The organism is Mycobacterium sp. 012931, from assembly GCF_000419295.1.
GTDB lineage: Bacteria > Actinomycetota > Actinomycetes > Mycobacteriales > Mycobacteriaceae > Mycobacterium > Mycobacterium marinum.
This window is the reverse complement of record NZ_AOPX01000001.1, coordinates 5,015,487-5,073,157: the sequence shown is the minus strand read 5'-3', so window position 1 is coordinate 5,073,157 and position 57,671 is coordinate 5,015,487. Positions and strand designations below refer to the sequence as shown.

General features: G+C 67.3%; 41 protein-coding genes and 3 pseudogenes (2 of these 44 cut by a window edge). 26 read left to right on the top strand and 18 right to left on the bottom strand.

The genetic code is table 11. The features are described from left to right. A pseudogene (locus MMSP_RS26405) lies at positions 1–1,691 on the bottom strand (PE family protein) (it extends 420 nt beyond the left edge of the window). Here MMSP_RS26405 and MMSP_RS29000 point away from each other — a divergent pair. From MMSP_RS29000 to puuE, 4 genes are read left to right on the top strand one after another with little or no spacing between them, the layout of a single operon-like run. Then, positions 1,591–1,833, top strand: a complete 243-nt coding sequence (locus tag MMSP_RS29000) for a hypothetical protein (RefSeq protein ID WP_015354792.1) — start codon at positions 1,591–1,593, stop codon at positions 1,831–1,833. The pseudogene MMSP_RS26405 and the gene MMSP_RS29000 overlap by 101 nt on opposite strands. A gap of 58 nt (positions 1,834–1,891) precedes the next feature. Next, entirely contained in the window at positions 1,892–3,175 is a 1,284-nt protein-coding gene (locus MMSP_RS22215; RefSeq protein ID WP_020788435.1) for an aldolase/citrate lyase family protein, read from the top strand. Further along, positions 3,172–4,131, top strand: a complete 960-nt coding sequence (alc, locus tag MMSP_RS22210; protein WP_011740617.1) for an allantoicase — start codon at positions 3,172–3,174, stop codon at positions 4,129–4,131. The genes MMSP_RS22215 and alc overlap by 4 nt, the downstream gene beginning before the upstream one ends. Positions 4,132–4,148: 17 nt before the next feature. Continuing rightward, positions 4,149–5,039, top strand: a complete 891-nt coding sequence (gene puuE, locus MMSP_RS22205; RefSeq protein WP_085979794.1) for an allantoinase PuuE — start codon at positions 4,149–4,151, stop codon at positions 5,037–5,039. Here puuE and MMSP_RS22200 read toward each other — a convergent pair. Then, a complete protein-coding gene (locus tag MMSP_RS22200) occupies positions 5,018–6,544 on the bottom strand; it encodes an NCS1 family nucleobase:cation symporter-1 (RefSeq protein WP_036426869.1) in 1,527 nt (508 codons plus the stop codon). The genes puuE and MMSP_RS22200 overlap by 22 nt on opposite strands. 275 nt (positions 6,545–6,819) lie before the next feature. After that, on the bottom strand, positions 6,820–8,094 hold the full coding sequence (locus MMSP_RS22195) for an HNH endonuclease signature motif containing protein (protein WP_369797335.1): 1,275 nt from the start codon (positions 8,092–8,094) through the stop codon (positions 6,820–6,822). 126 nt (positions 8,095–8,220) lie between these two features. Between MMSP_RS22195 and MMSP_RS22190 the strand changes: the two genes are divergently transcribed. After that, the gene (locus MMSP_RS22190; protein ID WP_020788431.1) at positions 8,221–9,117 is read left to right on the top strand and encodes an alpha/beta fold hydrolase; all 897 of its coding nucleotides are present in this window, start codon (positions 8,221–8,223) and stop codon (positions 9,115–9,117) included. Positions 9,118–9,205: 88 nt separating this feature from the next. On the opposite strand, the gene MMSP_RS22185 is transcribed toward MMSP_RS22190, so the two are convergent. Both MMSP_RS22185 and MMSP_RS22180 read right to left on the bottom strand, forming a co-directional pair. After that, positions 9,206–10,531 (bottom strand): hypothetical protein, encoded by a 1,326-nt coding sequence (locus MMSP_RS22185; protein ID WP_036426868.1) that lies wholly within the window; start codon positions 10,529–10,531, stop codon positions 9,206–9,208. 48 nt (positions 10,532–10,579) lie between these two features. Further along, positions 10,580–11,467 carry an alkaline phosphatase family protein gene (locus tag MMSP_RS22180; RefSeq protein ID WP_085981831.1) on the bottom strand — a complete coding sequence of 296 codons (888 nt, stop codon included), beginning with the start codon at positions 11,465–11,467 and terminating at the stop codon, positions 10,580–10,582. Positions 11,468–11,558: 91 nt separating this feature from the next. On the opposite strand from MMSP_RS22180, the gene upp reads away from it, so the two are divergent. After that, positions 11,559–12,182 (top strand): uracil phosphoribosyltransferase, encoded by a 624-nt coding sequence (upp, locus tag MMSP_RS22175; protein WP_020788428.1) that lies wholly within the window; start codon positions 11,559–11,561, stop codon positions 12,180–12,182. 1 nt (position 12,183) lies between these two features. Here upp and MMSP_RS22170 read toward each other — a convergent pair whose 3' ends face one another. Both MMSP_RS22170 and MMSP_RS22165 read right to left on the bottom strand, forming a co-directional pair. After that, entirely contained in the window at positions 12,184–13,764 is a 1,581-nt protein-coding gene (locus MMSP_RS22170) for a phospho-sugar mutase (RefSeq protein ID WP_020788427.1), read from the bottom strand. Next, on the bottom strand, positions 13,754–14,575 hold the full coding sequence (locus tag MMSP_RS22165) for a purine-nucleoside phosphorylase (protein WP_015354802.1): 822 nt from the start codon (positions 14,573–14,575) through the stop codon (positions 13,754–13,756). The genes MMSP_RS22170 and MMSP_RS22165 overlap by 11 nt, the downstream gene beginning before the upstream one ends. Before the next feature lie 82 nt (positions 14,576–14,657). Here MMSP_RS22165 and MMSP_RS22160 point away from each other — a divergent pair, with 82 nt between their 5' ends. The 3 genes from MMSP_RS22160 (at position 14,658) to MMSP_RS22150 (ending at position 18,004) form a co-directional block, all read left to right on the top strand. Continuing rightward, positions 14,658–15,839 (top strand): M20 family metallopeptidase, encoded by a 1,182-nt coding sequence (locus MMSP_RS22160; protein WP_015354803.1) that lies wholly within the window; start codon positions 14,658–14,660, stop codon positions 15,837–15,839. Beyond that, on the top strand, positions 15,836–17,005 hold the full coding sequence (locus MMSP_RS22155) for an amidohydrolase (protein WP_012393100.1): 1,170 nt from the start codon (positions 15,836–15,838) through the stop codon (positions 17,003–17,005). Before MMSP_RS22160 ends, MMSP_RS22155 begins: the two co-directional genes overlap by 4 nt. A 111-nt stretch (positions 17,006–17,116) precedes the next feature. Further along, positions 17,117–18,004: a hypothetical protein gene (locus tag MMSP_RS22150; protein ID WP_036427484.1), complete on the top strand. Its 888-nt coding sequence runs from the start codon at positions 17,117–17,119 to the stop codon at positions 18,002–18,004. 91 nt (positions 18,005–18,095) lie between these two features. Here MMSP_RS22150 and MMSP_RS22145 read toward each other — a convergent pair whose 3' ends face one another. Then, positions 18,096–18,575: a gamma-glutamylcyclotransferase gene (locus MMSP_RS22145; protein ID WP_011740604.1), complete on the bottom strand. Its 480-nt coding sequence runs from the start codon at positions 18,573–18,575 to the stop codon at positions 18,096–18,098. A gap of 141 nt (positions 18,576–18,716) precedes the next feature. On the opposite strand from MMSP_RS22145, the gene MMSP_RS22140 reads away from it, so the two are divergent. Together MMSP_RS22140 and MMSP_RS22135 are read left to right on the top strand one after the other, a co-directional pair. Beyond that, positions 18,717–20,129: an NAD(P)H-quinone dehydrogenase gene (locus MMSP_RS22140; RefSeq protein WP_020788425.1), complete on the top strand. Its 1,413-nt coding sequence runs from the start codon at positions 18,717–18,719 to the stop codon at positions 20,127–20,129. Between the two features lie 84 nt (positions 20,130–20,213). Further along, positions 20,214–21,971 carry a glycerol-3-phosphate dehydrogenase/oxidase gene (locus MMSP_RS22135; RefSeq protein WP_020788424.1) on the top strand — a complete coding sequence of 586 codons (1,758 nt, stop codon included), beginning with the start codon at positions 20,214–20,216 and terminating at the stop codon, positions 21,969–21,971. Positions 21,972–21,984: 13 nt separating this feature from the next. Here MMSP_RS22135 and MMSP_RS22130 read toward each other — a convergent pair whose 3' ends face one another. Then, positions 21,985–22,167 carry a hypothetical protein gene (locus tag MMSP_RS22130; protein WP_020727309.1) on the bottom strand — a complete coding sequence of 61 codons (183 nt, stop codon included), beginning with the start codon at positions 22,165–22,167 and terminating at the stop codon, positions 21,985–21,987. A gap of 211 nt (positions 22,168–22,378) precedes the next feature. On the opposite strand from MMSP_RS22130, the gene MMSP_RS22125 reads away from it, so the two are divergent. Then, positions 22,379–23,923: an FMN-binding glutamate synthase family protein gene (locus MMSP_RS22125; RefSeq protein WP_020788423.1), complete on the top strand. Its 1,545-nt coding sequence runs from the start codon at positions 22,379–22,381 to the stop codon at positions 23,921–23,923. A 7-nt stretch (positions 23,924–23,930) separates the two neighbouring features. Here the strand turns inward: MMSP_RS22125 and MMSP_RS22120 are convergent, their stop codons facing one another. Continuing rightward, positions 23,931–24,569 (bottom strand): DUF5994 family protein, encoded by a 639-nt coding sequence (locus MMSP_RS22120; RefSeq protein WP_020788422.1) that lies wholly within the window; start codon positions 24,567–24,569, stop codon positions 23,931–23,933. Positions 24,570–24,701: 132 nt separating this feature from the next. Then, positions 24,702–29,165 carry a cation-translocating P-type ATPase gene (locus MMSP_RS22115; RefSeq protein WP_020788421.1) on the bottom strand — a complete coding sequence of 1,488 codons (4,464 nt, stop codon included), beginning with the start codon at positions 29,163–29,165 and terminating at the stop codon, positions 24,702–24,704. Between the two features lie 319 nt (positions 29,166–29,484). Between MMSP_RS22115 and phoU the strand changes: the two genes are divergently transcribed. From phoU to MMSP_RS22095, 4 genes and pseudogenes are all read left to right on the top strand, one after another. Further along, positions 29,485–30,150, top strand: coding sequence for a phosphate signaling complex protein PhoU (phoU, locus tag MMSP_RS22110; RefSeq protein WP_020788420.1), 666 nt, complete (start codon positions 29,485–29,487; stop codon positions 30,148–30,150). Between the two features lie 41 nt (positions 30,151–30,191). Next, a pseudogene (locus MMSP_RS22105) lies at positions 30,192–31,187 on the top strand (magnesium transporter CorA family protein). Between the two features lie 204 nt (positions 31,188–31,391). Next, positions 31,392–32,259, top strand: a pseudogene (locus tag MMSP_RS22100) (pseudouridine synthase). 21 nt (positions 32,260–32,280) lie between these two features. Beyond that, the gene (locus MMSP_RS22095; protein ID WP_020788415.1) at positions 32,281–35,184 is read left to right on the top strand and encodes an arylsulfatase; all 2,904 of its coding nucleotides are present in this window, start codon (positions 32,281–32,283) and stop codon (positions 35,182–35,184) included. A gap of 21 nt (positions 35,185–35,205) precedes the next feature. Here the strand turns inward: MMSP_RS22095 and MMSP_RS22090 are convergent, their stop codons facing one another. Further along, positions 35,206–35,526, bottom strand: coding sequence for a DUF732 domain-containing protein (locus MMSP_RS22090; protein WP_012393111.1), 321 nt, complete (start codon positions 35,524–35,526; stop codon positions 35,206–35,208). A gap of 260 nt (positions 35,527–35,786) precedes the next feature. Between MMSP_RS22090 and pstS the strand changes: the two genes are divergently transcribed. The 3 genes from pstS (at position 35,787) to MMSP_RS22075 (ending at position 39,085) form a co-directional block, all read left to right on the top strand. Beyond that, positions 35,787–36,899 (top strand): phosphate ABC transporter substrate-binding protein PstS, encoded by a 1,113-nt coding sequence (gene pstS, locus MMSP_RS22085; RefSeq protein ID WP_036427483.1) that lies wholly within the window; start codon positions 35,787–35,789, stop codon positions 36,897–36,899. An 85-nt stretch (positions 36,900–36,984) separates the two neighbouring features. After that, the gene (locus tag MMSP_RS22080; protein WP_020788413.1) at positions 36,985–38,115 is read left to right on the top strand and encodes a PPE family protein; all 1,131 of its coding nucleotides are present in this window, start codon (positions 36,985–36,987) and stop codon (positions 38,113–38,115) included. Positions 38,116–38,167: 52 nt separating this feature from the next. Further along, entirely contained in the window at positions 38,168–39,085 is a 918-nt protein-coding gene (locus MMSP_RS22075) for a PHB depolymerase family esterase (RefSeq protein ID WP_012393114.1), read from the top strand. Positions 39,086–39,099: 14 nt separating this feature from the next. On the opposite strand, the gene nei2 is transcribed toward MMSP_RS22075, so the two are convergent. From nei2 to MMSP_RS22050, 5 genes are all read right to left on the bottom strand, one after another. Further along, the gene (gene nei2, locus MMSP_RS22070) at positions 39,100–39,864 is read right to left on the bottom strand and encodes an endonuclease VIII Nei2 (protein ID WP_036426867.1); all 765 of its coding nucleotides are present in this window, start codon (positions 39,862–39,864) and stop codon (positions 39,100–39,102) included. A 3-nt stretch (positions 39,865–39,867) separates the two neighbouring features. Beyond that, positions 39,868–44,463, bottom strand: a complete 4,596-nt coding sequence (locus MMSP_RS22065; protein ID WP_174524048.1) for an ATP-dependent helicase — start codon at positions 44,461–44,463, stop codon at positions 39,868–39,870. Between the two features lie 56 nt (positions 44,464–44,519). Beyond that, positions 44,520–45,194 carry a TetR/AcrR family transcriptional regulator gene (locus MMSP_RS22060; protein ID WP_020788410.1) on the bottom strand — a complete coding sequence of 225 codons (675 nt, stop codon included), beginning with the start codon at positions 45,192–45,194 and terminating at the stop codon, positions 44,520–44,522. Between the two features lie 48 nt (positions 45,195–45,242). Continuing rightward, positions 45,243–46,757 carry an aldehyde dehydrogenase family protein gene (locus tag MMSP_RS22055; RefSeq protein ID WP_020727300.1) on the bottom strand — a complete coding sequence of 505 codons (1,515 nt, stop codon included), beginning with the start codon at positions 46,755–46,757 and terminating at the stop codon, positions 45,243–45,245. A gap of 77 nt (positions 46,758–46,834) precedes the next feature. Next, positions 46,835–48,106, bottom strand: coding sequence for a VOC family protein (locus MMSP_RS22050; RefSeq protein WP_020788409.1), 1,272 nt, complete (start codon positions 48,104–48,106; stop codon positions 46,835–46,837). Positions 48,107–48,139: 33 nt separating this feature from the next. On the opposite strand from MMSP_RS22050, the gene MMSP_RS22045 reads away from it, so the two are divergent. From MMSP_RS22045 to MMSP_RS22020, 6 genes are all read left to right on the top strand, one after another. Beyond that, positions 48,140–48,592 carry an Lrp/AsnC family transcriptional regulator gene (locus tag MMSP_RS22045; protein ID WP_020788408.1) on the top strand — a complete coding sequence of 151 codons (453 nt, stop codon included), beginning with the start codon at positions 48,140–48,142 and terminating at the stop codon, positions 48,590–48,592. 53 nt (positions 48,593–48,645) lie between these two features. Then, on the top strand, positions 48,646–49,986 hold the full coding sequence (lat, locus tag MMSP_RS22040) for an L-lysine 6-transaminase (RefSeq protein ID WP_036427482.1): 1,341 nt from the start codon (positions 48,646–48,648) through the stop codon (positions 49,984–49,986). Positions 49,987–50,065: 79 nt separating this feature from the next. Then, positions 50,066–50,452, top strand: a complete 387-nt coding sequence (locus MMSP_RS22035; RefSeq protein ID WP_036426866.1) for a hypothetical protein — start codon at positions 50,066–50,068, stop codon at positions 50,450–50,452. Between the two features lie 112 nt (positions 50,453–50,564). After that, complete coding sequence (gene usfY, locus MMSP_RS22030; RefSeq protein WP_020788405.1) at positions 50,565–50,876, top strand: protein UsfY; 312 nt, start codon at positions 50,565–50,567, stop codon at positions 50,874–50,876. Between the two features lie 483 nt (positions 50,877–51,359). Then, positions 51,360–51,797 (top strand): anti-sigma factor RsbW, encoded by a 438-nt coding sequence (locus tag MMSP_RS22025; protein ID WP_015354822.1) that lies wholly within the window; start codon positions 51,360–51,362, stop codon positions 51,795–51,797. Then, entirely contained in the window at positions 51,794–52,582 is a 789-nt protein-coding gene (locus tag MMSP_RS22020) for an RNA polymerase sigma factor SigF (RefSeq protein WP_020788404.1), read from the top strand. The genes MMSP_RS22025 and MMSP_RS22020 overlap by 4 nt, the downstream gene beginning before the upstream one ends. 61 nt (positions 52,583–52,643) lie before the next feature. On the opposite strand, the gene MMSP_RS22015 is transcribed toward MMSP_RS22020, so the two are convergent. Beyond that, a complete protein-coding gene (locus MMSP_RS22015; protein WP_012393123.1) occupies positions 52,644–53,213 on the bottom strand; it encodes a TetR/AcrR family transcriptional regulator in 570 nt (189 codons plus the stop codon). A 627-nt stretch (positions 53,214–53,840) separates the two neighbouring features. Between MMSP_RS22015 and MMSP_RS22010 the strand changes: the two genes are divergently transcribed. After that, positions 53,841–57,671 carry the start of a non-ribosomal peptide synthetase gene (locus MMSP_RS22010; protein ID WP_020788403.1) on the top strand. The gene runs 5,562 nt beyond the window's last position, so only the first 3,831 of its 9,393 coding nucleotides appear in the window; its start codon is at positions 53,841–53,843; its stop codon lies off the right edge, out of view.

Genomic DNA, 57,671 nt, shown 5'->3' with positions numbered 1-57,671 from the left:
GCCGCCGGCGAACACTACGGTGCCGGGCCCCCCTACTCCGCCGTTTCCGCCGCTTCCGCCGTCGCCGAATAGCCTTGCGGCCCCGCCGCCACCGCCACTACCACCGGTCCCGCTTGCGGAATCCCCCAACCCGCCGACACCACCGGTCCCGCCGGCACCTCCGCTGCTGGCCAACCAACCGCCGTAGCCGCCCTGGCCACCGTGACCGGCGTCGCCACCGGCGGGGGCGTTGCCATTGCCGCCGGTTCCGCCGGTCCCACCAGCCCCGCCGGCTCCGAACAATCCGGCGGCACCGCCATTGCCTCCCGCCCCGCCACCGCCGGCGATGTAGTTTGACGCCACGCTGGCGCCGCCTTGCCCGCCGGCCCCGGCGTCGCCGGACAGCCAGCCGCCGCCTCCGCCGTTGCCACCGGTGCCGCCATTTCCGGCATGGATTCCAGTCCCGCCACCAGCTTCTCCGCCGGTGCCGCCTTGGCCGCCGATGCCCCCGCGGCCCCACCAGCCGGCGGCTCCGCCGGCTCCGCCGTTGCCGCCGTTACCGCCGTTGACACCGGGCAAGCCGGCGACGGCGTCTCCGCCGGTTCCGCCGGTTCCGCCGTTGCCCAGCCGCCGTCGCCGCCGGCTTGCCCGGTGCCCGGTGCCCCGTCGGCGCCGTCGTCGATTAGTGGGCGGCCAAAGATGTCGGGGATCCCGTTGCCCGAGTACAGTCGTCCGCCCACGCCGCTGGCGCCGGCGCTTCCGGTCACCCCCGCGGCCCCGGTTCCGCCGACCCCGCCCTCCCCGCCGCCACCGCCGGCACCGATCAGCTGTGCCGCCCCGCCGTTGCCGCCGTTGCCGCCGTTGCCGCTGTAGCCCGAGACTTGGTTGGTATTGCCGGCGCCGCCGGCGCCACCATTGCCGATCAGCCCGCCGATGCTGCCGGTGCCGCCATTACCGCCGCTGCCGCCGGCGCCGCCGTTGCCGTAGAGCCACCCGCCAGCGCCACCGGTCCCGCCGGCCCCGCCGTCGCCGGTAAACGTCTGGCTTGCCCTGCCGGCCCCGCCGGCGCCACCGGCGGCGCCGTCGCCGAACAATCCGGCGGCACCACCGCTGCCACCCGCGCCGCCGTTGCCGGGAAAGACGGGGCTGGTACTGTCCAGGACCCCGCCGGCCCCGCCGGCCCCGGCGTTACCACTGAGCCACCCGGCGCGCCCGCCATCGCCACCGGCGCCGCCGTCGCTCGCGCCGACTAATCCCGCCGGTCCGCCGTCGCCGCCTTGTCCGCCGCCCCGCCGGCCCCGCCGGCCACTCCGGGGTTGGTGCCCGCGGCGCCGTTACCGCCGTTGCCGTAGAGCAGTCCACCGGCTCCGCCGGCCTGCCCTGGCGCGGTTCCGTCGGCGCCGTCGCCGATCAGCGGGCGCCCCAACAGTGCTTGGGTGGGGGGCGTTGACGACATTGAGCAGGTCTTGCAATGGCGTGGCGGCGGCGGCCTCGGCGCTGGAGTACAGGCCGCCACCCGCGGTCAGGGCCGCCACGAATTGATCGTGAAACGCTGTCATCCGGGCGCCGAGGCTCTGATAGTCCAGGGCGTGGCCGGAAAACAGCGAGGCGATGGCTTCGGAGACCTCATCGGTCCCGGCGGCCAGCAGCTCCGCGGTGGGTGCCGCGACCGCGGTATTGGCCGTGTTGATCGCCGAGCCGATATTCGCCAAATCCGACGCCGCGGCCGTCACCATCTCCGGAGCCACCAACACAAACGCCATCGCTGCCCTCCAAGTCGGATTCCCCATCAACAAGATCGACAGCGCATGGTGGCATCCGGGCGTTTCGATTGTGATTCATATGATTTGCTGAAGCCCCGTCCAATTCATGGACGCCCCGTCGTGCTTGCCCGCCATTGGCTGTCAGCCGGGTGCGGGGCATCTGTGATGATGGGCGGGTGGCAGCAGCGACCGAAAACCCCAAATCGGGGTCTAGACCCGTCGACTCGCCGGCTCTCGCACACATCGATGCGGTATTGGCGCAGGTTGACCAGGAGTTGGCGGCTCGCTACCCGGGCGACGGCCCCGGCGTGCAACCGGTGCACACCGTGTACGTCAGCGCCGCCGAAGCTACCTCCCAGACGCCTTCCCAGTGGGGTGCCGCCGCCGCCGCGTTGCTGCAGCGCCATGTCGACCTATTGAGCGAACTTGGCGACGATGCGGCACTTGGGTTGGTCCAGCGACGTCTGGCCGCCGGCCCCATCGAGGACCTACGGCTGGACTTCGAGGACGGGTACGGGATACGCGGTGACGACGTGGAGGACGACGACGCCGTGCGCGCCGGACAGACGTTGCGGTCGCTGGGACTGCCTGTCTGCGGCGTCCGGATCAAGGGCTTGACCAGCTCCGAGTGGCGTCGGGCGCTACGCACACTGGAGCTGGTGCTCGACGGTGCGGGTGGTGTTCCGGACGGTTTCGTCTTCACCGTGCCCAAGCTTCGCGCCGGGGACCAGGTCGGCGCGGCGGTGCAATTGTGTGAGGCCCTGGAAACAGCGCACGGCTTGCCGACGGGCGCTCTGAAGTTCGAATTGCAGATCGAGAGCCCGCAGGCAGTCATCGGCCCGGACGGCGCCGCTACCCTCGCACGAGCGATCCACATGTCGCAGCGCCGCTGCACCGGCCTGCACTACGGCACCTACGACTACAGTGCCGCGTGCGGGATCGCACCTCAGCACCAGGCGCTCGATCACCCGGTGGCCGACCACGCCAAGGCGGTGATGCTTGCCGCGGCCGCGCAGACCGGTGTCCGGGTCTCCGACGGATCCACCAACGTGGTGCCTGAGGGAACCGAAGAGCAAGTGGTGCAGGCGTTTCGGAGTCACTACCGGTTGGTCACCCGGTCGCTGGAACGCGGTTATTACCAGGGATGGGACATGCATCCCGGCCACCTGGTCACCCGATGGCTTGCCACCTTCACCTTTTTCCGGGCGGAGCTGGGCGTTGCCGCCCCGCGGCTGCAGGCTTATCTCGAGCGCGCCGGTGGTGGTGTCATCGACGAGCCGGCCACCGCGGAGGCACTGGCGGCGGTCGTGCTGCGTGGCCTTGATTGTGGAGCCTTCAGTGCCGACCAGGTGCGCGACGCCGCACCTGGCGCCACTGAGTCAGTGCTGCGAGCCCTAAAAATGCGAATACCGCAGGAGTACAACCCTTCATGACAGATACCCCGGACTTCACCTGGCTGCCCGATCTGGCGCTGCGACCGCTTGGCGGCGCGGTGATTTGGGCCAACGATGAGTCGTTCGCCGAAAAAGAGAACCTGATCAATCCGGGCCCCGCAAGCTATCGCCCGGCTTCCTTTGGGCACAAGGGCCAGGTCTATGACGGATGGGAGACCCGCCGTCGCCGTGAGCCTGGTCACGACCAGGCGATCGTGCGACTCGGTGTCCCGGGTGTGATCCGCGGTGTGGTGGTCGACACCGCGTGGTTCAAGGGCAACTACCCGCCCGAAGTCTCGATCGAGGCGTTAGCGGTCGACGGTTATCCGCCGGCCGAGCAGCTGGCCAGCGACGGTGGCTGGGAAACGATCGTGGCCCGTGCCAAGGTGGTCGGTGACGCCGACAATCCCTTTGTGGTCAGCTCCGAAAAGCGTTGGACCCATGTGCGGCTCAGCATCTATCCGGACGGCGGCGTGGCGCGGTTGCGGGTACACGGAGAGGGACGTCCCGACCGTCGGTTCCTAGGTGCCGGCCCGCTGGATCTGGCCGCGCTGGAAAATGGCGGGCTGGTGCTGGACTGCTCGAACCGCTTCTACAGCTCGCCGCAGCACGTCATCTTCCCGGGCCTGGCGCGAGTCATGGGTGACGGTTGGGAGACTGCCCGGCGTCGTGACGATGGCAACGACTGGGTGCTGATCAAGCTGGCCGGCCCCGGCGTGGTGCGGCTGGTCGAAATCGACACGTCGTATTTCGTCGGGAATAGTCCGGGCGCGGCGGCGGTGGTTGGTCGGCAGCCCACTGGCGAATGGATCGAGCTGCTACCGCGCACCAACCTCTTGCCCGACACCCGGCACCGGTTTCTGGTCAGCACCAAAGATGTTGTGGATCAGGCTCGTTTGGAGATCTATCCGGATGGCGGGCTATCGCGGCTGCGGCTGTTCGGGGACCTGGCGTGACCGGGTATCCGCGGGATATGACCGGGTATGGTCGCACGCCGCCCGATCCCCAGTGGCCCGGCGGTGCGCTGATCGCGGTGCAATTCGTGCTGAACTACGAAGAGGGGGCCGAAAGCAGCGTCCTCGACGGCGACTCGGGGTCAGAGACCTTCTTGTCCGAGATCGTGCCCGCACAGTCATTTCCGAACCGGCACATGAGCATGGAGTCGCTCTACGAATACGGATCTCGGGCGGGCGTGTGGCGGGTGCTGCGGGTCTGCGAGCAATCCGGCGTGCCGCTGACCATTTTCGCCGTCGCCCAGGCGATGCAGCGAAACCCAGAGGTGGCAAAGGTTTTTCGTGAGCTCGGTCATGAAATTGCTTGCCATGGGCTGCGTTGGAAGTCCTACCAAGAGATCGACCGGGATACCGAGCGGGCCCACCTGTCCGAGGCGGTGCGAATCCACCATGAGCTCACCGGGTCCGCGCCGCGCGGTTGGTACGGCGGTCGCGACTCACCGCACACCCGCGAGCTGGTGGTCGAACACGGTGGTTTCCTCTATGACTCCGATTCGTATGCCGACGACCTGCCGTACTGGGTGCGGGTCGGCGCCAGCGATCACCTGGTCGTGCCGTACACCCTGGATACCAACGACATGCGATTCGCCTCACCGGCGGGGTTCTCCAACGGCGATGAGTTCTTCGCCCATCTGCGCGACGCGTTCGATGTGCTGTATGCCGAGGGGCGTGCGGGCAGCCCGAAGATGCTATCCGTCGGTTTGCATTGCAGGCTGGTCGGCCGCCCGGCCAGAACGGCTGCCCTGCAGCGCTTCCTCGACCATGTGCGGTCCCACGATCGGGTGTGGCTGGCCCGGCGCGTCGAGATCGCCGAGCACTGGCGCGAGGTTCATCCGGCGCCAACCGGGTGATAGGGCGGCGCTATGGCGAGCCGGCCGCGGGTAGCCAACAGGTAGTAGACGACTAGCGCGACACCGCAGCCGATGAACCAGCTGTACTCCGCGGCGGTGTACATGCCGTAGACATCGCTGGCCAACACCGGGACCATGGCAATCGCCGCTGACACGGCCGTGGCGATGACCGCGGCGGGGTTGTATCCCTTGCGGTACCAGTAGGTTCCGTCGTGCGAGAGGCTGAACAGGTCGTCGACGACGACGTGTTGCTTGCGCACCAGGTAGTAGTCCGCGATCAGCACGCCGAACAGTGGGCCGATGAAGGCGCCAAGGGTCTCGAGCGTGTAGTGGATGACATCAGGGTGGTTGTACAGATTCCACGGCGTGATCAGCGCCGACCCCACCGCCGCGATCATCCCGCCGGTTCGCCAGCTGATCCGCTGCGGGTTGACGTTGGAGAAGTCGAACGCAGGGGAGATGAAGTTGGCGACGATATTGATGCCGATGGTCGCGATGGTGAATGTCGAAGCGCTCAGAATGATCGCGAAGGTGGAGTCGATGCGTGCCACCGTCTGCACCGGGTCGGTGATCAGTTCGCCGAACACCGGAACGGTGAGCGAGGCCGTGACCACCACCAGAAGCGAGAACAGCAGGAAGTTGAGCGGCAGCCCCAGGAAATTTCCCTTGCGTACCGCGCCGAACGAGCGTCCGTAGCGGGAGAAGTCGCCGAAATTGAGCATCGGGCCGGAGAAGTAGGACACCACCAGCGCGATGGCCCCCAACATCACCGGTATCGCATCCCATCCGGAGTACCTCACGTCGCCGAGATTCAAAACGATGGCAGCCCAACCGGCCTTGCTGATGAGATATCCGGACAGCGCGAACATCACGACGTATACCGCAGGACCGCAGAAGTCGATGAACTTGCGAATGGCCTCCATGCCGCGCCAGAACACGCATGCCTGCAGAACCCACAGAATCAAGTAGCTGGCCCAGCCCAGTGCCGGCAACCCCAGGAATCCGTAGTCCTCGACGACGGCGTAGCGGGCCAGGCCGGGAAACAGCTTGATCATGACCACATCGAGTGCGGCCGAAGCAAGGTATGTCTGGATTCCGTACCAAGCCACCGCGATCAGCCCGCGGATGATTGCCGGGATGTTCGCGCCGAGAACGCCGAATGCGGTCCGGCAGATGACGGGATACGGCACGCCGGTTGCCTGACTGGGCCGCGCCACCAGGTTGTACAGGAAGTAGACGATGGTGATCGCGATGACCAGTGAGACCAACACCTGCCAGCTGGCCAGTCCCAGCGCGAACAGGCTCCCCGCCGTCACGTAGCCCCCGACGCTGTGCACGTCTGACATCCAGAAAGCGAAGATGTTGTAGGTGCCCCACGTCTGCTCGCGCAGCGGCGCCAGGTCGTCGTTGGTCAGCCGAGGGTGATAATCGGGCTTGATGTTGGCGGGTCCGGCTCCATGGCTCGGCGAATGCACTGGACTGTGCGGTGCGGTGGTGTCGATCATGGCTCTTCCGTCGGGCGTCGATGAACCCATGACACTATTTCCAAGGTATTGCCGTCACATTTCGCGCGGGCTATGTGCCTATTGCGCGTGAGGCGGATGGGTCCAGCGTTAGAAGGGTGGCGGTTCCTCGTCATCGGATGCCGATGCGTCGCGCGGCCCGAAATAGCACTCTTCCCAACGCCGTCGCCGGGCTTCGCGGCGAGTCATGTTGTGGTTGCGTTCGGCCGCAATGCGTGCGGCCGAGCTTTGGGCGCGAGTTCGGGCGCGTTTGGGCATCATCGCGTCGCGGCTTCCGCAGTGATCCTGCGGCTTCCGAGCGGGGGCGGCAGCTCTGGGCTGGGCGCGAATAGTCCCGGGAGAAGCCATGCGCTGCCCGGCGTGGTGACGTAGGTCTGCCCATCGGGCAACGACCAGATGACAGTTGCATCCGGTAGCTGCTCGTCGTGCCAGCCCCAAAATGTCTTGAGCAGATGATGTTTGCGGCAGAGGCATTTCAGGTTCGACGGATGCGTCGCTCCGCCGTCGCTGTACGGGATTGTGTGATCGACATCGCACTGGGTTGCGGGTCGATCGCAGCCGGGAGCCCGGCAGGTCAGGTCGCGGGCGCGAACAAAGTCCATCAGTGCCGGGGACGGTACATATCCGGTTTCGGCCAGTATCGGCGTCGACATTGGTTGGAGCTTGGCTGATTTGGCCAGTTCGCGCACGATCTCGGCGGGGATGATCCCGTCGCTCGGAAGAACTCCCGGCGCCTCGCCCGCCCCGTCCACCGTCTCGCGACCGGCAACAACGTGAATCACCACTCGGCTGGGTTGTTGCGGAGCGCCCGCGGCCGGGCAGTCCGTCCTGCCGCAGTCGCATATCAGCCGGTCCTGACCGGCGGCCAACGTGCCCAGTGCGTCCGCACGCCGCTGTACGACGGTACGCGGATCATCGGCACAGACTGTCTTGGCGAGTTCATCGAGGCGACGCGCTAGCGCCTCGGCCGTCGCCGAGAAGACCTGGCCGTTGACCAAGGCCATCCCGGGCTCGAGCGGGGCGCAGTCCACATACCGGTCGGCGGCATCGCGTCGCGAGCGGCGTACCGCGTCGCGATCGAATTTTGCAACCACGCGATCGACCTCTGTCGCGAGCTTCCAACTGGTCATCGATGGCCAGCGGGGCGCCTTGATGGCCAGTCGAGCGTCCACGGCCGCCAGGGCGTCAGAGTCGGTGATCAGATCGGTGCGAAACACAATCGTGCGGAACAGCCGAAAGTCGATGCCGCCGGCCCGGAACTCCGCACCCAACTGCGGTAGCCGCTCACGCATCGCCCGCGCATAACGCAGGTTGCTGTGCCCCATCGCCACGCTGGTGTTTAGCGCTGCGGCGACCTCAGCCGCTACCGCGTCGCAGGTGTCGGCCACCCAATCCTCGCGGTTGCCGTGCTGGGACAGCCGCAACCGGAACAGATCGCCGATGGCCGCCAGGCGTTCCGCGGCAGCCCGGGCCTCGGCCCGCGCGGCAGCGGTGATCCGAGTCAGGGGCACGGAATCGTCAATATCGAACACATGTTCGATCATATGCTGGTCCACCGACACCGTGGGGCGCAGCGCCTGAGCACGCACATCGCGGCCTACCATCGCTCGTGTGCTGCGCAACCGGGTCACCGCCCCCGCCGGGGCGGCGCGCGCCTGATGCAGACCTTGCCGGAAGACATTCGCGCCGACGAGGCCAACGTGGTCACCTTGCCCGATGGGCGCGAACTTGCCTGCCTCGAATGGGGCGACCCCACCGGATACCCGACGTTCTACTTTCACGGCACACCCAGCTCGCGGCTGGAAGGAGCCTTCGCCGACGGCGCCGCGCGGCGTGCCCGGTTTCGGCTCATCGCCGTCGACCGGCCCGGCTACGGGCGATCGACGTTCCAAGAGGGCCGCACATTGCGGGACTGGCCGGCAGACGTCTGCGCTTTGGCCGACGCGTTGGGGTTGGACAAGTTCGGCGTGGTGGGTCATTCGGGGGCGGGACCGCACCTGTTCGCCTGCGGTGCCCGGATTGCCCTCTCGCGTCTGGCGTTCATCGGCGCACTCGGCCCCTGGGGGCCGCTGGCGACGCCGGAAATCATGGGTAGCCTCAATTTGGCGGACCGGTCCTACGCCCGTCTGGCCCAACATGGGCCGCGGTTGTTTCACGCCCTGTTCGCCCCGCTCGGTTGGTGTGCAAAGTACGCACCCGGACTGTTCACCAAGCTGATAACCGCTTCGGTACCCGCGGTCGACAAGCACCGGATGCGTGACAAACGCTTCGTCCAACACTTCCAGGCGGTGCAGCTCGAGGCGTTTCGGCAAGGCAGCCGGGGTGCCGCATACGAAGCGTTTCTCGAGTATCGGCCGTGGGAGTTCGACCCCAGTGAGGTGGACGTGCCCACCCATATCTGGCTGGGCACCCACGACAGCTTCGTGCCGCGCGAGATGGGGGAGTACCTCGAGCGTGTGATCCCCAACGTCGAGTTGCATTGGGCCGCCGGCAAGGGCCATTTCAACGTCGAGGACTGGGATGCGATTTTCGCTGCCTGCGCCGCCGACATCTGAGCTCGCGACGCTGTTCGCGCCTTAGCCGCGACGCTGTTCGCGCCTTAGCCGCGACGCTTTGGTTATATGTCGTCGCCGGCTGGCGGCGCTATTCGCGCCTTAGCCGCGACTCCACGAACCGCTCCAACTGTTCCCACTCGCGCACCGCTTTCGCATACGGAGCCGCCGGCTTGCTGCCCGAATCGGGGTCCAACACGTAGGCCACCAACTTGCCCAGCGGCTTGGCCGGGTTGAGCGCCTTGTCGACGGTGCCTTCCTCGGAGTAGTCGCCGATGTCGCGGAGCAATTCGACGGCCAGGTCGAGCTGGTCATGATCCACCGCCTCGGGTCCGTCGGCGAAATCGTCGGCCAGCCCGGTCAACACATAGATGTTTTCGTCGGTCACATCCACCGCCAGTGAGCCGTCCGTGGCGGCGGTGCGGATGTCGTCGTAGGTGGCCAAATCCGACAGATCGTGATCATGCTCGTCGGCAAGATAGCGCGCGAGCGCCCGCTCGGAGCTGAAGACGCTGATCCGGCCGTTGCGGCCCAGGAAGATCGGGCGATCGTCCAGGTAGCAACGAAGCGTGTAGAGGTTGCCCGCGCCGGTCATGATCCGGATCGGGTCAATCCCCACCTTCAGCCAGAAATCCTCGTCGCCGCCCAGCACGACGGTGTCGCCGGCGGCGCGGTCTTCTTCGACGGAGTCTTCCTCGTCTTCCTCGTCTTCCTCGTCTTCGTCCTCGGCGGCCTCGTCCTCGTCGTCCTCATCCGCGGAGTCAGCGCTGGCCTCGTCGTCCTCGCCGGCTGCGCCCTCGTCCTCTTCGGGCTCCTCGGGCTCCTCTTCCAATTCCTCGGCGGCCTTGGCGGATAGCTTCTCGTCAACCTCAGGGGTACTGACGACTTCTTCGATCGCCTTGAGCACGTCGTCCCAGCTGCGAGCGATGATCTCGGCGATCGCGTTCCAGCGTTTCTGGCCGGCTTTACCGGAGAAGTAATCGATGCCGCCCGACACGGTGCCCAGCGTGGGATTGCCGTTGAAGAACTTCGAAACCGCCGTCAGCTCGCAGACCGATCCGATCGACGACACGATCGCCAGGGTTGCGGCCATCGCGTTCACCGATTCCTCGGTCGGCTTTTCGGCCACCAGCTCCTCGACGATGACCAGATCGAACTTCTTGTCGTCGGCCGGATCGAAGTTGTGGGCGTGGGCCTCCGTCAGGTCCTGCCACCCCGGGTGATCAACCAGGTCGTTGTCGGTGTCGGTGCGTACGAATGCGACCAGGTCCGCGACGCTGTCGAAGACGTAGAGGTCCTCGTCCTTGCCCAGGAACGCCTCCCACTCGTCCCCGGAGTCACGCCAGCGCGGTGCCCACAGCGTGTAGTGGTCACCATCGGACAGGCTCAGGCGAATGGGCACGAGGTCAGCAGCCATGCGGCACAGAATAGCGACGGCCCGCCGGCGGGCCCGGCCCGGTAGTGGTTAGCCGCCCCAGATATCAGCGATGACCGGGGCGTTCGCCGCGAAACCCGTCTTGGGCAAGCCGTACATCTGCTCCAGCGTGGAAAGCACGTTGTAGTGGCTGATGGTCTGGTTGTAAGTGCCCGGCCGTACGTGTGCGCCGTAGAACACCGTGGGAATCTGGTTGCGGCTGCCGCCGTCGTCCTCATCCCACGTCACGATCAGCAGGCTGTTGTTGGATCGGGCCCAGTTGGCGTACGGCGACAGTTGACGGTTCAACCACTCGTCAGCTGCCGCGATGGTGCCGTCGTGCATGTTGTTATCCCCGTTGGGGATGACGAAGGACACCGTGGGCAGCCTGGCGTAGTCCGCCGGCGTCGGAAACGCGGAGAAGGGCATCGACAGCGTGGCCGGAACATTGCTGAAGTTCACCCAAGGCGCATGCTTGCGCCCGTACTTTCCGGCGCTGCAGACCGTCGAACCGACTTCGGGCAGGCTCTCGGCGAAACCTACGAACGTGTGGCCCGCGGCGAGCAACTCCGAAGCCAGGTTGGGCGTGCTGCCCGCATTGACCGGACACGTGTTCTTCTTCAAGCCGAAGGTGGTACCGGCGAACAAGGCCAGGTAGTTGGGTTCGCTGGGGTGCGTTTCGGCGAACGACTGCGACATCATCGCACCATTGGCGGCCAGCGCATTGATGAACGGGGCCGCCTTGTTGCCAATGATGTTGGCCTGCGAATGGTTCTCCTCCACCACGACCACCACATGTGAGAACGCCGGCAACGCAGTGGCGGTCAGGTCGATACGCGGGGGAGCGTCGCTACCGTGGGCCGGTAGGGATACCGCCACCGCGCCGAGCACCGCCAGAGCTCGAAATGTACTGGTAAAATGCTGTTTCAGGCCACACACGCCCGGAGTATATGGGCGGCTCGGCCTCGGCGCCGCGAGAAGGGGGAGCGTGTCAGCGGCTTGAATCCGATTGTTATATAGGGTCACCCATGTGGAAGTCCACGTCATTGATCACCCGCTGGCGGCGGCCCGCCTGACCGCGCTGCGTGACGAACGCACCGGAAACGCTGCTTTCCGCCAGGCCTTGCGTGAGCTGACACTGGTACTGGTCTATGAGGCGACCCGCGCAGCGCCCACCGAATCCGTCGCTATCCGTACACCGCTTGCGGCCACGACAGGCCTAAGACTGGCCAACCCCCCGCTTCTGGTTCCGGTGCTGCGCGCCGGACTGGGCATGGTCGACGAAGCGCATGCGGCGCTGCCGGAGGCGCGGGTCGGCTTTGTCGGTATCGCCCGCAATGAGCAGACCCACCAGCCCGTCCCATATCTTGAATCGCTGCCCGACGACTTGTCCGGGCTACCCGTAATGGTGTTGGACCCGATGCTGGCCACCGGCGGATCGATGACCTTTACCGTCGACTTGTTGTTGTCCCGCGGTGCGACGGACATCACGGTGCTGTGCGTGGTGGCGGCGCCGCAAGGCGTCTCGGCGCTCGAGAAGGCGGCACCGAACGCGTGGCTGTTCACGGTAGCCATCGATGACGGGCTCAACGAGGAGGCGTATATCGTGCCCGGGCTCGGCGATGCGGGCGACCGCCAATTCGGTCCGCGCTGAACTACCAACCGCTGACCGTGGAAGCCAGCTCACGACGCAGCTCCTGGGCCCGTTGACGGGTGGCCGCCAAGTCGCCGGCTACTTCGCACCGAACTTCGATGTAGCACTTCAGTTTCGGTTCGGTGCCCGACGGCCGCACGACCACTCGCACCGAGGTGCGGTCGTCCCCGCCGGCGAAGATCAGCGCGTCGGTGATGTCGGTCACGGTTGCGGTGAAACCGGCGAGCCGATCCGGCGGGGATTCACGCAGCCGACGCATCAGTGCCGCGGCCTGGTCGGCATCGGCAACCCGGCGCGCTACCGCGCCAACCTCGTGGACTCCGTACCGGTGGGCGAGGTCGTCGAGGACATCGGGAACCGATCGGCCCTGCCGCTCGAGGCTGGCCACCAGATCGCACGTCAAGACGGCGGCGCTGATGCCGTCTTTGTCCCGCACGGCGGTGGGGTCCACACAGTGCCCGATCGCCTCCTCGTAGGCGTACACCAGGGTGCCGGGCCGGTCGGCATCGGCGCGGGCCAGCCATTTGAAGCCGGTGAGGGTCTGCACGTGGACCACGCCGTAGTCCGCGGCGATAGCGGCCAGCATCCGCGACGAGACCAGCGTGCTGGCCACGATCCAGTCGCCAGGCGGTTGCTTCGAGAGGATGTAATCGCCCAGCAGCCAACCGGTTTCATCGCCCGATAGCATTCGCCAGCCGGAGGACGTCGGTATCGCGACCGCGCATCGGTCGGCGTCGGGGTCCAGTGCGATTGCCACGTCCGCCCGCACGCCGGCGGCCAGCTCCAACAGCGCATCGGTCGCGCCCGGCTCCTCCGGGTTCGGGAATGCGACGGTGGGAAAGTCCGGATCGGGCTCGAACTGTGTCGCGACGGTATGCACGTCGGTGAAGCCGGCCCGACGCAGCGTCGCCACGGCAACCGTGCCGCCCGCCCCGTGCATCGGGGTCAGGGCGACTCGCACCGAACCGGCGCAACGGCGGATCCCGGCCGCACGCGCGATGTAGTGCTCAACCAGATCGGTGCGAGCGGGTGTGACGGGTTTGCGGGCGATCTGGTCGGCCGGCGGAGCGGCGGCCATCGCGGCCTCGATCTTGCGGTCGGTGGGGGAGATGATCTGGATTCCGCCATCGAGGTAGACCTTGTAGCCATTATCGGTGGCCGGGTTGTGTGACGCCGTGATCTGGATGCCGGCCACCGCGCCGCTGTGACGTACGGCGAACGCGACTATCGGTGTGGGTAGCGGCTCGGGCAGCAGCACCACCTGGAATCCTTCGGCGGCAAGTACTTCGGCTGTCGCAGTGGCGAAAGACGCCGAGCCGTGACGAGCATCACGTCCGACGATCACTGTCGCGGGCCCCGCCGGGGTCTGCTCGGCGAGCACCCGTGCCACCGCCCAGGTGGCGCGCAACACCACCGCGAGGTTCATCGCGTCCGGCCCGCCGCGCACCGGTCCGCGCAGCCCGGCAGTGCCGAAGGCCAGCGGCCGGGCGAACCGTGCGGCAAGTTCTTGGGCGTCACAGGCCGCCAGCTCGGCGGCGGTCACCGGGTCAGGATCGTGCGCGATCCACTCCTCAGGCGTCACTGTTGCGCAACCCGGCGATGACGGTGGCTAGCAGTGAGCCGATCCGCGCCGCCGACGCGGCGCCCGCCGCAAGCACCTCGGCGTGGCTCAGCGGCTCACCGGTGATCCCGGCGGCCAGGTTGGTCACCAGCGAAACACCGAGCACCTCGGCCCCCGCCGCGCGGGCGGCAATGGTCTCGTGCACCGTCGACATGCCGACCAGGTCGGCGCCCAACACCCGCAGCATGCGGATCTCGGCGGGTGTCTCGTAATGCGGCCCCGGCAGGCCGGCGTACACGCCTTCGGCCAACTCGGGGTCGGCTTGCCGGGCGACCGCGCGCAGCCGCGCCGAGTAGGCGTCGGTCAGATCCACGAACTGCGCCCCGACCAGTGGCGATCGCGCGGTCAGGTTCAGGTGGTCGCTGATCAACACCGGCTGGCCGACCTGCATGTCCGGTCGCAACCCGCCGGCCGCGTTGGTCAGCACCACGGTCCGCGCGCCCGCCGCGCACGCCGTTCGCACCGGGTGCACCACATGGCGCAGGTCATGCCCCTCGTAGGCGTGAATGCGGCCCGCCAGTACCAGCACCCGGTGATCGCCGACGGGCACCGACAGCAGCTCGCCCGCGTGCCCGGCCGCGCTCGGCGGGGTAAACCCGGGAACTTCGGTCTGCGCCAGCACGGCGGTCGGGGATCCCAGCGCGGCGATGGCCGCCGACCATCCGGATCCGAGAACTACCGCGACGTCATGCTCAGCGATCCCGGTGCGCTCGCCGATGACCTGGGCCGCGCGGCGTGCGAGTTCGTCGGGATCGGGCTGGGGGCCAGTCACACTGGGGAGCCTAGCGAGTGTGGCCGGGCGTTGAGATGGCTGTTGTGCGGGGCCGGGCGCGCGTCGATGAGATACTGCCAGAATGCCCGCACTCGTCTTGGACACCGTCGAAGAGTTGGTGCGACGGCGTGCCGGTGATCTGGTCGAGCTCTCCCACGCGATCCACGCCGAGCCGGAGTTGGCCTTCGCCGAGCACCGCAGCTGTGCCAAGACACAGGCGCTGGTGGCCGAACGTGGCTTCGAGATCACCCGGGCCGCCGCGGGGCTGGACACCGCATTTCGGGCCGATTTCGGCGATGGACCGCTGGTGGTGGGAATTTGCGCCGAATATGACGCGCTGCCCGAAATCGGGCACGCCTGCGGGCACAACATCATTGCGGCATCGGCGGTGGGGACCGCGCTGGCCCTGGTCGAAGTCGCCGACGATCTCGGTCTGACGGTCGCATTGCTGGGCACGCCGGCCGAGGAGTCCGGCGGTGGCAAGGCACTGATGTTGGACGCCGGGGTATTCGACGACATCACGCTGGCCCTGATGGTGCATCCGGGGCCCACGGACATCGCCGGCGCTCGATCCCTGGCGTTGTCCGAGGTCACCGTGCGTTACCGGGGTAAGGAATCACACGCCGCCGTGGCGCCGCACCTGGGGGTCAATGCTGCCGACGCCCTAACCATTGCGCAGGTGGCAATCGGATTGCTGCGGCAGCAACTGGCGCCGGGGCAGATGACCCATGGAATCGTTATCGACGGAGGTCAGGCGGTCAACGTAATTCCCGGGCACGCGATGATGCAGTACGCGATGCGCGCGGTCGAGTCGGAATCGCTGCGCGACTTGGAGGGCAGGATGTTTGCTTGCTTTGCGGCGGGGGCGCTGGCCGCCGGATGTGAATACGACATCGATGCGGCCGCACCCGCATATGCGGAATTGAAACCCGACCACTGGCTGGTCGAGGTGTGTCGAGAAGAGATGCTTCGGCTTGGGCGCACCCCGGTGCCGGCCAGCGTCGAGGAGGGGCTGCCGCTGGGCAGCACCGACATGGGCAACGTGACACAGGTGCTGCCGGGCATCCATCCGGTGATCGGTGTCGACGCCGGCGGGGCCACGGTGCACCAGCGCGCCTTCGCGGCCGCCGCGGCCGGTCACAGCGCTGACCAAGCGGTCGTCGACGGCGCAATCATGCTGGCGCGCACCGCGGTCGCGCTGGCCGAGAATCCGGACCAGCGGGACCGAGTGCTGGCCGCCCAGCAGCGCAGGGCGGCGTCATGAGCCTTGTCGACACCGCTGAATCCTGGCTGGCCGCGCACTATGACGACCTGGTCGGCTGGCGCCGGCACATCCATCGCTATCCGGAGCTGGGCCGCCAGGAGTTCGCCACCACCCAGTTTGTCGCCGAACGGCTGGCCGACGCCGGGCTCAACCCCAAGATATTGCCCGGCGGGACGGGACTGACCTGCGATTTCGGTCCCGAGCATCAGCCCAGGATCGCGCTGCGTGCCGACATGGACGCGCTGCCGATGGCCGAGCGCACCGGTGCGCCGTACGCCTCGACGATGCCCAACATCGCCCACGCCTGCGGGCACGACGGCCACACCGCGATTCTGCTGGGTACCGCGCTGGCGTTGGCGACGGTGCCGGAGCTGCCGGTCGGGGTGCGTCTGATATTCCAGGCCGCCGAGGAGCTGATGCCCGGCGGCGCCATCGACGCGATCGCGGCCGGAGCACTGACCGGGGTGTCACGGATCTTTGCCCTGCACTGCGATCCCCGGCTCGAGGTGGGCAGGGTTGCGGTGCGGCAGGGGCCTATCACCTCGGCGGCCGACCATATCGAGATCACGCTGTATTCACCCGGTGGGCACACGTCGCGGCCACACCTGACCGCCGACCTGGTCTACGGGCTGGGCACGCTGATCACCGGGCTGCCCGGCGTGCTGTCGCGGCGCGTCGACCCCCGTAACAGCACCGTCCTGGTCTGGGGGGCGGTCAACGCGGGCGTGGCGGCCAACGCCATTCCGCAAACCGGCGTGTTGGCCGGCACCGTTCGCACCGCCAGCCGGCAGACCTGGATCGATCTGGAAGAGATCATCCGTGAGTCCATCACTGCGCTGCTGTCGCCCTTGGCGATCGAGCACACGCTGCAATACCGGCGCGGCGTTCCACCTGTGGTCAACGAGGAAGTCTCGACCCACATCCTCACCCACGCCATCGAAGCCGTCAGCCCGGATGCGCTGGCCGATACCCGCCAGTCAGGCGGCGGCGAGGACTTCTCCTGGTACCTCGAAGAGGTCCCGGGTGCCATGGGGCGTCTGGGAGTTTGGTCCGGCGACGGACCGCAGCTGGACCTACATCAGCCGACGTTTGACCTCGATGAGCGGGCACTGGGGATCGGCGTGCGCGTGATGGTCAACATCATCGAGCAGGCTGCGGCGTTCTAACCGCTCGCGAGGGTGCGTGTCTGGACAACGACACGCCGGTATTGCCGGCATTATGCGCACGCTCGTCGTGGTGAATTGTGGGCCCGTCAGTTGCGCCTCGACGATGGCCCCATGCACGCAGAGCTCGCCCGGTTGCTCGACGCCCAAGGCGGGGTGGCGACGTCCGCCCAGGTACTGACGTTCCTGACCCGGCGCGGGCTGGAAGCCGACCTGAAAAGCGGGGTACTGAGCAGAGTTTGGCATGGCATTTATGGCCGCGGTGAGTTGACCAGTGGGCTGCGGCTGCGCGGAGTGGACCTGGCAGTCGGCACACCGGTCGCCGCATGCCTGGGGACCGCCGCCGCGGCCTACGGCTTTGACACCGAGCAAACCGGGGATCTGCATGTGCTCAATCCCGAGGGGCGGCAATTGCGATCCACCGACGGCCTGACCGTGCACCGGCGCGCCGGTGCACCGTTGACTCGCCTCGCGGGGCGAGAACTCACGACGCCGGCGTGGACGGCGATAGAGGTCGCCCGGGGGCTGCGTCGGCCGCGAGCGTTGGCGACACTGGACGCCGCCCTGCGCAGCGGGACATGCGACCGTGACGACCTCGACCGAGCGGTCTGTCTGCAATCCGGCCGGCGCGGCGTCGTGGCCGTGCGCGAGTTGCTCGCCTTGGCGAGTCCGCTGGCGGAGTCGCCGATGGAGAGCGAGACCCGGCTGGTGATGATCGAAGGCGGACTACCCGCGCCAGTGCTGCAATACGAGCTGGTCGGCTCCGACGGCCGGCGCTGGCGACTGGATTTCGCGTGGCCGGGTCTGCGGGTCGCGGCAGAGTACGACGGCGTCGACTGGCATAGCGGGCCGCAAGCGTTCCTGTGGGATCGACGGCGCAGTGCGGCGCTGCAGGAGTTGGGGTGGGTGATAGTGCCCATCGTGGCCGGCGATGTCAGGCATCGGCCGGCCGAACTTGTTCAGCGGCTGGCCGGGGCGCTGGCCCGGGCTCAGGCCGCCTGATGGGCTCGCGAGGGTGCCCAAATTGCCGGCCGCAACGGCGTGTCGGCGTGCAGACACGCACCCTCGCGGCAGAGGGTGACGCAACCCCCGGCTAGGTTCCGGTCCCCGGGCCGATGTTGCGGGCCGGCCGGGTACGCAAATCGTGCACATAATCGCTTGGTGCGCCCGCGATCTCGGCGGCATCGGCCATCACGCCCAGGTAGCGCGCCGACGGCAGACCGCCCTCCCAGGCGTCGAGCACATACAGCCAGGCCAGGACGGGATCGGTGGTGGTGTCCGAGGACAATCGCTCCACCCGGCAGCGGATCTTCTGGTGGATGCCGAACTCCGAGCCCTCCCAGTGGTCGAGGTTCTTCTCGTCGGCCGGTGTCATGTCGTAGAGCACCACGAACACCTTGGAGTCGGGATCCTCGACGACGGTGGCCAGGGCTCCTTCCCAGCCGATGTCCTCGCCGCCGAAGGTCAGCCGCCACCCGGGCAACCAGCCGGTTCCGGCCATCGGGGAGTGGGGTGCACGCATGAGCATCTGATCGGGATGCATGTTCGATCCGTACGCGGCGTAGAGCGGCACGCAGAAATCTTAAACGTCACGTAAACGGATGCGGCTCATCCCTGGGTGTGATGCTTGGCTCTTCATGCTCAGGCGCGCCCGGTCGGGCTCTCACGGCGGCACGCGAGGCAGTTCTGAGCCCCTCAAGCTAGGTTATTGCGTGTGGTGACCCGCATCGTGATCCTCGGTGGAGGCCCAGCCGGTTACGAAGCCGCGCTGGTGGCCGCCACCTCACACCCCGAATCAGCCCAAGTCACAGTGATCGACTCCGACGGTATCGGTGGTGCCGCCGTTCTGGACGACTGTGTGCCGTCCAAGACGTTCATCGCGTCCACCGGCCTGCGCACCGAGCTGCGAAGAGCGCCTCACCTGGGCTTCCTCATCGACTTCGACGAGGCGAAAATCTCGTTGCCCAAGATCCACGCCCGGGTCAAGGAGCTGGCCGCGGCGCAGTCGGCGGACATCACCGCCCAGCTGCTCAGCGTGGGCGTGCACGTGATCGCCGGCAAGGGCGAGCTGCTCGACCCCGCACCCGGCCTGCGCCACCGCGTCAAGGCGACGGCCGCCGACGGCACCACCAGCGAGCACGACGCCGACGTCGTGTTGATCGCCACCGGAGCGAGCCCGCGGATCCTGCCGTCGGCGCGACCGGACGGCGAGCGCATCCTGACCTGGCGGCAGCTCTACGACCTGGACGCGTTGCCGCAGCACCTGATCGTGGTGGGCTCGGGGGTGACGGGCGCGGAGTTCGTCGACGCCTACACCGAGCTGGGTGTGCGGGTCACGGTGGTGGCCAGCCAGGATCACGTGTTGCCCTACGAGGACGCCGACGCCGCACTGGTCTTGGAGGAGTCGTTCGCCGAACGTGGCGTCCGACTGTTCAAGAACGCCCGCGCCCAGTCCGTCACCCGCACCGAAAACGGGGTTCTGGTGACCATGACCGACGGCCGCACCGTCGGGGGCAGCCACGCGCTGATGACGATCGGGTCGATCCCCAACACCAGCGGCCTCGGCCTGGAGCGCGTTGGTATCGAGCTCGGCCCGGGCAACTATCTGAACGTGGACCGGGTGTCGCGCACGTCGGTGCCCGGCATTTACGCCGCGGGTGACTGCACCGGCCTGCTGCCGCTGGCCTCGGTCGCCGCGATGCAGGGCCGCATCGCGATGTACCACGCGCTGGGCGAGGGCGTGAGCCCGATCCGTTTGCGCACGGTTGCGGCGACGGTGTTCACCAGGCCCGAGATCGCCGCCGTCGGCGTGCCGCAGTCGGCGATCGACAACGGTTCGGTGCTTGCCCGCACCATCATGTTGCCGTTGCGGACCAACGCCCGGGCCAAGATGTCGGAGGTGCGGCACGGTTTCGTCAAGGTCTTCTGCCGGCGGTCCACCGGTGTGGTCATCGGCGGCGTGGTGGTGGCGCCGATCGCATCCGAGCTGATCCTGCCGATCGCGGTGGCGGTGCAGAACCGGATCACGGTCAACGAGCTGGCCCAGACACTGGCCGTTTACCCGTCGTTATCGGGTTCGATCACCGAGGCCGCTCGCCGCCTGATGGCCCACGATGATCTGGACTGAAGCCCAACTACTGCCACGCCCCACCAATTAGCCTTGTGGTGCACCTAACGCCTACTGACAAGCAACCGACAGGAGTTCATTGTCGTGAGCAATCCGACCGGCGCATCGCAGCGTGACCAGACCGGGCCCGCCGGTTCGCTGGGGCCCGAGCAGCGCGCGTTGGCCTGGGAGCGGCTCGGTGCCGAGCAGTTCGATGTGGTGGTTATCGGCGGCGGGGTAGTGGGCTCCGGGTGTGCGCTGGACGCCGCCACCCGCGGGCTGAAGGTGGCCCTGATCGAAGCCCGCGATCTGGCCTCTGGCACGTCGAGCCGTTCGTCGAAGATGTTCCACGGTGGACTGCGTTACCTCGAACAACTGGAATTCGGCCTGGTGCGCGAAGCCCTTTTCGAGCGGGAGCTGTCGCTGACCACGTTGGCGCCGCATCTGGTCAAGCCCCTGCCGTTTCTGTTCCCGCTCACCAAGCGTGGCTGGGAACGTCCCTACATTGCCGCCGGGATCTTCCTCTACGACCGCCTCGGCGGCGCGAAATCGGTTCCCGCGCAGAAGCATTTGACCCGTGCCGGCGCGTTGCGGCTGAGCCCGGGCCTCAAACGCGGCTCCCTGATCGGCGGTATCCGCTACTACGACACCGTCGTCGACGATGCCAGGCACACCATGACGGTCGCTCGTACCGCGTCGCACTACGGGGCGGTCGTCCGTTGTTCCACCCAGGTGGTAGCGCTGCTGCGCGAGGGCGACCGGGTGGTCGGGGTGCGGGTGCGCGATTCCGAGGACGGCTCGATCACCGAGGTCCGCGGGCACGTGGTGGTCAATGCCACCGGGGTCTGGACCGACGAGATTCAGGCGCTGTCCAAGCAACGCGGGCGATTCCAGGTTCGAGCGTCCAAGGGTGTGCACGTGGTGGTGCCCCGGGACCGCATCGTCAGCGACGTCGCGATGATCCTGCGCACCGAGAAGTCGGTCATGTTCATCATTCCGTGGGGAAGCCACTGGATCATCGGGACTACCGACACCGACTGGAACCTGGACCTGGCCCACCCCGCGGCCACCAAGGCCGACATCGACTACATCCTGGGAACGGTCAATGCGGTGCTGGCCACGCCCCTGACGCATGCCGACATCGACGGCGTGTACGCCGGTCTGCGGCCGCTGCTGGCCGGGGAGAGCGACGACACGTCCAAGCTGTCGCGCGAGCACGCTGTGGCGGTACCGGCGGCAGGGCTGGTGGCCATCGCCGGCGGCAAGTACACCACCTACCGGGTGATGGCGGCCGACGCGATCGACGCCGCCGTGCAGTTCGTTCCGGCCCGGGTGGCGCCGTCGATCACCGAGAAGGTCAGCCTGCTGGGCGCCGACGGCTACTTTGCGCTGGTCAACCAGGTGGAACACGTCGGCGAGATGGTCGGCCTGCACCCCTACCGAGTGCGTCACCTATTGGACCGCTACGGATCGCTGATCAACGAGGTGCTGGAACTGGCGGCCGACGATCCGGACCTGCTGACGCCCATCAAGGAGGCTCCTGGCTACCTCAAGGTGGAGGCCCTCTACGCCGTCACCGCCGAGGGCGCGCTGCATCTGGAAGACATCCTGGCCCGCCGCATGCGAGTCTCCATCGAGTACCCGCACCGAGGTGTCGATTGCGCCCGTGAGGTGGCCGACGTGGTCGCACCGGTGCTCGGGTGGACCGTCGAGGACATCGAGCGAGAAGTCGCGAACTACAAGGCGCGGGTGGAAGCGGAGGTCTTGTCGCAGGCCCAGCCCGACGACGTATCGGCGGACATGTTGCGGGCCAGCGCACCCGAGGCGCGTGCCGAGATCCTCGAGCCGGTGCCGCTGAATTGAAACTAGCTGGACCTCAACACCGCTCGGCGCCGCGAGCCATGAGCATCGGGTCGTCCTCATCGCTGGCGGCCGGGGTCAGCTTGCTGGCGACCGCCGCCAACGCCGAGCGCACCGCCTCGCGAGATCGCGCTGTCAGAACGGCCGCGGCTCGCACACCGTCGGGCCGCATGTTGATGTGATCGGGCAACGACACCATTGGCCTCCTTCGTGGGAAGAGGACACCTGCGGCCCGGGATTTAAGGCCAGCGGCCCCGGTTCGCCGTCGAACCGTCACCCGGCCGCTGGTAGATCACGTTATTCATCGGTGACGTCAAATCCGACATTTGCGCGTCAAATCCACGTGAACAAATTTCTCCTGGGGATCAGCAAGGGGCAAACATGGTGATGACGACGAACCCGGGTTCGGCATGAAGCCGCGATCGGTGGCGGCGGTGCTCGGCGGCGGTATGGCCGGGGTAGCGGGCTGGGATCTCTGGCAGCGCCGGCACGCCATCCTGCGCAACTTCCCGATCATCGGCCATCTGCGCTTTCTGCTCGAAGCCTTTGGACCGGAGTTGCGCCAATACATCGTCACCGACAACAACGAAGAGCGGCCCTTCAGCCGTGACCAGCGGCGCTGGGTGTACACGTCATCGAAATTGACCAACCGATACTTCGGATTCGGCACCGACAACGACCTGGCGCGGGCCCACAACTACCCCATCATCAAGCACGCGGCATTTCCGGTATCGGCCCCGGACGGCGAGCCCGCTCATCCGGATCCCGCCGTCGCGCTGCCGGCGGCAAAGGTGCTTGGTGGCGCCCGCGGGCGTGCCAAAGCCTTCCGGCCCTCGTCTTTGGTCAACATTTCCGGGATGAGCTATGGCGCGCTCGGTGGCGCGGCCATCAGCGCGCTGAATCAGGGCGCGGGGATCGCGGGCGCCCTGCACACCACCGGTGAGGGCGCGGTGTCGCCCTATCACCTCAACGGTGGCGACCTGGTATGGCAGATCGGCACCGGATACTTCGGCTGCCGCAACGACGACGGGACGTTCAGCCTGTCGCGGCTGATCGATCGGGTGGCCGCCACGCCCTCGATACGCGCGATCGAAATCAAGCTGAGGCAAGGCGCCAAGCCGGGGCTGGGCGGCATGCTGCCCGGCGCCAAAGTCACCGCGGATATCGCTGCCATCAGGGGGATTCCGGTCGGAGTGGACTGCAAGAGCCCCGCCGGACACTCCGCGTTCGCTGACATCGACGGGATGCTCGAGCTGGTGGAGACCATCGCCGATGCGACGGGTCTTCCCGTCGGCATCAAGTCCGCCGTCGGCGAAGGGTTGTTTTGGCCCCAGCTTGCCGCGCGGATGGCACGCACCGGTCGCGGTGTCGATTTCGTGACCGTCGACGGCGGAGAGGGCGGCACCGGCGCGGCCCCGCTGGTCTTCAGCGACCATGTCGCCCTGCCCTTCAAATGGGCCTTCCCCAGGGTGTTTCGCGCCTTCGCCGAAGAGGACCTGCACCACGACGTGGTGTTCATCGGCTCCGCCAAGCTCGGTATCCCCGAGAACGCGCTGCTGGCCCTGGCGATGGGCGCCGACATGATCAACGTCGGACGGACCGCCATGTTCGCCATCGGTTGCATCCAGGCTCAGCGCTGCCACACCGGCCGATGCCCGTCCGGCGTGGCCACCCAGTCGGCGTGGTTGCAGCACGGTCTGGACCCGGCCCTCAAAGCGGTGCGCTGTGCCAACTATCTGGCCACGCTGCGCTTCGAGTTGCTGTCTTTGGCCCGGGACTGCGGCTACGTGCACCCCGCCCTCGTCCCGTTGCAGGCGATCGAGCTTCTCGACGTGGATCTGCAGACGGTGCAGGTCGACGACTTGTTCGGCTACCAGCCCGGTTGGGGCATACCCAGCCCCGCTGACGTGGCGGCGATCACGGCTCTCATGACCAAGGCGAGCCCGCCCCGATAGGGACGGTTCAGCGGCTGTTCGCCGGCTCGGGTGAGCGTTCCAGCAGCGGCGAGCGCGTCGCACCACGGGATTCGATCATGCGATTGCGCACGATGTGCTCGACCAGGATCGGAACGAACGTTTGCACCGGCGCATCGACGAACTGTGCTGCGGCCTCTTCACACCACCGCTTGATCTGGGCGGTCCGCTGATCGTCGTCGAGCCCCTCGTGGCGGGCCAGCTTGTCGGCGACGTCGGCGACGTTGCGCTCCACCAGGGAGCGGCCCGCGGGCGGGCTGCCGGCGCCGGTATCGACCCGCACCTCATCGAGGGTCCACTGCGCACTCTGGTCGCTGGCATCCGGTGAGATCACCCGCAGCGTCAGATGGTGACCGTCTTGGCCGATCAGGATGAGACTGGCCGGGTCGTCGCTGCTGAAGCCCAGCAATTCGACAGTGTGACCGGCGATCTCGGCCACCGTCGGGGTCTGTTCCCACCCATTGCGGTGGTAGCTGACCATCACGATCGGTCCCAGGCGTTCGGTAATCGAGGCAACCAGGCCCGGCAGCTCGTCCACCAACTGCCTCGACCGCGGCCACCACGCGCCATCGACATGTTCCAAAGCAGGCCGAAATGATCTCAGCTGCAAGAGAGTTTCGCGCTCCATCCCAACCACCCGTCGGTTGACTGTGCGGGTTGTCAGCCAACCCGTCGGACCCCGAATCAAAAACTACGGGCGTAGGGAACGCCCCGCGACTCGAAAGCTCGACGTCGGGGTAGCGGCTGAACGAACATTTGGTTACGTGGGCGCCCCGGCTTCGCGTTCCTGCACCGTTGCCTGCCCATCGGCGGTGACGCTGATTAGGCGCTGAGCTTGCCGCGACACCCGCATGAGCAGTTCGGGTGCGATGACCGACGCCGAACCCGCCACCGCGGCGGCCAGCAGCGCCTGCCCCCAGGCCAACGGGCCCACCGGGGTGCAACCGAACAGGTGACTGAGGCCCGGGGTGGTCACCACCACCGCGAGCACCCCGAAGGACCCGACCGTGGTCAGCACCACCAGCGGGCCGTGCGAGTCGGCCACGGTCTGCGTGAGTTGCGTGCCGACCAAACCGATCAGCGCGACCGTCGCCGCCCGGCGCCGGGTGCCGGTCGCGCTGGCCATCAGCCACGCCAGCATGGCGCCGGTCGTGGTGGAGGCGCCGCGTATCCCGATCGCTCGCCACATGGCCGCCTCGTCGCGTTCCACCTCGACGTTGCTGGTTTGGGGACTGACGGCCAACGCCGCCGCCGGCAGCGCATCGGTAAGCATGTTGACCAGCAGCATCTGCCGCGCATTGAACACCGAGCGGCCGGTCAGCAGCGTGGTGATTAGCGCGAACGACACCTCGCCGAGGTTGCCGCCCAACAGCACCGAGACCGCCGAATGCACGCGACGCCACAGCTGTTGGCCTTCGTCGAGAGCCTCCAGCAGCGCGTCGATCCGTCCGTCCAACAGCACCACATCGGCCGCCGTCCGGGCCGCATCGCTGCCGCGGGCGGCCATCCCGATACCCACGCTGGCCGCTCGGATCGCGGCGGCGTCGTTGACCCCGTCGCCGACCATCGCGGTAACCAGCCCGGCGCGCTCGAGAGCCTGCACCACCTCCACCTTGTGTTCGGGCGACATCCGGGCAAAGACCAGCCGTGATGCGACCACCGTGGCCCGCTGGTCGGCCGACAGCGCTTCCCATTCGGCGCCGGTGATCACCTCGGAGTGGGTGACGTCCAGTCCGAGCTCCTGGGCGGTTGCGGTGGCGGTGGCGGGGTGGTCGCCGGTGATCAGGCGGACCCCGATATCGCGGTCGGCGAGCCCATTGAGCACGGACTGGGCCGTCGGCCGGGGAGTGTCGGCCAGGCCCAGCAGACCGACCGGCGTGAGTTCGGACTGGCACAGGGATTCCAGCAGATCGGGATCGGCGGCGGCCGCGGTGGCTTGCTCGGGGCGCAGCTGACGCTCGGCCACCGCCAGCACCCGCAGGCCACCGGTGGCCATCTCGTCGATCTGCTTGGTGAAGGGGTCCGCGGCGGCCTCGGGGGCCCGCCGCAGCGCCGCCGAGAGCACCTCCGGTGAGCCCTTGATGGTCAGTCGGGTCCCGGCCAGGGCGGCGGCAAACGGGCGGCCCGACTGGAACGGCAGGAACGCGTCACGGGAGAGCCGCGGTTGCGGCTGGGAACCGTCGCCGCGAACCGCGGGGTCGTCGGCGGCCTGGAATATCGCGTCGTCGGTGGCATGCTCAACCCGGTGGGTGTGTCTGGAGTAGGTGGTGCTCAGCGCGGCATCCAACACCTGCCCCGGGGTGAAACCCGGCGCCGGGCGCACCGTTTTGACCTTCAGCCGGTTCTCGCTCAGCGTTCCGGTTTTGTCGAAGCACACCACGTTCAACCGGGCGAGCGCTTCGATCGAGTGGGCATTGCGGATCAGCACGGATTCGCCGGTGAGCCGGCGCGCCGCAGCGAGCTGGGCCAGCGTCACCACCAGCGTCAAGCCTTCCGGCACTGCCGCGACGACCAGGGTGACCGCACTGGCCACCGCCTCTCGCAGCGGAGTGCCGCGCGACATGCTGAGCAGCCCGACCAGGCCCCCGCTGGCGACGCTGAACGGCAACGCGCGCCGGGTGATTCGGCTCAACTGCCGCTGCAGGCCGATTTCCCGGGACTTGCGCGGGGCCATCGCCAGCGCCCGGCGCATCTCCGAACGCGAACCGACTGCGGTGACCACGGCCACCGCCGTGCCCGCCACCATCGTGGTGCCGGCATAGAGCATGCAGGCCCGCTCGGCCAGCGGGGCGCCCGGGGTGGGCTCGGTCTGCTTGGAGACCGGCAGCGACTCGCCGGTCAACGTCGACTCATCGACCTCGACACTGGATGCGTGCAACAGCCGGGCGTCGGCGGGCACCACCTCGTCGGCGTGGACTTCGATGATGTCGCCCGGACGCAGCCGCTTGGCCGGAACCTTCTCGCGGCGCTGGTCGTCGAGCGGGCCAAGTCGTCGCCGCGCGGGTGGATCCTGCACTGCCAGTAAGCGATTCAGGATGCGCTCGGCGTGCAGTTGCTGCTCGGCCGACAGCGCGGCATTGAGCAACAGCACACTGCTGACCAGGAAGGCATCCAGCGGAGAACCCAGCAATGCGCTGGCGGCGGCGCCGGTGGCCAGCATCGGGGTGATCGGATCGGACAGATCGTCGCGCATCTCGGCGGCGAAATCACGAACCAGGCGCAACGATGCTGCGGTGCCGCGGTGCACCATCCGAATCGGCGGCAACTTCTCCCATCGGTTCTCCGCGTCACGACGGTCTTCTTCGGCCGGACGCGGCAGCAGCCGCCGCACCTCCGCGATGGGCAGGCTGTGCCAGTCGTGGCCGGCTTCGGGCTCCGGCACCGTATCGTGAAAAACCTTGGTGCCCGAGCGGAATCCCAGATACAGGCTGACCGCCATGCCGACATTGACCGACGCCGAACCGCGCCCCGGCACACTGGGAATCAGCATCAGCGCGCCGATCGCCGAAGCCGACGCCGACAGGCGGATGGCGCTGTCGGTGGCGGTGCGCGCCGCCGGCAGCGCGTGCAGCACCCGCCAGGCGCCGGTCAGGTCCGAAACCAGGACATCGGCGCCCCACGGCGGCGGATGGCGCGCCCGGAGCACCCCGATGGTGACGTCGGACCGGTGCTCGGCCTGCAGCGCCGAGGTGGTCAACAGCGCCACCGTGGCCCCACCGGCTTTCAGCTCGGCAAGCGCGGCCGCCATCGCATCGTCGATCGACTCGGCCGAGGGATAAAGATGGTCGAATCCTTGCGCCAGAGAACGTAATCCGTCATCCTCCAGGGAAAAGACCCGAGGGCGCGCGCGGCGTGCTTCGGTGATCACCGCGGCCGCGTATGGGTCGCGAACGGGGCTGATCAGGGCCCGGCCGGTCCGCCCGGCTCCCGGGATGTCAGCCAGGTGGTGCCATCCGGGGGCCAGCCGTTGGTCGTCGAGGGCGGCCGCGACCGCCTCCCAGGCCTTGCCGCGCGCCGAATTCTGTACTCCCAAGACGCGGCTGACCGTCAACTCGTCGGTGTAGAGGGCGCGCGGATCGATCATGATCGCGTCGACCCGGTCGAGTGCCCGCAGGGCGCGGGGGCGCAGCACCAGCGCGTCGTGCTGGGAGGTCAGGCCGTTGCTCAATGCGCAGCCGAACGCTTCGCGCACGGTGCGCAACGGCTTTGGGACCGCGGCCAGGGCGGCGGCGCCGGCCGCGTCCGGGTTACGTGACAACAGCCCGACCACGGCGGCGGCGCCGAGACCGGTCAAACCGATCCGGTTGGCGTAGCGTTCCGCGGGTCCATCGGGCGGACTCGAGATGCGCTTTGGTGTTGCCGCGGTAGCGTCCGGGGTGGCGTAGCTGCCCAGGTGCGGCTCGTGCCGAAACCAGGTGGACCGGCCGTTCCACGCCTCGGCGGCGAGCATCGCCCGGGTGGCGGCTTCGGCGGCGGCGGCCGTCGGCGACAGCGTCAATGCGGCCGTGGTGGCATTGACGACGCCGAACAGGACGTCGGTGCCCTCCGGCCCGAGCCGCTTTTCCAGTTCACGCCGTAGCCGGGGAAGGTGGTCTATCAGCGTCGGGGGTACCGCGACCAAGTCGGGCAATCGGGGCAGCCGCAGCAGGCTGCCGGTCAGCGAAAGGCCAAGGCCCATGGTGGCGGCCCCGGTCGCGATCATGCGGCCCATCAGCACCACGTCGTCGCCCGGCAGGCCGGTCGGCTGCTGCCCGGTTGTCCGGGTCCGATGGCGCCCCTCGGCAGCGGCGACGATCCGGCACAGTTGCGCCGTCGAGGGCCCCTCGGCCTCGGCATCCAACGTGACCACCAGCCGTGCCAGGGTGCGATTGAGGAATGCGGTGTGCACGCCCGGTGTCTGGCGCACGGCCGCCAGTACGTCGCCGGCGATGGCCGCGGCGTCGTCGCCGCTCAAGCCGCGCACCTCGATCCAGCGCCGCCGACCATTGGTGCTGCAGCGCCGTGCCGGTGGGCCGCCCATCGCCTCGACCGCCACGGCCGCCGCCGCCCGGGCCAAGGCCGGCACATCGGGGGTGGCGCGGACCAAGGACTTTCCGATGCTGGCCGCAACGTTGCCGCCCAGCAGAGCCGTGCTGCCGGCGGTGGCCGCCAGCAGGGCTCCCGCCCGCAGCGGCGCCGTCACCAGGCCGAAACCGGGCAGATACCGCGTGATCGAGTTGTTCACGTTACCTAGCACCGATTCCCGATTGGTCTGTCAAGAACTTCCGAGCGGTCTGGCAGCCTCCCCGGTCGCACCACACTCGAATGCGTTAGCGCCGCTGCTCTCACTGGGAACACTAGTCGGGCGCGACGACATGCGCAGGAGCCATTCAGGCCCGGATCCGCGGGTCTTTCGTCACTAGCGCAAGTCGCGCGACGGTGACCGCGCGGGTTGAAAAATTTGGCTCGCAATCTCATGTCTGCGGGCGCCGCCTGGTCCATGATGGCCCTGTCGACTCCGCGGTGGCACTACCCGGAAATTCACGCCTAGAGAGGTTCTACCCATGCGGACCGCCTACCACGAGCAGCTCGCCGATCTGGCCGCGCGACTAGGAGGGATGTGTGGCATGGCCGGGTTGGCGATGAAGCGTGCGACCCAAGCCCTGTTGGAGGCCGATGCGGTGGCCGCCGACCAGGTGATCGCCGACCACGAGCAGATCGTGGCGATGCGCGCGAAAATCGAAAAAGACGCGTTGGCGTTGCTGGCGTTGCAGCAGCCGGTGGCCAGCGAGTTGCGGTCGGTCTTCAGCGCCGCGCAGATCATCGCCGATACCGAGCGGATGGGTGCGCTGGCGGTACACATCGCCAAGATCGCCCAGGTGGAGTATCCCAAGCAGGTGCTTCCCGAGGGAGTCCGCGGCTGCTTCGCCGAGATGGCCAAGGTGGCAATCGCGTTGGGGGACAGCGCAAAACAGGTGCTGCTGACCCGTGACCCGAAGAAGGCCGCGTTGCTGCACGACCAAGATGATGCGATGGACGATCTGCATCGGCGCCTGCTTGGTGTGCTGATTGACCAGGAATGGAAATACGGGGTCGCCACGGGTGTGGAAACCGCACTGCTGGCCCGTTTCTACGAACGCTTCGCCGACCATGCGGTGGAGGTCGGGCGCCGCGTCATCTTCATGGTTACCGGGGTACTGCCTTCCGAGGACGAGATATCCACGTATTAGGTCGGCGCGCCGCATCTGCTCTGGGCTGACAAGATGACCTCGTGCAGGTAGCGCCGAGTGTCCGGGGCCGCGTGTGGCGGTCTGGGCAGCTCCAGGATGAGTTCGATTTCGACAAGATCGCTGAGTACCTCAGCGAGGAGAACACCCTGGTCTGGGCCGATTTGTGCAATCCGGACCATGGCACGTTGAGCGACCTGGCCGAAAAACTCCGCCTGAACCACTGGGCCGTCGAAGACGCGGTGGCGGCGGCGGAGCGGGTCAAGTCGACCGCCTATGTGACCCACACCTTCTTCACCGTCTAAGACGCCGGTGTGGTCGGCGGCCTGGGCGAAGACACTGCGCCGATGTTGTCGATGCGCCGGATTTCGGCGTTCGTGCTCGAGGGGTTGATCACCGTGCGGCTGACGCCGGATTTCGACATCACCCAAGTCACCCGGCGCTGGGATGAGATCGGCGGGCAACAGTACGGCGTGGGTGCATTGGTGCACGGTTTGCTTGACGTGGTGGTCGACAGTCACTTCGCGGCGGTGGAAGCCCTCGATGACTGCATCGAGGCGATCGAAGATGAATTGTTCGAAAACAACTCGCCACGGGGGAGCTTTCAGCGCCGAACCTTTCAGATCCGCAGAGACCTGGTCAACCTGCGGCGCATCGCGCTACCGATGCGCGAAGTGGTCAACTCCCTGCAGCATCACCGCCTGCACGTTGAGGCCGCCCGGGAACTCGACCCGCTCTACGCCGATCTGTATGACCACGTGCTTCGGGTTTCGGAGTGGACAGAGTCGTTACGCGACATGATCTCAACCATTTTCGAAACCAACCTCTCGCTGCAGGACGCCCGGCTCAACGCCGTCATGAAGAAGCTGACCGGATGGGCGGCCATCATCGCGGTGCCAACCGCGATCACGGGCTTCTACGGCCAGAACGTTCCCTACCCGGGCTTCGGAACGCTAGCGGGTTTCCTCGCCAGTACCAGCGTGATCGTGGTCCTGATGGCGTTGCTCTACGTGATGTTCCGCCGTCGCGACTGGCTCTGATCCCGAATCACATGCGGGACATGGTGTTTTGCGTTCAAGGGCGCGCCCAGCACCAGTCCGTCCGGCATTTGGGTGAATGAACCCAAGGAGTCCGCAGCGCCAACCCCGGACGCGACGGCGCAAACTTTGCCGTTAGGGCCCCTATGCTCGGCTGGGTCGGTAGTCTCCCACCGGCGACATCGCCACCCGGCTAGGAGGACCGCTGTGAAGCCCGCACCGCTGCGCGTCCGCGACGCTTTGGGGCCGGCGCGGGTACGACTGCACGGTGGGCCGGTGCTGGCCGAGCTGAGCGAACGGTTCGGCGCGGCCGCCCGCGCAAAGGTGCTGGCCGGCGAGGTGGTCGACGCGGCAGGCGCCATCGTCGATACCGCGACGGTGGCGGAGCCCGGATCGCATGTGTACCTCTACCGTGATCTTCCCGAAGAAGTGCCGGTGCCCTTCGAGATGCCGGTGCTCCACCAGGACGAGGACATCGTGGTCGCCGACAAGCCGCACTTTCTGGCGACCATGCCGCGGGGTCGCCACGTCGCGCAAACCGCGCTGGTGCGGTTGCGCTGCGAGCTCGGGTTGCCCGAGCTGAGCCCGGCGCACCGGCTCGATCGGCTGACGGCCGGGGTGTTGCTGTTCACCACCCGGCGCGAGTTGCGCGGGCGATATCAGACGCTGTTTGCCCGGGGTGCGGTACGCAAAGACCTACCTGGCCCGGGCCGCGGTCGATGCTGACCTGGCATTCCCGCGGGTTATCCGCAGCCGCATCGTCAAGCGGCGGGGCCACTTGCAGGCGGTCTGCGAGCCCGGTGAGCCCAATGCGGAAACGCTGGTGGAGCTGATCTCACCCGAGGGCCTGTACCGGTTGACCCCGCGGACCGGGCGCACCCACCAGCTGCGGGTGCACATGGCCTCGCTTGGCCTGCCGATCTTCGGGGATCCCCTGTACCCCAACGTGATACCCGAGTCGCCACATGACCTTAGCGACTTCAGCTCGCCGCTGAGCCTGCTGGCTCAGCGCATCGAGTTCGAGGATCCGCTGTCCGGCTCGCGCCGCGAGTTCGTCAGTCCCCGAGAAATATGAGCCAACCACCGGGAGTGCCTCATGAGTGAAGAAAACACACTGGTCATCGTCGCCGGGTACCAGGATCTGGATGCGGCTCAACACGATTTCGAGAATCTGACCGGTCGGGCCAACGCCAAGACTCTGCCGCTGCAAGGCGCGGTGCTGGTCGGCAAGGACAATGAGGGCAATCCCGTCCTGATCGATACCGGCAACCGTCTCGGCCGCCGTGGTGCCGCCTGGGGGGCCGGCGCGGGGCTGGCGGTCGGCGTCTTCTCGCCGGCGCTGCTGGCGTCGACGGCGGTGGGTGCGGCGGCCGGCGCGCTGGCGGGCACCTTCATCCAGCACCGGGTCAAGAGCGGCCTGGCCGACAAGATCGGGCAGGCGTTGTCGGCGGGCAGCGCGGTGGTCATCGCCGTGACGCCGGCGCAGGGCCGGTTGCCGGTGGAGCAGACGTTGTCGGGCTCGCCGATGAAATCGGTTGCCGAATTGAGCCGGTCGACGATGCGGAGCCTGGGTGCGGCGCTGCAGGAAGCGATGGGCAAGTTCAATCCGGACCGCACCAAACTGCCGATCCCGCAGCGCAGCTTCGGTGGCACCATCGGCCGCACCATGGCGGAGTCGGTCGGCGACTGGACGATCGTCGCGGGCGCCAACGCCCCCGACGATGCACCCAACGTGCTCATCGTGCTCATCGACGACGCCGGATTCGGGGGACCGGATACCTTCGGAGGCGGCATCAGAACTCCGACGCTGTCGCGGGTGGCGAACAATGGTCTGGCCTACAACCGCTTTCATCTCACCGCGATCTGCTCGCCGACTCGTGCCGCGCTACTGACCGGCCGCAACCATCACCGGGTCGGCTTTGGATCGGTGTGCGAGTTGCCCGGCCCCTACCCCGGCTATTCGACGGTCAAGCCGCGCAGCTGCGCAGCGCTACCGCGTATCCTGCGCGACAACGGTTATGTGACCGGCGCTTTCGGTAAATGGCATCTGACCCCGGACAACGTTCAGGGAGCGGCGGGTCCATTCGACAACTGGCCGCTGGGTTGGGGGTTTGACCATTTCTGGGGATTCCCGTCGGGTGCGGCCGGCCAGTATGACCCGATCATCACCCAGGACAACTCCGTGCTGGGCATACCGCAGGGGGACGACGGGAAGCCCTATTTCTTCCCCGACGACCTCACCGACAAGGCCATCGAGTGGCTGCACACCGTACGGGCGCAGAACGCGACCAAGCCGTGGCTGTTGTACTACTCGACCGGCGCCACACATGCACCGCACCACGTGTTCAAAGAGTGGGCCGACAAATACCAGGGCCAGTTCGACGAGGGCTGGGATGTGTATCGGCAAAAGACATTCGAGCGCCAGAAGGAGCTCGGGATCATTCCGCCCGACGCCGAACTGACCGAGCGTCCCGACCTGTTCCCGGCCTGGGACAGCTTGTCGGAGGCGCAACAGAAGCTCTTCGCCCGACAGATGGAAGTGTTCGCCGGGTTCTCCGAGAACGCGGACTGGAACGTGGGCAGGCTGCTCGACGCGATCGACGGTCTCGGTGAATCGGACAACACGCTGGTCTTCTACATCTGGGGCGACAACGGCGCCAGCATGGAGGGCGCCAACACCGGATCGTTCAACGAGATGACGTTCCTCAACGGCCTGGATCTCGATGCCGAGCGGCAGCTGGAGCTCATCGAACAATACGGTGGCATCGAGGCGCTCGGCGACGAGTTCACCGCACCGCATTTCGCCAGCGCGTGGGCGCACGCCAACAACACGCCGTTCCAGTGGGGCAAGCAGATGGCCAGCCACCTCGGCGGCACCCGGGGCCCGATGGTGGTCTGCTGGCCCAGCCGGATCCCGCGCGAAGGCGGTATTCGAAGCCAGTTCACCCACTGCATCGATATCGCGCCAACTGTGTTGCAGGCCATCGGCTTACCGGAGCCCACCAGTGTCGATGGCTTCGAGCAGGAACCGATGGACGGCACCAGCTTCGTGCACACCTTCGATGACGCGCAGGCCGAAGAACGTCATACCGTGCAGTACTTCGAAAACTTCGGCAGCCGCTCCATCTACCAGGACGGCTGGTGGGCGTGTGCCCGGCTGGACAAGGCGCCGTGGGACCTGTCTCCGCAGACCATGGCGCGCTTTTCGCCCGGCAACTACGACCCGGAGAAGGATGTCTGGGAGCTCTACTACCTGCCCGACGATTTCTCTCAGGCCAGAAATGTGGCGGCCGAGCATCCGGACAAACTGGCCGAGCTACGTGAGCTGTGGTGGCAGGAAGCCGAACGCAATCGGGTGCTGCCGCTGCTGGGCGGGCTCGCGGTGATGTACGGCGAGCTACCGCCGCTGCCCACCATCACCCGGTTCGCCTTCCAGGGCGGCGTGCAGAACATCCAGCGTGGCATGGTGCCGCGCGTCTTCGGGCGCTCCTACGCGATCGAAGCACGGCTGCACATCCCCGATGGCGGTGCCGAAGGAGTGATCGTGGCCAACGCCGACTTCATGGGTGGGTTCGCGTTATGGGTAGACGAACAGCGGCGGTTGCACCACACCTATTCGTTCCTCGGCATCGAGACCTACCGGCAGGTGTCCACCGAACCCGTCCCCACCGGCGATGTCACGGTCCGGATGTTGTTCGAATCCGAAGCGCCCGTGGTCGGCTCCGGTGGCCGGGTGACGTTGTGGGCCAACGACCGTCTGATCGGCGAGGGCGAGTTGCCGCAAACCGTGACGCTGGCCTTCACGTCCTATGCCGGGCTGGATGTCGGTCGCGACAACGGTCTGGTCGTCGACCGGGACTACGAGGACAAGGCGCTGTACATGTTCAGCGGCACGGTAAAAGAGGTCGTCTTCGACCTCAAACCCGTCCATCCTGACGCGGAGAAGGCGTTGCATGAGCATGCCTCGATCCAAGCCGTGGGTCAGGGTGCTGCCGGCTAGCCCGAGACGCTCGCCCGACGCTTAGGCCTGGGAGTGATGCCTGGGGCAGTACGCGGCAATGCTCACGCCGACGAAGTAGCCGGCACGGTAGCCGTCCAGGCTGCTGCTGGCCGCCACGTCACCAGCGACATCGGACTTCTGCCTGCCGGAATCGAGCGCATTGCACACCTGGTGACCGGCCATGATCGCGGCTTGTGGCGATGCGAAGTTGATGCCGTGGGACCTCACGGCGTTCAAGAAGGCGTCATCCACCGCATCGGCGTGCGCGGTCGCGGTGGCCAACTCCGTGAGCCCGACCAGCGCGACCACCAAGACCAGGGCACGCGTTCTGCTGCTCCTCATTGCTGGAACCTCCCCGCCGAGAAGAGCCCTTCGGCCCTCGGCCGCCATACCCGCAACAGGTTGTAGTTGGCCATCCGGGCGCGGTGATGTCGGCCGTCTTTCGGGAGCGTGTACCGGTCGCAAACTGTGGCTGAATTTGCGAATGCGGCCCTGTTGCGGCTTCGCCGGAGCCGATCTTTGCATCGGAGATCTTGTTACGATGCGTCTGGCTGGCCGCGACCATGCCGACGGCGATCATTTCATCGTTGCAAGGAATTGAAGTGAGATTCAATCGATTTGGCGCCGCGGTGAGTGTATTGGCCCTCGGCGCATCGATACTTTCGGGATGTTCGGGTGACAACAACGTCGCCGGCAAAAGCGCGGCGCCGGGAACCACTTCGGCGCAAGTGACCTGCGGCGGCAAGCGGACTCTGGCGGCCAGTGGTTCCACCGCCCAGGAAAACGCCATGATCCGGTTTGTCCGTTCCTTCGAGCAAGCCTGCCCCGGTCAGTCGTTGAACTACACGGCCAACGGCTCAAGCGCCGGGATTAGCGAATTCATCCGCGGCCAGACCGATTTCGGGGGCTCGGATTCGCCGCTGAACAGCGACGAGCACACCCAGGCCGAGCAACGCTGCGGCTCGCCCGTCTGGAATCTGCCACTGGTGTTCGGCCCGATTGCCATCGCCTACCGGGTCAACGGTCTGACATCGCTGAACCTGGACGGCCCCACCGCGGCCAGGATCTTCAACGGCAGCATCACCAACTGGCACGATCCCGCGATCGAAGCACTCAATCCGGGCGCCGACCTGCCCACCGAACCCATTCGCGTCGTCTTCCGCAGCGACGGGTCCGGCACCACGGACAACTTCCAGCGATACCTCGATAGCGCTTCCAACGGTGGGTGGGGCAAGCGTGCCGGCAAGCATTTCAACGGCGGCGTGGGGGAGGGCGCCAAGGGCAACGCCGGCGCCGCCGCCGTCGTCAGCAGCACCGAAGGAGCGATCAGCTATGTGGAATGGTCGTTCGCTCGTGAGCAGCATCTCGACATGGCCAAGATCATCACCTCGGCCGGGCCCGCTCCGGTAGCGATCAGCGAAGAGTCGGTGGGAAAGACGATTTCGGCTGCCTGGTTTGTCGGGGAGGACAACGATCTGGCTTTCGATACCCTCTCGTTCTACCGGCCAAACCAACCGGGCGCTTACCCGATCGTGCTGGCGACCTATGAGATCGTGTGCTCGAAGTACCCCGATGCGCAGGTCGCAATGGCTGTCAAAGCGTTTCTGCAGAGCTCGGTCGGTGCCGGCCAGAATGCCCTTGCGGGCACCGGATACGTGCCGATTCCCGACGAATTCAAGTCGCGATTGTCGCGCGCCGTCAGTGCCATCGCCTGACGGTGACGCGCAATGTTCCAAGGCATTTCCCGCCGTCGTCAACGCGATGTTCCGGAAAATTTTCTCGCGTAGTCAAGGTGATGTCATGGACTTCATCGCGATGCCCCCGGAGATGACCTCGGCGTTGATCCACTCGGGGCCCGGTCCCGAATCACTGATTGAGGCCGCCGATGCGTGGCAGCGGCTGGGCGCCGATTTGGAGGAATCCGTTCGCGCTCACGATCCGGTGTTGTCCGTGTTGACCGATGTCTGGCGCGGCCCGTCCTCGGCGGCGATGGTTGGGGCCATCAGCCCGTATCTCACCTGGCTGCGAGCCACTGCCCAACAGTGCCCGCAACTGGCGGCATCGGCGCAGGTCGCCGCGGCCGCATTTGGCTCCACGCTGGCGACCGTGGTGCACCCCTCGGAGGTCAGGGCCAACCGGATTGCGCTGGCGCAGTTGTTGGCCACCAACCGACTGGGCCGAAACCTTGCGGCCATCGCCGAGACCGAAGCCCAGTACGAGGGCATGTGGGTGAACAACTCTGCGGCCATGTGTCGCTACGAGGCGGCCTCGGTACAAGCTGTCGCATTACCGCAGTTCTCTTCGCCGCTGTCGACGCCCGATCTGACCGGCCCGGCCACTCGAGCCAACGTGGCCGCGGCGGCCGCGGCTCCCGTTGCGGCCGCCTCCCCGCTTGATGTATTGCAGTCGCTGACCTCTATCGATCCCAACAGCGGCTGGTTTGGATTGGCCAACACCTATGCCAATCAATTTGTGTCGTCCGGTTTTCCGGTCAACCTGCTCAGCTACCTGGCGCAGAACACCTCGGCGCAGGCGTTGACGTCGGTGGCCCCCGACATCGCCGAGGGACTGTCGGAAGGTGAGTCGGCGCTGGGGGAGTCGGCGGCCACCTTGTCCAGCGCTGTGGAAGGTGTCGGCGCCGCGGCGGCGCCGACGGCCGCGTTGGGGGTCGGCATGCCGATAGGCAACCTCACCGCACCACCCGCTGCGGCCGGGCTGTTGCCAGCCGCCCAGACGCCGGTGCAACTCGCGTCGGTGGCATCACCGCTCGGGACCGCGGAGTCCGGGTTTCCGATGCTGCCACCGCTGATGCCGCCGCCGATCTCGGCGGGCAGCGGTTGGCGCAAGCGCAAGCAGCAGAAGTACGAAGACCTCGAATACGGCCTGGAACTCAAGGGGACGTTCATGCCCCGACCGCCATCGGCGGGCTGAACGGCGGGGAGGCCGTCAAGCACGTTGGGGCAGCGGTCGGTAACTTTGCGTCATGCTCGGGGTGCGCTGGCTATCACTGCTGGTTCTGGCGCTATGCCTGGTGGGGTGCGGTGAACAACAAACCTCGGTGCCCCGCGCGCGAAACGAGGCCGGAATGTTTGCGTTCGGCGGTCTCAAGCGGACCTACATCCTGCACGTGCCGCCCGGTCCGCCGACTGGGCTGGTACTCAATCTGCACGGTGGCGGCTCCAGCGGCGCCGGACAGCAACGCCTCACCGACTTCGACTCCGCGGCCGACGCGAACAACTTGCTGGTGGTGTATCCCAACGGCTACGACAAGAGCTGGGCCGACGGGCGGGGGGCCGCACCGGCCGACCGGCGCCACCTCGATGACATCGGCTTCCTGGTGGCCCTAGTGGGCAAGGTACAGAAGGACTTTGGGGTGCCGGCCGGGCACGTCTTCGCCACCGGGATGTCCAACGGGGGATTCATGTCCAACCGCCTGGCGTGTGACCGCGCGGACGTATTCGCGGCGATCGCTCCGATCGCCGGCACGCTGGGCGTGGGTGTGCCGTGCAATCCGTCCCGCCCGGTGTCGGTGTTGGCGGCGCACGGTACCGCAGATCGGGTGGTGCCCTTCAAGGGAGGCAAGGTGCGCGGGCGCGGCGGGCTCAGCCGCGCCATCTCGGCCGCGAGCATGATCGAGCGCTGGCGGGCAGTCGATGAGTGCCAAGGCAAACCAGCGGTAGCAGAGTTGCCCGAAGCCGGGGATTCAACGGTGGTGCTGCGCTTCGATTCCACCGCGTGCGCCCCCGGCACGGAAGTGATCTTCTACCAGATCGGCAACGGCGGGCACACCTGGCCGGGCAGCAGGCAGTACCTGCCCAAGCCGGTCATCGGGGCCACCACCCGCGCATTCGACGGGTCGGAGGCGATTGTCCAATTCTTCGTGACCCACGCCCGCGAGTAGCTGGGATCGCCGGCTCAGCGTTGGCAGGCCGGGCACCAGTACCGCACCCGCTCGCTGGAGCCGTCAGGCCCTTGGCGCTCGATGCCGGTCGCGCAGCGCCGGCATGGCTGACCGGCCCTGCCGTAGACCCACAACTGCCGACCGGCGCGGGTGTCGCCGGTGGTGGTGCGGTTCCAGCGCAGCCGGTTGGCCCACAGCATTTCTCGAGCGCGGGTAACCAGGCGCAGCGGCTTGGCAACGTCGCTGACCGGCGCGGTTGGCAGGTGTCCGCTGACGAAGCACAGCTCGTTGCAGTAAATGTTGCCGATCCCGGCCAGCACCCGTTGGTCGAGCAGTGCCTCGGCGATGCAACGATGCGGGTCGGCGGCCAGGTTGGCGGCCGCGATGTGTGGATCCCAGTCCTCACCCAGCAGATCGGGCCCCAGATGCGCGACGACGGCGCCCTCGTTGTCGCGCTCCAGCAGCTCCAGCACGCCCAGGTCAACGCCCACTGCCCGGATATCGTTGGCTTCCAGGATGATTCGTGCGTGGTGGTCTACCCGCGGCGGCCGGTCGCCGACTCGCCAGCTGCCGTCCATCTTCAGATGGGAGTGAATGCTGACCAGAGCGGTCCGGATGAACAGATGCTTGCCGCGGCTTTGCACCTCCTCCACCACTTGCCCGGTCAGGTCCACGGTCGCGAACCGCGGCACCCGAATATCACAGCGGGTCAGCGTTTTTCCGGCCAGGTATTGACGCAGCCTGGCTGCGGTGTGCCAGACGGTGTCACCCTCGGGGATGGCTCACCGAAGCCGCAGACCGCGAGGCGTGCGTAGGAAGCCGGCATCGGCCAGGGCGGTGACCGCCAGGCTCGCCTGGCCGGCCCCGGCCTGTAGCACCGGCACTCCGTTGATTCGCTCGACCAATAGTGACCCGACCCGCCGGGTGGCGACCAGGTCGGCCAGCGCGATGGCCGCCGCAGCGTTGGCCTCGGGGTCGTCGGTGAAGGTCAGCAGCGTTCGCCCGCCTCGTTCGAGGAACCAGGCCAGGGCGCCATCCACCAGCACGACCAGTGCCCCGGCCTTGCGGCCTGGGCGGGCCCCGACGTTGGAACCGTCGTCGTCCGAAGTGGGCCACGGCAGCGCGGCGCCATAGGGGTTGGCCGGGTCGGCGGCGGCCAGCAGCACGGCCTGATATTGCGGACGCCGGCTGTCGGTGAAAGCGCTCGGATCGTCGAGGTAGCTGCGTAATCTGTCGACGGTGGCCGCGACGGCGAATTGCGCACCACCGAGCGACTCGACGAAGTAGCCGCGTTGGCATCGCCCGGCATCCTCAAACGCGCTCAACACCTTGTAGAGGGTCGCGAATCCGCCCGGAACACCTTCGGAGGCCACCGCACCCTTGGTCAGCACACCGTGTCGGTTCAGCAGCAGCTCGGCTTGGTAGTGGGCCCGCACCGTCGAGTCCGGCTCCGGCGGCGGCAGCAGCGACCAGCGGCCGGCCACGGTCGGGTCGACGGAACGGGGCTGGGCATGGGCGACGCTGTATCGGCTGAGCCGGGGTGGGCGGTGTCCGCGATGCGCGGGGGCGGAGCGTTTTCGGCTCCCCGGGCCGCCGCCACCGAGCAATGCCCGCACCGGCACGAACGTGTCGCCGCAGACCCGGCCGGCCCAGATCAGTTCCCACAGGGCGGCCTTGATCGCCGCCTCATCCGGTATGTCGCCGATGAGCTGGCGGAAGAAGTAGGCACCTCCGCCGGCCAGCGTGTCCAGGATCGCCCGGTGGGCTTCGCCGAACTCGATCTCGGCGGGTGCGGCCAGGGTCAACGGAGCCGAATCGGCAAGGTGCAGCGTCACCCAACCGTCACTGCCCGAAATGGATCCGGCGCCCGCCCAGGTGACTTCGCCGGTGGCAAGCAGCTCGTCGAGTATCGCCGGGGAATAGTCGCGCACCCGCGGGGCCAGCACCAGCGGTTCCAGCGCGGACGCGGGGATCCGCACGCCGGCGAGCTGATCGATCACCGATGCCAGCCGGTCAATGCCGCCGTGGCCCGAGTCGGCGCCGCCCACCTGGTGCCACTCCGGTAGGAAACGTCCGTAGGCAGCGGTGCTGACCGGCTCAACCTGGGCCCGCAGCGCGGCCAACGAACGGCGCCGCAAGATGCGCAATACCTCGGCATCGCACCACTGCTCGGACCCCGCGCCGCCAAAGACCCCGGTGGCGACGAAATCGCCACGCACCAAGCGCCCGTCGCTGGCCAGCCGGCCCAGTACATCGGCGGTCACCCGCAGCCCCAAGCCGAACCTGCCCGCGGCCTCGGCGGTGGTGAACGGCGGGTGGGTGCGTGCATAGCGGCCCAGCAGCTCGGCCAACGGGTCGGCCACCGCCTCGGTAAAGGCGGCCGGTAAGCCCACCGGAACCGCCGCGCCGACGCCGTCGCGCAGCCGGCCGATGTCCTCGACAGCCACCCACCAACTGTGGCCCGCGTAGGACACCTCCAGCGCGCGCCGCGCGGCACGCAGGCCCTCTAGCCAGCCGCCGATGTCGGTGCCGCCGGTGGTGTCGGACCGCGCCGCGACCTCGTCCTCGGTTAGTGGACCCAGCAGCCGCAGCAGATCCGCCACCCCTTCCGCGTCGCGGGCGGCCCGATCGGCGCACAGGTGCTGCAATTGGCCGCCGGTCGCGGCGATCACCTCGGGGTCCAGCAGCTCGCGCAGCTCGACGCGGCCGAGCAACTCGGCCAGCAGCGTGCTGTCCAGTGACAGTGCCGCGGCGCGGCGCTCGGCCAGCGGCACATCGCCCTCGTACATGAACGCGCCGACGTAGCCGAACAGCAGCGACGCCGCGAACGGCGAGGGCTTGGTGGTTTCGGTCTCGGCCACCCGAACCCGACGCTGGGCGATGTCGGTCATCAGGGTGGTCAGCGTCGGAACGTCATAGACATCCTGCAGACACTCGCGCACCGTTTCCAGCACCATCGGGAAGTCGGGGTACTTGCGCGCCACATCCAGCAGCTGCGCGGCGCGCTGGCGCTGGTGCCACAACGGTGACCGGCGGCCGGGATGGCGGCGGGGGAGCAGCAGCGCCCGGGCCGCCGACTCCCGGAATCGGGAGGCGAACAACGCCGAAGCGCCCACTTCGGCGGTCACGATCGCGTCGATCTCGTCGGCGTCGAAAAGGAACAGCTCGGCACCCGGGGGCGTTTCGGTGCCGGTGTCGGAAATGGTGTCGGGCAATCGAACCACGATGCCGTCATCGGAGGCCGTTGGCTTCTCGTCGAGGCCGTAGCGATCACGCAGTCGCCGGCCGACTGCCAGCGCTAGTGGGCCGTGCACCCGCAGGCCGTAGGGCGAGTGCAGGATTACCCGCCAGTCGCCGAGCTCGTCGCGGAAGCGCTCGACCAGCAGCGTGGTGTCGGTGGGTACCACCCGGGTCGCGGTCTTCTGGTCGTCGAGCAGTCCCCACAGGTTGTCCGTCGCGAAATCGTCGAAACCCAACCCCGCACAACGCTTGTCAAATTCCGCGCGGTCTAGCCGGGCCAACTCGCCGGTGAGCGCGCCCAGTGCGGCGCCCAGTTCGGCGGGGCGGCCGACATCGTCACCGCGCCAGAAGGGCAGCCGAGCGGGTTCGCCCGGAGCGGGTATCACCAGCACCCGGTCGTGGGTGATCTCGGTGATTCTCCAGCTGGTGGCACCCAGCGAGATCACGTCACCCGGCCGGGACTCGTAGACCATCTCCTCGTCGAGTTCGCCTACCCGAGAGGGCTTTTCCGCTTCGCTGGCCAGGTAGACGGTGAACAGGCCGCGGTCGGGGATGGCGCCGCCGGAGGTGACGGCCAGGCGCTGCGCCCCGGGGCGTGCGGTCAGCGTTCCGGTTCCGCGGTCGTAGACCAGTCGTGGGCGCAACTCGGCGAATTCGGTGGACGGATACTTGCCCGACAGCAGATCCAGCGTGGCCTCGAAGACGCTGCGCGGCAGGGTGGCGAAGGAAGCGCTGCGGCGCACGGTGTCGAACCATTGATCGGCGTCGAGCGGCTCCAGGGCGGCGGCGGCGACCGTGTGCTGGGCCAGGATGTCCAGCGGGTTGGCCGGCACCCGCATGGTCTCGATCTGGCCGGTGCGCATGCGCTGCACGCTGATCGCGCAGCCGAGTAGGTCGGTGCGGTGCTTGGGGAACAGCACCCCGCGGGAAACCTCGCCGACCTGGTGGCCGGCCCGCCCGATGCGTTGCAGGCCGCTGGCCACCGACGGCGGTGCTTCCACCTGAATCACCAGATCGACAGCCCCCATGTCGATCCCGAGTTCCAGGCTCGAGGTTGCCACCACCGCCTTGAGCGCTCCGCGTTTGAGGTCCTCCTCGACCTGGGCGCGCTGTTCCTTGCTGACCGAACCGTGGTGGGCCCGGGCCAGCAGGGGCGCAGCGCCGAAGGTCTGCCCACTGGCCATGATCTGGGCCGGGGCGCCGCCGGCGACCTGCGTGTTGGCCTCCGACGGGAGCGTCATGCCGGACCGCTCCGCGTGAATCTCGTTGAGCCGTGCGGTGAGCCGTTCGGCTAGTCGCCGCGAATTGGCAAACACGATGGTCGAGTTGTGCGACTCGATGAGGTCGACCAACCGAGACTCCACATCGGGCCAGATGGTGTTGTTCGCCAAGTTGGCCATGTCAGCCACCGGAACCTGCACCGCGAGGTCGAAGGTCTTGGCCGAATGCGGGGCGACGATGGTGGTCGGCGCCGATCCGGACAGGAACCGGGCGAGTTCCTCGGGCGGTCGTACGGTCGCCGATAGCCCGATGCGCTGCGCGGGGGGCCCGACGCGGCGATCGGGGGCCAGTTGGTCGAGTCGCTCCAGGGATAGCGCCAGGTGCGCTCCGCGCTTGGTGGCCGCGATCGCGTGGATCTCGTCGACGATGACGGTCTGCACCCCGGCCAACGTCTCGCGTGCGGCCGAGGTCAACATCAGAAACAGCGACTCCGGGGTGGTGATCAGCACGTCGGGCGGTCGCGTGATGAGTTGGCGGCGCACCGCCGGCGGTGTGTCCCCGGAGCGGACCCCGACGCTGATCTGCGGTGGGGGCAGACCCCGGCGTTCGGCAAGCCGGGTGAGCCCGGCCAGCGGCGTGCGCAGGTTGCGCTCCACATCGACCGCCAGGGCCTTCAGCGGCGATACGTAGAGCACCCGGGTGCCGGCCGTGCGGTCGGGGCAACGGGCCAGGCTGTCCAGGGCCCACAGGAACGCGGCGAGCGTCTTACCCGAGCCGGTCGGGGCGATCACCAACGTGTTGTCGCCGGCCGCGATGGCGGCCCAGGCGCTGGCCTGTGCTGGGGTGGGCGCGGCGAAGGTGTTGGTGAACCATTCGCGAGTGATCGCGCTGAACCGCCCCAGGGGTTCGGGGCCCAGGGGTTCGGGGCGCGCGGTGCTCACCTAGCCATGGTGCCAACGGGCACCGACAAAAACTATTGCGGCGTGTGTCGGGCGGTCGCCATCGCCTCGGCGAGCTCGCCGGGAATCTCGGGCACCCGCGCGATCGAGTCCAGCAGCGTGTGGGCACAGGCGTCGGCGAGGCGGTCGGCGTCGGTGCCGGGGTCCATGATCCGCTGGCGGCAGATTTCGAAGGTGAACGCCAACCAGCCGTAGATGATCACCCGCAGGTCACGCTCGACATGCTGGTCCAGCGCGGTGCTGCCCGGAATGCCGCTCACGACTTGGCCGATCCGGGTCATGATGTGTTCCATCTGGCGGTTCTTGGCCTCGTCATCGATGCCCAGCAGAACCGGATCGGAGCGTCCCAGGCCCACGTAGGCGGCCCAGGCGGCCTCCGGGTTGTGTTGGTGGTAGGCCATGTAGGCCAACACGCCGAGGCGGATCTCCTCGAACATCGTCATTCCGACGGGGGACTCGATGCTGGTGGCCTCGTAGAGCCGATCCGCCTCGTCCTTGACGACCGCCGCGAAGAACGCCCGTTTGTCCGGGAAGTAGTGATACATCAGCGCGCGCGAAGCCCCGGCGCGCTCCGCAATCTCATCGATGCGGACCTCGTCGTAAGGTCGCTTGCCGAAAACTTCCGCCCCCAGGGCGAGCAGTTCAGCGCGTCGATCCTCGGGGGATAACCGCCTTCTGGCTGTCGCCATGGGGAAGATACTACTCACGCGGCCAACGCCCTCCGCTAGCGCGCAGGCTCACCCAAACTGGACGCCCTGGGCCAGCGGCAGCTCGGTGGAGTAGTTGATGGTGTTGGTGGCGCGGCGCATATACGCCTTCCAGGCATCCGAACCGGACTCGCGGCCGCCGCCGGTCTGCTTCTCGCCGCCGAACGCCCCGCCGATCTCCGCGCCCGATGTCCCGATGTTGACGTTGGCGATCCCGCAGTCGGATGCGGCCAGGAAGCGCTCGGCCTCACGCAGGTCGTTGGTGAAGATCGCCGACGAGAGTCCCTGCGGTACAGCATTGTTGAGCGCGATCGCGTCATCTAGATCGTCGTAGGTGAGGACATAGAGGATGGGGGCGAAGGTTTCGGTCGCCACAATGGCGGTCTGCGCCGGCATCCGGACCACCGCCGGTGCGACGTAATAGCCGCCCGCGGGGCCGTCGCGGCGCGGGTTGGGGTCGATCACCTCGCCGCCCTCGGCGCGCGCCTGGTCCAGCGCGCCCAGCATGTCGCGGTAGGCGGTCTCATGGATCAGCGGGCCGATCAGGGTCGCCGGATCGCACGGGTCGCCGACGGGCAGCGTGCGGCAGGCGGCGACGACGCGCGCCACCACATCGTCGGCCACGGAGCTGTGCACGATCAGGCGGCGCAGGCTGGTGCAGCGCTGCCCGGCGGTACCGGCGGCGGCGAACACGATGCCCCGCACCGCCAGGTCCAGGTCGGCCGATGGCGTCACAATGACCGCGTTGTTGCCGCCCAGTTCCAGCAGTACCCGGCCGAATCGCCGGGCGACCCGGGGCCCCACCTGCTGGCCCATGCGCACCGAACCCGTCGCGGACAGCAACGCGATGCGCGGGTCATCGACGAGTTGTTCGCCCAGCTCGGCCCCACCCAGCACCACAGCGCCCACCGACGGCGGCGCGCCGACGTCGGCCGCGGCCCGGGTCAGCAGTGCCTGGCAGGCCAGCGCCGTCAATGGCGCCAGCTCCGAGGGCTTCCACAGCACGGTGTCGCCGCACACCAGCGCCACCGCGGTGTTCCATGCCCAAACCGCAACCGGGAAGTTGAACGCGGTGATCACGCCGACCACACCGAGCGGATGCCAGGTCTCCATGAGCCGGTGCCCGGGGCGCTCGGAGGCGATGGTGAGACCGTAGAGCTGGCGGGACAGGCCGACCGCGAACTCGCAGATATCGATCATTTCCTGCACTTCGCCCAGCGCCTCGGAGCCGGTCTTGCCGACTTCGATCGTCACCAGCTCGGCCAGGTCGTGCTTGTGTGCGCTGATCAACTCACCGAGGCGGGCCACCAATGCGCCGCGCACCGGCGCCGGCGTGCTTCGCCATTGGGTGAACGCGGCCTGCGCGTCGGCGATGCTGCGCTCGGTCTGTTCGGCAGTGGTGGCGGTCAGGGTGAACAGCGTCTCGCAGGTGATAGGCGTGCTCGACGGCATCCCGTGTCCGCCCGGCTCGTCGAGGCTGGCGGTCACGCCGATCGCCTCGAACGCCTTGCGTACCCGGTTACGTAGCTCATCTGAGTGGGTCATTGGCCCCGCTCGCTCCTTTTCACTGTTTGTCGCTGTCTGTGGCTGCTTGTTGCCGATTGTCGCTGCGCCGTGCACCGTCATCGCGCCCGCTCGGTGGCGAGTGCATCGTAGAGCGAGTACGGGTCGTGAATGTCGCGGTCGATGGCCCCGGCCAGCCACCCCACGTGGTAATCGGGGTCGCTGTCCACGGCGCCGGCCGCCTGCCCGGTGCGGGTATCGCCGTCCAGGTTGGAGCGGAAGATGCCGGCCGCCGAGGCGGGCAGGAAGTCCTCATAGACGATAGGCGCCGACGGGTCACCGCCGCGGTAATAGGCCAGACCCTGCGCCGCCATTTCGGCATCGGTCGCCGGAAAGTGGTCGCTCCAGATCGTGGCTGGGTCCCCGGCGCCGGCGAGCCGTGCCATCGCGGCGTCGTAGCGCTCCCGTCCGCGTCGCGTCAGCGCGACGCCGCGCGCCTCGACCTCGCCGAACCGCACCCGCAGGCTGCCTTCGGTGACGGTGCCATCGGCACCGCGGAACAGTCGCGGCTCGGCCAATGCGCGAAACGACGTCTGGCGCAACAGCACCGCGGGTCCGACGGTGCGCGGCGGACCCTGGATCGCCTCGATCATGGTGATGCCGCGCCCGGTCATCCTCGCGTAGAGGTCGTCGATGTCGAGCACGCGTGGCGTGAGGTGGTTGATGTGGGTCGAGCCGACCCCCGCGATGTCGGCCGCCACCGCCGATACCCGCGAGAGCTCGTCGTACCACGCCTTGTCGATCGGCTCGCGCGAGAGCGCGAACGCCGCCACGGCTTTGGCGACGAAGTCCGGTGCCTGCGCGGCGTCGCAGCCGCCTTCGGCGGCGATCACCCGGGCCTGGGCCAGCAGCGCGGGGTCGAACAGCTGCCGGCGGCCCAGAAATGTCAGCACTCGCGCGCGCAGCCCGGAATCGAAGAACCGGCTGTCGCCGGTGGCCAGCATCGAGGTGAACACCCGAAAGGGGTTGTTCGCCAATTCTTCGGCGTCGATTGGGCGGAATGCGGTGGATACCACGGGAATCGGCGACCGGGCCGAGCGCAGGTCGTAGAAGCCCACCGCGAACATGCCGAACGCGGCGAACAGGTCGGCGACGGCGGCAAGTTCGGCGGGGCTGCCCACCCGGATGGCGCCGTGGCGCTCGGCGGTGACCCGCTGCAGTGATCCCAGCCGTTCGGCGCCGGAGTGCGCTGCCACACAGTCACGGTTCACCTCTGCGGTGACGTCCACCAGCGTGCTGTATGCGGGGACTTCGCCGGCGTACATGGCCGACAGTCCCGCGGCGAAGCGGGCCCGCAGTTCCCAGGTAGCCAGCTTATTCGTCGAACTCATGGTGTGCCCTGGCTGCTGCGATAGTCTGCGCCCATGGGTGAGACGCTCGACGACATCGACCGGATCCTGGTGCGCCAGCTGGTCTCCGACGGGCGTGCGACCCTTGCGGAGCTGGCGGCCAGTGCCGGTCTTTCGGTCTCGGCGGTCCAGTCGCGGGTGCGCAGACTGGAGTCACGCGGTGTGGTGACCGGGTACTCAGCGCGCGTCGACCCCGAGTCGGTGGGGCACTTTCTATCGGCGTTCGTGGCGATTACTCCTCTTGATCCTTCCCAACCCGATGATGCGCCCGCCCGTCTGGAACACATCCATGAGGTTGAGTCGTGTCATTCGGTGGCCGGTGAAGAGAGCTATGTCCTGCTGGTGCGGGTTGTCTCCGCGCGGGCGCTGGAGGACCTGCTGCAGCGGATCCGGGCGACCGCTAACGTGCGCACGCGAAGCGCCATCATTTTGAATACTTTTTACAGTTATCGGCAGTTTATACCATAATCTTTCCGGCCCAAGGGTCATGTTTTCGTAAATAACACGCTAGCATGGTCGGCATGACCGCCGCCGTGAGATCCACCGTGCCTGCATGCCAGCAAATAGAAGCAGATGACGTCCAGGAGGTGCTGGGGCGCAGCATGCTGGTCGATGGCTTCGACCTGGTGCTCGATCTGTCCCAATCCGCCGGCTCGTATCTGGTCGACGCCCGAACCGGTCGGCGCTACCTGGACATGTTCACTTTCTTCGCCTCGTCGGCATTGGGGATGAACCACCCGGGGTTGGCCGAGGACGAGCAGTTCCGCGCCGAACTACTCGAGGCGGCGCTGAACAAGCCCAGCAACGCCGACGTGTACTCGGTGCCGATGGCGCGCTTCGTCCAGACCTTCGTGCGAGTGCTGGGCGACCCGGCACTGCCGCACCTGTTCTTCGTCGACGGTGGCGCATTGGCTGTCGAAAACGCGCTGAAGGTGGCTTTCGACTGGAAGAGCCGGCACAACCAGGCACTCGGTATCGATGCGGGGCTGGGCACCAAGGTGTTGCACCTGCGCGGGGCGTTTCACGGCCGCAGCGGCTACACGTTGTCGCTGACCAACACCAAGCCGGTCAATGTCGCCCGCTTCCCGACGTTCGACTGGCCGCGCATCGATGCTCCATACATTCGGCCGGATGCCGACATGGATGCCGTGGAGGCGGAGTCCTTGGCTCAGGCCCGCGCCGCGTTCGAGGCGCACCCGCACGACATTGCCTGCTTTATCGCCGAACCCATTCAAGGTGAAGGTGGTGACCGGCATTTCCGGCCCGAGTTCTTCGGGGCGATGCGACGGCTCTGCGACGAGCACGATGCGCTGCTGATCTTCGACGAGGTCCAGACGGGTTGCGCAATGACCGGTACCCCCTGGGCTTACCAGCAGCTCGGGGTGAAACCCGATGTGGTGGCGTTCGGCAAGAAGACCCAGGTGTGCGGGGTGATGGCCGGCCGCCGGGTCGACGAGATCGTCGACAACGTGTTTGCCGCCTCGTCGCGGCTCAACTCGACCTGGGGCGGCAATCTCACCGACATGGTGCGCGCCCGCCGCATTCTGGAAGTGATCGAGGCCGAAGGATTGGTCGATAACGCGGCCGAGCAGGGTCGCTACCTGCGTGCCCAATTCGACGAGCTGGCCAAGGACCTGCCGGCGGTGGTTCTGCATCCCCGTGGGCGTGGCCTGATGTGCGCCTTCGACCTGCCGACCACCGCCGATCGCGACGAATTGATTCAGCGTCTGTGGCAGCGGGCGGTCATTGCGTTGCCGGCCGGTAAGGTCAGTGTGCGATTTCGTCCCGCGCTCACCGTCGGTCGCGACGAAATCGATCTGGCAATTGCGGCCGTGCGTAGCGCATTATCGGCTATGACCTGAGCCGCGCGCTGTTTATCCCAGCTCCCGGCGGGGTATTCGGTTTGCTGTGTATCCGCAGAACGCAGGATTGGGGTTCAGGATGCAAAGGGTGCATGAGCGATCGGACGGTGATCGCCTCGGACAGGATGACGAAGAGGTCCGAGCTGCTATCCGCTTTGCGGCCCTGGCGGCCAGCGCTGTCGTCGGCTTCCTCATCATGGCGGCGTTATGGGTCAGTACGTGCGGCGGACGCGCAGGAGTCGACACCGCGGCGTGTGGCATGCCCGAGCGCACCTTGCTCGCGCTCGGGGCGCCGGCGATCCTGTTCGCCAGCGGGATATGGGCCTTCGTGCGCACCTATCGCGTGTGGCGTGACGGGGGCACCTGGTGGGGGTGGCACGGCGCCGGCTGGTTTTTGCTGACGCTGATGGTGGTGGCTCTTTCCCTGGGCGTTCCGTCAATTGCGGGTCCGGTACTGGCACTTTGACAAATAATTTGCCCTGATCACTCCACATCCTGTTCGGGGAGTTCTACCGTTGAAGGTAATGCCTGGTAATGGCAGCAATCGCGGGATAGAACGGGATAGTAGAGGAGGAGCCATGGGGGACACCTATCGTGACCCCGTCGACCACTTGCGGACGACGCGGCCACTCGCAGGCGAGTCGCTGATCGACGTGCTGCACTGGCCTGGGTACCTCTTGGTCGTGGCGGGCGTAATCGGCGGCGTCGGGTCGCTGGCGGCCTTCGGTACCGGGCATCACTCCGAGGGCATGGCTTCCGGCGTGGTCGCGCTCACTGTCGCCGTGGTCGGTTTGATCTGGCTGGCGTTCGAGCATCGACGGGTTCGCAGGATTGCCGATCGCCGGTACAGCGAACACCCCGAAGTCCGTCGACAGCGGCTGGCCAGCTAGACGCCATTGGTGAGCACCCCGTCGTCGCTTGGCGGCTGCGGAGTCCGCCCCCCTGCCGCGCCGGTGCTTGTTGGTGTTTGTCGCGGCTGCGGGGGTGGGGCATCTCGGCGGTACCCGGTGCGCGAAGAAACATGCAATCGAAAATCGATTCGCGGTTTTACCGGCGGTAGCGACTGGGTATCAGGTCTAAACCATGATGAGTACCGGCATTGTTGCGTCCGCGTTGTCACCCCATCATGGGGGACAAAATCGCCAAAGCACCGACCTAGATTTCCACTGCGACCACGATCACGACGACCGACGTCATCCCGGCAAACATCGCGATTTGCTCGAGCCGGCGCGTCCGGACTGTGTCGGTCCCGCCCGCCTCGCCGGTAGCTGGTTGAATACCCGGTGGCGATCATGACCAACCGGCTGCAACGCTGGGCCCAAAGCGGGACTCAAAGCGAGAGTACTGTCGGTGCAAAATTGCCGGGAGGCCAGATGACCGATGCGGATCCGCGCATCAACAAGCGCGAACGCGGCCACCGTGCCGTCGAACTCAACGTTGCTGCGCGCTTGGAGAACCTGTCGATGCTGCGCACCCTGGTTGGTGCCATCGGCACGTTTGAAGACTTGGATTTCGACGCTGTGGCAGACCTGCGGCTGGCAGTCGACGAGGTGTGTACTCGGCTGATCCGTTCGGCCACACCGGACGCCACGCTGACCCTGGTGGTGGACCCGCGCGACGACGAACTTGTGGTCCAGGCCTCTGCCGCGTGCGGTACGCACGACGTGGTGGCGCCGGGAAGTTTCAGCTGGCATGTGCTGACATCGCTGGCCGACGATGTTCAGACATTTCACGATGGTCGCCCACCTGAGGCAGCCGGCAGCGTGTTCGGCATCATGTTGACGGCTCGAAGGGTGGCCTCCGGCAGGTGACCTCCCGAACTGCCGGCGGTTCCTCTTCACGACCCAACGAATACGCCGATGTCCCGGAGATGTTTCGTGAGTTGGCCACCTTCGATGCCGACTCACCGAATTTCCAGCGCCACCGCGACACGATCGTCGAGCGCTGCTTGCCGTTGGCCGATCACATCGCCCGGCGGTTCGAGGGACGTGGCGAACCACGCGATGACCTGGTTCAGGTCGCGAGGGTCGGGCTGTTCAACGCGGTGGTCCGCTTCGATGTCGAGACGGGTTCGGATTTCGTCTCGTTCGCGGTGCCCACCATCATGGGCGAGGTCCGGCGGCATTTCCGCGACAACAGTTGGTCGGTCAAGGTTCCGCGGCGGCTGAAGGAACTGCATCTGCGGTTGGGCGCGGCCACCGCCGAGCTGTCGCAGCGGCTGGGCAGGGCGCCCACCGCGACCGAACTTGCCGCCGAGCTCGAGATGGACCGAGCCGAGGTAGTCGAGGGCTTGGTAGCGGGCAGCTCCTACAACACCTTGTCCATTGACAGCGGTAGCGGTAGCGAGGACGACGACGCCCGCGCTATCGCGGACACGTTGGGTGACATGGACGCCGGTTTGGATCGGATCGAAGATCGCGAGTCGCTTCGTCCCTTGCTCGAGGCGCTGCCCGAGCGGGAGCGAACGGTTCTGGTGCTGAGGTTTTTCGACTCGATGACACAAACGCAGATCGCCGAACGGGTGGGCATCTCACAGATGCACGTCTCGCGGCTGCTGGCCAAGTCCCTGGCGCGGCTGCGCGATCAGCTCGAGTAAGCGCGGCCGCGCGTCCCGTTCGCGGCCGGTTTTCGCGTGCCCTAGTGTCCGTTGACCGATGTCACGTCTCGAACAACATGAGCGCGACCCGCTCCGCAGTTGCGATCGGATCCGTGCATTCGCCCGGGTCCGACGGCAGCACGCCGTTGAGCCACAGCATCGAGAAGCCATGGATGAGCGACCAAGCCGCGAGTTCGGCGCCGTGGCGATCCGCCACGGCTTTTGGATCTTGGAGCAGTGAGGCGCCCCGGGCGAGCTCCATCGAGGCGGCCGCGTGCGCGGCGGCCAGATCGCTATCCGTGCGGTCGATCAGGGACCAGTCGAACATCACCGCGTAGTGGCCCGGATGCCCGATCGCAAAGCGGACGTAGGCGCGGGCACCGTCGAGGAAGTTTCCGCGGGCCTCACGCAGTGCTTCGGCAAGCAACATGAAGCCTTGCGCCGCTAGTGCGGTGAACAATCCGCGCCGGTCGGTGAAGTGGTGGCCATAGGCATTGTGCGACACGCCAGCGCGGCGGGCCAGCTCACGCACCGACACGGCGCCAACTCCGCGCTCGGCGACCAGGGTGGCCGCTTCGGTCAGGATCGCGTCGCGCAGACCGCCATGGTGATACTGCGAGCGTTCACTCATTCGAGCATCGTACGAGTTGGCCCTGAGCCGCCACGCGTTAGCTCATGGTAAGTCAACGAGGCGGGTCCGGCCCTTCGGTCGACAGGTAGGCCAACCCGTGGCGGGAGATTCGGCCCAGCTTATCGACGTTGGCGTGCCGCAGTTCCGCAGCGTCGGGACGCCGTTCGGCTACCGATACCGGTGGCTCATCAAAGTTTGCCGACTAACGCCTGCTTGTCTCGTTCTGACGCGCTGATCGTGGCTCTTGCCGGAAGATCCGCTGTGTTACGGACGTCACAGGCTAACTACGTTTGCCGATCAGCGGCGTTGCGTCGAATCCTCTATTGAATACCGGCGCCGCGAGCAAAAAGCTATGACCTGCTAGTAATTGATCGTTCTGGCTCTGCGTCGCGGCAGCCCGCCGTCTGCCGCCTCGCCAATCGGAACATTCAGCTAACTTCACGCCGAGCCGTGTAGCCAATGTCAAGTCGCCAATATCAATATTTCACGTTGACAATGACAACATAGCCATGTACCTAAAGGGGCGTGACCGCATCGCGCGGTCTTGTGGTCCCCCTGGGCAGGGAATGCGCGCCGCCCTTGTGTCGCGTGGCAGGTAGCCGTGGCGAATGAGCTGAGGAGTTTCATATGACGGCTGGTACCCCGACGGTCTCGCAATGCCCTGGTGAGGACGACGGGGACCAGGCAGCCCGGTGGGTAGCGGCTTCGGCATCGTTGACCCTTGATCGGTCGTTGCATGAACTCGCCGACGCGGGACACTTCGGACACATCAGTGCCGGAGCCGACGGATCCGCGGTCGATCTCGCCGAGCTCAGTGCGATCGTGGAGCGCGTCGGTGGCATCGATGTCGGCCATGCGGCCCTGCTCGCGGTACATCACGGTGCGATGCAGACCGTCTTGCTCCATGGCAGCAGCCAAGCCCGTCAGCGATTCATCGATCCGATGCGCACCGCCCGGCTGCTGGGTTCCCTGGCGATCACCGAGCCCAGCGTGTCCGGTTCCAACCTGCGTGAACTGGTCAGCACAGCGATCCCCGACGGCTCCGACTGGGTGATCAGCGCCGCGAAATCCTGCATTACCGGTGCGGGATGCACCGGCGTGTTCGTGACTCTGGTGCCGTTCGCCGTCGACGGTGGCACCGCGTTGACCGCGGTGGCGATCCCGGCTGACAGTCCGGGGGTCAGCGTGCTGCCCCCTGAGAGAACCTTCGGATTGCGGTCCGTTCCGGTGTCGGGCATCCGCTTCGATGGGGTGCGGGTAGCGCCCTGGCAGATCCTCGGCGGGATTGGCGATGGGCTCGAGGTGATCGACCAGGGCCTGCGGATCGGCCGCGCTAGCGCCGGCGCGATTGGCCTGGGCGTGATGAAGCGATGCGCGCAGTTGATCTACCGCTTCGCGTCACAACGGGAGGTGAGCACCGGCCTGCTCATCACCGACCCGGTTGTCCAGCGCCGCACGGCGCGCATCGCCGCAGAGATCGAATCGATCGAGGCCCTGCTCGGCGTCGTCGCGACCGAGCCCGACACCCCGCAAGAGATCTTCCTGACGCTCAAGGTCGCCGCCTCCGAGTTCGCCTATCACGCCACCGACAACGCGATGCAGACGCTGGGATGGCGCGGCTACGTGGAGCGCAACCGGGTCGCCGCATTGATGCGAGACGTCCGGTTCCTGCGGATCGGGGAGGGGCCTTCGGAAGCCCTGCTGACCGAACTGGGCGCTCGCTTGGCCGCGCGATCGGACACCGTCTATGACTGGATGGCCAGCCGCGGCTCAGGCCGCGATGCGGCAAACCGGCTGCGGGAAATCGTGGACGAACTCGCTGCCGATACCTCGGTCAACAATTTTCACGACCTGGGCCGGCTTGGGGGCTGGGCGATCCTTGCGGCGGTGGCACCGCAAGGGTCGGCGGCGCAGGCGCTCATCGAGCGGGGTTGGGGTTTCGAACGGACCAAGGTGGGCGGGCGAGACGAGCACGCCAGCGGCTACGAACAGGCGCTACCTGCCTACGCCGATGCGGTCGGCACGCTTGATGAATTTCTCGCCGGCGACGCCGAGGTTGACCCGGCCCTGCATCCGCTTCGCCGGCGGGAGGCTGAACCGATCGTCGGTCCCCGGCGGCCGGGCGGGGATCACAGCATTCACGAACTCGTTGCCGCCCAGATCGAGCGCACCCCCCAGGCCATCGCCATTGAAGACGTTCACGGGGCCACGGTCACCTATGCCGAGCTGGGCGAGCGGGTCGACGCGTTCGCCGAACACCTAGCCGCGGCGGGGGTCCGACCCGGTGATGCCATCGGCGTCTTCCTCGGGCGCAGCGTTCACCTGGCCGTCGCGGACATGATCACCGATGCCGGTGTCAGTCGCGTTGTCGTCGACGATCAGACCCGGCCATTGGTTCCGGTCAACGCACCCGAGCTGATCGCGGCCGACCGCGCCGGCGCAGCGGTCGCGTCGATGCCGCCGCCCCAGCTCGATCCTGCTGAGCCGGCCTACCTCAACTTCACGTCGGGTTCTACCGGCCGCTCCAAAGCGGTGACCAGTTCGCACCGTGCATTCTGCAATCAGCTGCTGTGGCGGTGCGACGAATTCGGCCTTGGCGGCGATGATGCGTTGCTGCAGACGGCCGCACCCACATTCGACATCTTCATGTGGGAGATCTTCGGCCCGCTGGTGGCCGGTGCCCGGCTGGTGTTCAACCCGGGGGAGTGGGATCCGCACTCTATCGTCCAACGCGTCAGGCAGTCGAGCATCACGATGCTGCAGATCGTTCCCTCGCAGCTGGATGTGCTGCTCGAGGAGCCCGATCTTGGCCAGTGCATGACCTTGCGCTACGTGTTCTGCGGTGGTGAACCGTTGTCGCTGGCGCTGTGCCGGCGGTTTGCCGCCGTGTTGCCCCACGCCGAGCTGGTGAATCTGTACGGACCGACCGAGACGACCATCGATGCGACCTTCTGGCGTGTCGAAGTCGCCGACGAGGCATCCTGGGCGCCTATCGGACGTCCGATCGCCAACGCGTGCCTCTACGTTGTCGATCCGGAGGGCGCGCTGGCCGCCCCGGGGGGCGAAGGCGAGCTGTGGATCGGCGGTGCCGGCGTCACGATGGGCTACCTCGGCTCCCCGGCCATCACCGCGCAGCGTTTCCGCCGCGACGTCCGCTGCGCGCATCCCGGTGCCCGGGTCTATCGCACCGGTGATCGGGTACGCCAAAGACCCGACGGGACGCTGGAGTTCCTCGGTCGGATGGACCGGCAGCTCAAGGTGCATGGCGTGCGGATAGAACCGGCAGAGATCGAGCGAACCCTGTGTGAGCACCCGGGTGTGCAGCATGCGGTGGTCACCGTCAAAGAGCGCGCGCCCGGCGACAAGGCCCTGGCCGCCTATCTCATTTCCGACTCCCCGAACATGGAGCTGGATCTGGAGGCCGTGCTCAAGACCTGCCGCACCAAGTTGCCCGCCACGATGGTTCCGGCCGCGGTGATGGTGCTGGACTCGCTTCCCCGCACCTCGACCGGCAAGGTGGATATGGCCGCGCTACCAGCCGTTCCCTTCGCCGGTGCTGTCGGTGCTGCCGATGCTGACGCCGATGTGCGCGATGTGCCGCAGCGACTGATCGGACTGGCCAGAATCTGGGAAGAGATCCTCGGCCGGCCCGTCCTCGATCCCAATGCGGACTTCTTCCGCATCGGTGGGCATTCCCTTGCTGCGTTGCGGGTGATCATGCGGGTGCGTGAACGGATGGGCGTGGTCCTGCAGATGCGCGACTTCGTTTCGGCCGGGACCCCGACCGGCCTGCAAGACCTCATCGAGCAGAAACTGCGACAGGTCGCCACCGCCGCCGAGGTCGAGATGCTTGAACCGGCGCCCGTGGACCGGCGGGCGCCCCTGCCGCTGGCACCCATGCAGGCCAATCTGTGGTACCTGCAGCAGCTGGCACCGACGATGTCGGCCTACAACATCGTCGAGGCCGTGCACATTCGTGGCGAGGTGGACACTCGACGCTTGGAAGCCGCGTTCGCCGCGGTGCTCGGGCGGCACGAGGCGCTGCGGACGATCTTCCCCTATCAGCAGGGGCAGCCGGTCCAGGTTGTGCTGGCACCCGGCGGCGCCGCGCCGATCGAACATGCCGACCTTTGCGGCGGCGGCCAAGACGACGGCGATGCCCGCGCCCACGAGCTCATCGCCGAACTGGGGGCGCGCCCATTCGACCTGCAAAAGGATCTACCCATCCGAGTGCTGCTCATCGCGCTCGGCGCCGATGACCACTACCTGGCCTGGAGCGTGCACCACATCGCCGCCGACGGGTGGTCGGCCGCCGGACTGCTCAACGCCGAGCTGAGCAAGGCCTACGCGGCGCTGGGTAGGGCAGCGCGGCTGCTCCAGCTAAGCCTGCAACCAATCGACTACCACCACTGGGTGGCCGGGCAAATCACCTCCGGCGACCGCGCGGCGCTGGAGGGC

What these genes read in the sequence shown, in the direction of transcription:
- MMSP_RS22190 (WP_020788431.1), top strand. Translation starts at nt 8,221, where the DNA reads ATGCAGACCTTGCCGGAAGACATTCGCGCCGACGAGGCCAACGTGGTC.
- MMSP_RS22080 (WP_020788413.1), top strand. Translation starts at nt 36,985, where the DNA reads ATGGACTTCATCGCGATGCCCCCGGAGATGACCTCGGCGTTGATCCAC.
- MMSP_RS29000 (WP_015354792.1), top strand. Translation starts at nt 1,591, where the DNA reads ATGGCTTCGGAGACCTCATCGGTCCCGGCGGCCAGCAGCTCCGCGGTG.
- MMSP_RS22015 (WP_012393123.1), bottom strand. Translation starts at nt 53,213, where the DNA reads ATGAGTGAACGCTCGCAGTATCACCATGGCGGTCTGCGCGACGCGATC.
- MMSP_RS22050 (WP_020788409.1), bottom strand. Translation starts at nt 48,106, where the DNA reads ATGAGTTCGACGAATAAGCTGGCTACCTGGGAACTGCGGGCCCGCTTC.
- MMSP_RS22185 (WP_036426868.1), bottom strand. Translation starts at nt 10,531, where the DNA reads ATGGCTGCTGACCTCGTGCCCATTCGCCTGAGCCTGTCCGATGGTGAC.
- MMSP_RS22055 (WP_020727300.1), bottom strand. Translation starts at nt 46,757, where the DNA reads ATGACCCACTCAGATGAGCTACGTAACCGGGTACGCAAGGCGTTCGAG.
- MMSP_RS22150 (WP_036427484.1), top strand. Translation starts at nt 17,117, where the DNA reads ATGCACGCAGAGCTCGCCCGGTTGCTCGACGCCCAAGGCGGGGTGGCG.
- MMSP_RS22090 (WP_012393111.1), bottom strand. Translation starts at nt 35,526, where the DNA reads ATGAGGAGCAGCAGAACGCGTGCCCTGGTCTTGGTGGTCGCGCTGGTC.
- MMSP_RS22075 (WP_012393114.1), top strand. Translation starts at nt 38,168, where the DNA reads ATGCTCGGGGTGCGCTGGCTATCACTGCTGGTTCTGGCGCTATGCCTG.
- MMSP_RS22125 (WP_020788423.1), top strand. Translation starts at nt 22,379, where the DNA reads ATGAAGCCGCGATCGGTGGCGGCGGTGCTCGGCGGCGGTATGGCCGGG.
- MMSP_RS22035 (WP_036426866.1), top strand. Translation starts at nt 50,066, where the DNA reads ATGCAAAGGGTGCATGAGCGATCGGACGGTGATCGCCTCGGACAGGAT.
- puuE (WP_085979794.1), top strand. Translation starts at nt 4,149, where the DNA reads ATGACCGGGTATGGTCGCACGCCGCCCGATCCCCAGTGGCCCGGCGGT.
- MMSP_RS22120 (WP_020788422.1), bottom strand. Translation starts at nt 24,569, where the DNA reads ATGGAGCGCGAAACTCTCTTGCAGCTGAGATCATTTCGGCCTGCTTTG.
- MMSP_RS22095 (WP_020788415.1), top strand. Translation starts at nt 32,281, where the DNA reads ATGAGTGAAGAAAACACACTGGTCATCGTCGCCGGGTACCAGGATCTG.
- usfY (WP_020788405.1), top strand. Translation starts at nt 50,565, where the DNA reads ATGGGGGACACCTATCGTGACCCCGTCGACCACTTGCGGACGACGCGG.
- MMSP_RS22155 (WP_012393100.1), top strand. Translation starts at nt 15,836, where the DNA reads ATGAGCCTTGTCGACACCGCTGAATCCTGGCTGGCCGCGCACTATGAC.
- MMSP_RS22045 (WP_020788408.1), top strand. Translation starts at nt 48,140, where the DNA reads ATGGGTGAGACGCTCGACGACATCGACCGGATCCTGGTGCGCCAGCTG.
- phoU (WP_020788420.1), top strand. Translation starts at nt 29,485, where the DNA reads ATGCGGACCGCCTACCACGAGCAGCTCGCCGATCTGGCCGCGCGACTA.
- lat (WP_036427482.1), top strand. Translation starts at nt 48,646, where the DNA reads ATGACCGCCGCCGTGAGATCCACCGTGCCTGCATGCCAGCAAATAGAA.
- MMSP_RS22060 (WP_020788410.1), bottom strand. Translation starts at nt 45,194, where the DNA reads ATGGCGACAGCCAGAAGGCGGTTATCCCCCGAGGATCGACGCGCTGAA.
- MMSP_RS22025 (WP_015354822.1), top strand. Translation starts at nt 51,360, where the DNA reads ATGACCGATGCGGATCCGCGCATCAACAAGCGCGAACGCGGCCACCGT.
- alc (WP_011740617.1), top strand. Translation starts at nt 3,172, where the DNA reads ATGACAGATACCCCGGACTTCACCTGGCTGCCCGATCTGGCGCTGCGA.
- MMSP_RS22130 (WP_020727309.1), bottom strand. Translation starts at nt 22,167, where the DNA reads ATGGTGTCGTTGCCCGATCACATCAACATGCGGCCCGACGGTGTGCGA.
- MMSP_RS22200 (WP_036426869.1), bottom strand. Translation starts at nt 6,544, where the DNA reads ATGATCGACACCACCGCACCGCACAGTCCAGTGCATTCGCCGAGCCAT.
- MMSP_RS22160 (WP_015354803.1), top strand. Translation starts at nt 14,658, where the DNA reads ATGCCCGCACTCGTCTTGGACACCGTCGAAGAGTTGGTGCGACGGCGT.